We start from the raw sequence: 42,357 nt of genomic DNA on the forward strand, positions 1-42,357 counted from the left end.
GCTTCATGCTCCGTCACCATTCGAACAGCGCGGGCACGGACTTCAGGAGAAAATTTGTTCGTCGTTTTGCTTGTCATAGACCCTACTTCTCACGAGTTGGGGTCTCCGGCAAACCCGGTGCGGTTCAATTCCCAAAAGTCATGCCTGTTATTATCCGGCCGGCAACGATCTGGCGGCCGAAATCACCCGCACGGCTAACCGATCTATCCCTTGTTGCCGCATTCGCTGATCTCGTGGTGATCCCTTCCGACTCCATAAGAGGCTCCAATTCATCCGCACGGCTCACTCCTACCCGTCCGATTTTCATCCGATAAATTCTAGGCAAATCCGTTTCTGCTGTCCCCTCCGTTAGACCGGTGCGTTGACTTTATCTTTCTAATTGTGCCGCAAGTAACGAAATTCCGTTACAACGCCACACCGACACCACAATGGCTACCAAAGGCGCGCCGCGGCCGTTCTATCGTAAAATCGAGCTCGCATCGGGTTATGTTCATCATCGCTTTTATCGAGGCGTCGGATGGGAATCCGCATACCCAGCCGACACTCCTCAACACGCGGTCTTAAATGCCATGCATGACGACGGTGCATATAGCCTTATCCAGGTTATCAATGGGCAGACTCGTGTAGTAGGCCCGGTCAAAGGCGTTGAAAACCCGGTCAATATAATCACAGGCATTCGCCCGCCCTTTGTTGCAGTTACCGGCGGCTTTTACGTTCACTACCCCAACCTTTTTCGAGAAAGTGCCACTGGGCCAGCGCTCGGCCGTCGTCTTTACCTCCAGCCCGTTGGATACACCTCGCTAACATCCAACTTCGTCCCCGTCGATCCGGCCTATAGCGACGATTTGATCCCTCGCACCATGGGAGACGGCAGCGTCTTTACCGCCGGACCTTCTTTGGTCCAGCCGATGAACCTTCCCCAGCCTCATTTCACAAGGATAAACTCTGCCGCCGGAAAGCATACGTATTTTGCCAAAGACGATGCCGGCAGAGAAATACCGAGCCCCCTTTACGCAAGCTTCAAGGACTGGGATTTACGGTATAACGAACTCAAGAGGTAGCAAGAACAGAACGTTTCTACAACACTCTCAATGCAGATCGAGGCAGAAGGCTTAGCTGCGGCGGGAAAGAGTCCAATTCAAAAGGCGGACGGCACCTTCAAATTCGCCGCCGCCGAACCCAGTCACCCTCATGTCAAGAGCGTTTGGGCTCAAGTCCCCGGCAATCTCTCGCACGTGGGGCAACCGAACGAACGCTCGGGCCTTTCGAACCATCAAGACCTGACGAAGCATGCGGGAGGCTCTGTTTTGTGCCATGCCTATACTTCCGAACGCTCCAAAGGATTGATTATAAACGATTTTCGGCTCCTCGTCGAACAAGGCGCTCAGTTCGTGGGCCTTTCACTTGCTGATCTGCCTGATAACGAGGCCTGGGCAAACGACGGCGGCCCCTCCGTTTTCCACATATTTGTTGATGAAGCGGGTGGACTTAGGTTTCTTGCCAAGGGCGGCTTGGAGGTGCAGAGCGAGGAGCTGCATATTGATCCGTCCAGTTTAAGAATGGCCCCGAATGTGATTGTGATTAGAGCAGGCTCGAACTAGCGGACGCCGTAGGAAAATGGGTCATTTTGTTTCTGAGATGGCCGCCATGGATTTGAGTTTCAAATAAGCCGCGATAGTGATTTGATGCTTTCACTCCTAGATTACTCAATATGTCCGTTTCCATGCCAGTTCGCTCGCTGCTAGACTCTCTATTTGCGCAAATACTTCCTTGAGAATAATAAGCTCGCGCACAATCCGGATCCTTATAAATCGGGAAAACCTAGAATCGTCAGCCCAAGCTCGTAGTCTCTATTCCTTCCATTGGTTCGCCCCATAAGGGATAGTTACATATCTCATCTTCCCACTTGGTAGAGACCCATAATTCTTCAGGATTACACAGCTCCATAGGATCACCCGGCTCCTCCCAATATTGAGTGCAACAGCGATCTGAGGGGATGTTCTCTTTATCAATTTCATCCTCGTCAATTTCATCCCCCATCTCTGAACCATTGTCCTTCACCAGTTCTGGCATCTCGCTGTCGCCCTCCTCCTCCGACATGGGGCCGTTCCGCATCAATACCGGGTTATCGACGTAGATTTCAAACTCTGAACCGCTGTCGTCCTCCCGTCCTGGCGTTTCCCAGTCATCGTCGCTAGCCTTCTCGTCCAAAACGTCAGGGGTGCTGCAGGCACGGAGCAGAAGGGCGCCTAAATTGCGGAGAATATCTGAAAAATCGACACCGCTCGGCCAGCCGTCATTCTGCTCCGTATAACAATGGAAAAAGACAGGTTTCGAGGGTCCGACCTGCGTCGCGCCCCAGCGCAGCCCGTCCGAAATTTTCCGTGGTTTCCAGCCGAAGATGAGGTTGCCATGGCTGGCGAGTGACGCCGGCTCTTCCGGTGTGCTGGGCATCTCCACGGGCAAACCGATGCCGATGAGCGACCCCAAGGCGGTAAAAAAGCCGGGATATTTCCGGATCCCGCCGGAGAACCGGAAAACCGGCTGCGAAACTCAATGGTCAGTCGTCGCTGTATGGCAGGCGGAGGAAGTCCGTTACCTCGGGTCTTCGGGAAGACATCATGACGATCGAAGCAGAATGAAGAGCTTTGCAGGGAGAGCGGCGATCCGATCCCTGGCCGGGGGCAGACGGGCTTTATCAATTTCCCTTCAGCACCCTCAAGCGCCGGGGCGCAGGGGCGAGGCCTGTTTCATCGTCCCACGGACTGGGAGCCGGCGCGGATGGGAGGGGCGCGGTCAAATTTAGCGCCGCCGCGCATGCCGAAAGCCAATCAGCGCCGCGGAACCTGCCCGAACCGGCAAATGTTGAAACGGAAGGCCCCGTCGACTGACGTCCTCCTCCCTTCCGGGCAGTTTCGTCAAATCGATGAGCAAAACCCTCCGGCGTCCGGTTGCGTGGAACCATCCCGGCACAAAAACTCATGGCTCAGCCTTAGTCAAGGACTGTCGTTGTTTGCGTCTGGTCCGTGCGGGATGGGTATGGCCTATTCCGTCAGCTGCAGACGGTGCGGATGAACCGGTGGGTCCGGGAGCGTCTGGGTCCGGATTTGTCGATCGCCAGCTTCAGCCAACCATCGTACGAAACGGTCCTGTCCTGGTCCCCGGGGTCGTCAGCCTCCTGCGTGACCTTGCGGATGCCGCATCGGCGGACAATGGAAGGAATTAAGGGGATCTGTTGAAGCGGATCCCGCGCCTGCCCGCCGTCCGTCGCGCCGGCAAGCCCTGCCTGGAGCGGCCGCGGGGACATTTGACAACACGGCTTCATGCCATTCACAATCTCCGGAGAAAGCCGCAAAACGCCTCGATTGACCCCGTCCGTCTATCTGCCCGTCTATTTACTTGAGCCCGCGCCGGTAGCGGATCTACAATCTGGACTGCACCGGCGTCGCGCCCTTCACTGACTTTAATCGTTCCAATTCCTGCATTAGGACCTCCCACTCAAATACGCTTTCGTGATTGAAGCCATCATCCCCGTCTGTGGTGCCCTCATCCCCGTCCTTCTCGATGGGTCCACAATCGACCGGAGAGTTTTTCTGTGGTGGCGCTGGCGTATCATCCTTCAGGTAATCCCGATAGTGTGCCTCCGCCCTGCCGCTGATTGAATTCGCGGGCGGGCCTTCCTTGCCTTCGCATCCGTAGTCCCCCATAATGAATGGGGAGGTACCGTCGTCCTCGCCGTTCTCTTCGATACCCTCCTCCCTCCAGTCCAGCCACATCTGAAGATACCCCAATTTGGATGAGAGCAGGCGATCGTCTGCCGCGGTGTTGGGCAGGTCGTGCCCCTCAGACTGCAATCCGTTCCCAAGGTCCATCAACGCATCGTCGCCCTGAAAGATTTCGTCGCTTGGTTTTAGAGCTGATATCACCCAGCCCTGTCCTGCCAGCCTTAACCCGACGTTTTCCTCCGGGGGCATTTCCTCCATTGGTGACTCTGCAATCGGTGTCGGTTCCCCTGGGTAGGCCGACGACCTGCAAGGTTCCGGAAGAGTTGGGGGACACATTAACGGCGGGAGACCGGAGTATTCTCGACGACTTGCGATCGTATTGGAGGGCGCGGCTATGACTGATTGAATATCGTCGTTCACGATCAATTTTGGAAAAGGCGAATCTGCCGGCCACCAGGGTTGGACAGCCCCCGGAGATTTGGTGTTCCGGAACTGGGCAAAGCGAGACCCTCCCTGTTCAGCCATCGTGATGAGGTCGATCGTCTTCGAGGGGAGAGGTCGAGGGAGGCTTGTCGAGGCAGGGAGTTCTGGGGCCGTGGAAGAAGGCGAGGCACCGGCTCAGGGGGCCCTCTCTTTATCTCCTGCCCCCTTCACTGAACCTGAACGCGCACCATCGCTGCCGCGTCATCGAGCCCTTGTACGCCACCATGATCGAAAAATTTGCTCACCCATCCACGTTGCGTCCCGTCCGGCGAATGATTGGTCTCTGGCTGCGTAACCGAACTGATGATACTCCGTTGCCCGGGATCAGATGGTGACAGTGCGCTGATCCCTGCCCTCGGGGAAAGGGCGCCAGACATTGGCTCACCGCGTAAAGGGGCCTGTAAAACGTGCTTGCAATTCCTGGGTCAGGCAACAATCCGGGCTCACAATAATGCCGGCGGCCCAATCGAGCTTCAGCGCTGCTCCCACCTGCAGTAGTCTGTTTTTTGCCGCTCGCGGGGGCATGGGTCCGCAGCACAGGGCATTTGGTGGCTTGAAAGCACTGCTATTTTGGTTCGCCCGGGCTCAGGTCGCCGATATTTGACCTGTGGTGCGGCCGCAAGCCGCTGGAAACAAGCCTCCCCGGCGGAGGGTGCGGGATGTGACAGGGCGGAATTCCGGCAAGCCTTGCTGAGGTCGCATAGAAATTGCGGTGAAGGAATTTACAAACACATCATGAAATTGAAACGCTTTTTTTGAAACTGTTCGATGCCTTCGGCAACGATGCATGCGCGAGCGCTTAGAGGAGGTCCGTGACTGATCGGTCTGCAGGTTTTCTATGGGAATTCCACATTCGCAGGCCCGCCATGCAGGCATCAAGCAATCAGACGACGCAACCAGCCATGCCTGCAGATCATTATGGAAAAGTGCAAAATTGAAAATACAACTGTCTAAAGCGCTAATGTACATGCAGCAGTGCCTGCGGACCTGTCGTGCAATCATGTTCCGGCGCCTGTTTCGCCCACCGGCGTCCTCGCGTCTGCCCCAGGCGCCTCCAAGCCGCCGGGAGAGGGGGTGAACTTCGCTTTCTTCGGGGAACCGTTATCGTCTTGCAGTTCGGCAGGGCCGCCGGAACCGTTCTCGGGGTCGTCGTCTCGGCCCCTCTTGGCCGTGTTTGGCGGCGTCTCTAGCACAAGCTCTGTGGGAGTCGGCGGGGGCGTTCCTCGTTGCCCGGCGAAAGAGCCCAGGCCCGCCCCTGTCAAACCTCCCACCTCCGGGAGTGCCTCAACGTCGAAGTCGTCCCCTTCAATAGCCCGGTCATCCGGGTTGAGCGCAAAGGGCGAAGCCGACCTCAGCGCTTCCTCAACCACCTGCGAGGCGGTTACGGCGCCTGTCAATGGCGGCGTAGGAACGTCGCCTGGCACCGGATCGCTCAGTTCGCTGCATGCCACCTCAACATCGTCTTCACTGACTTCCCCCGGCTCAACCCCCGGCTGAAACGATCCTGGACTTAAGGGGTCAAAACTCCATTCGTCCCCGGGTGTTACCGGCGCTGCCAACAATGATGTAAAGTCGCCATCGTAGTTTTTCACCGGCCAACCATCAGGGCCTATCGCGGGATCCTCGGGGGCAGATGGCACCACCAGAACGGTTTCCGTCGTGGCTTCATCGCCTGAGGGTGGCGTCGTCGGTCCGTCCTCCGTTTTCGCGCCGCCCGACTCGTCGGGTTCCTCATCGCCCTCACAGCCTGCCACTGAGGTCGCAGCGGTCGAAGTATCCCGTTGGCCGGAAGTTGGGGCTTCGCCGTGCGTTGATGCCGAAGATCCAGGCGTTGTCGGTGTAGTTGTGCCGTCCGCGTCGAACTCGTCCGATTCCTCCTGTGAAGCGAGCCCAGAAATCTGCTCGCATGTCGTTCGGAGCAACCGCCTGATGCTGTCAATCTCCTTTTCTTTCCGTTCAGCCTCTTGTTTTATGCGCTCAACACCATCAAGCTCTTCCACATGGCTCAGGCGAAGCACGAAATCGCCGACCCACTTGGCCGGATCCCTATCCTCCTGCGGGTCTCGTTGAGTGCATTTTAAGTCTGCGAGGTTAATCGTGTCGCCTTTTTCCACGACCAAGTAGCCCACGCGACCGCCCCCCAACTCCACGACGTAGATCCGTCTTTTGTGAGGATCGCAAAGCTCAACACTGTCCAAGGTCCAGTCCGTCCAACTGCAAAAATAGTAAAAGAGGTTCCCGCCCAAGGGCACGCAAAAACGATCGGACGGATTGAGCTGGTCGCTCGTCATCGCTGGGAAATCCGTGGTGAAGCGCGCGTCGCGACACAGGGCGAAAACCGGTGGTGGAGGTGGAGGAAAACCGGTGGTGGAGGTGGAGGAAACCGGAGAGAGGGGAGGAGCATTGACACGAAAAATGGGTTGGCACCCGGGCAAATTTCGCTTTTTCTCTTAAAGACGCGTCGCAATGACGCGCCGCTACCCTGGTCGCACGCCACGCCCCACGTCAGACCGTCGCGCATTGCTTACTCCGGCGAGGTCGCAGCGCTCTAGGCCCCAAAGGATTGGCCTCAATGCTCGACCTGCCCGACATGTGTCGTAATCGTTGACGATTTGCTCCCATGGGCCTAAGCTGGCGGCCTCCGGCTGATGCATCGCCCTGCGAGGACGTCCCTTTGCCAGCTGCGCTTCTCCCTGGGCGCGACGCCTTGCCTTTCATCTGCGGCGGCAATGCGGGCCCTTTCCCTCGCTCGTTCGTTCCTGCCTCTGAATGTGAGACGGGCCCTCCAATCAGAAGGTTTATGCCTTCTTCTTCCAGCGTCTCTGCTGCCCTCGTGGAGCTCTCTTGGGCGCGTCCGTCCGGTGCCGATGACAGCAATTCCATCGCTCGGAAAACCACCAGGCATTTTGCTTCGATTTTCCAAAGGAATGCAACTGAGGGACCGCCGAGTACTTTTCGGAAATTCTCAGGTAAAGCTTTTTCGGAGTAGTGTGTCCCGGTCGCACGGCGAAGCATGTCACACAACTTCCCGTGATTCCCCTGGCAACCGGGGCCTTTTTTGTTGCCCCGACCCATCCAGGCGCGCATGCAGAACTTGGAGCCTTCGTTACCGAATTCGGTGCATTGTCGCGATATGCTTATCCCAAATCGTTGCAGACGTTGGCCGCGTGGGACTGGGGGAGGTTCGAAAGTTCCATCCGGGGATGAGGCAAAACACACTGCAATCTTCTTCTCAACATTTACGGTCACGACCGTCGAAAAGGCAAATTTTTGAGGGTGCTTGCGCAGGAGATGGTTGAGATTTTCGTATCCGTCCCGTGGCTGGGGCTTTTCGCCCATGATGAAGAATTATTCCTGCGCAGGGTGGCAGTCACGACGGGTGGGAAAGACAGGAGGATTTGTGAGAGAAGGATTGAAGAACAGGGCGGGGAATGTCGAGACCATTATATACACCTGTCACCCATGACGACTGCTTGGCTTGCCCGCACGTGTTCGCCGCGCACCGTCGCGCGTCCTCCCTCCAGCTCCGCCCGGGCCCAGCCCCAGCCCCAGCCCCTGAAGGATTGGCCTCAATTCTCAATCCTCAATTCCCGACCTGCCCGTCAGTCGCTGCTTGTTGGCCTGGTCGTGGCCTGAGCCCTTTACGCCGGGGAGGACTGGCCGCTCTTCTCTTCCTTCCAGGCCCTCCGCGCCCTGTCTCGGAAGCGCTCTCGACAATCTCCGTGCACCACAGTCCAGCCGACGGGTTGCCCTCAGCTTGTTCCTGCCGCCTCCATTCCGCGTGGGAATAGGGATCTGTCTCGGAATCCAAAGTTCCCTCCTGCGGGAACTCTAACATTCTTTGATCAATCCACCGGTGTGCGTACTCGATAGCCAACGCGACCGTCGCTCTATTCCTCTCGCCGAGAGCGCCGACACATGCGGCGAGCGCATCTCTGAAAAGTGATCCGTGGGACTTGCCGTGCCTTCCCTCACAAGGAAGGTTGCTGTCGTAGCCTTCACCACAACGGGCGCGCACGCAAAACTCGTGGCTTGGTTTTCCGTCCCTGGCGCATAGCAACGTGGTGATCTGAAGTTGTTGCAGATCCGGGTGGCGAGGCTCGGGTCGTTCGATGGCTCCGTACCTCAGGAAGGCGATATGGACTTCGATGGCCGGTTCGTCCTCCACTAACGTGACGAGCTTTGAAATGACGATGTCGTGACAATCCTCAGATGACGACCGCCATTTGGGCCAGGGCATGAACCAGGAGAACGCGGACATAATGCCGGCATGCGTCGATACAGACACAAGTGATGGCTGTTCCGACGCGGGACGATAGCTGTGACGATGGGAGAGGAGAAGACAGGAGGAGGATGTGGGAGAAGCGTTGAGGGAAATGAACGGGGGGAGGCGTCAGTACCCGACAATTTCCCTGGATCTCGTCCACGCGTCGCCTGGTCGATTGGCTGCCTGCCTGCGCATCTTCCGCCAGGGATCGCCGCGCGTCCTCTCCCTTACGGTCGCCAGGGGTTCGTGCGCGTGATGGATGTTGGTGGCGTCGCTATCCGGTCGTCGGGGATCGGGAACATCGGGTGCCGATGGTTCGCCCTGGTTCGCCGATCACGCGCGTCATCGGGGACGCTCAGAACCTCCTCCTTCTCTTGACGGGCCTGCCAGTGCCGGCGGACGAGCCTGCAAGACCACTTCGCTCCCCCTCCCCCCTCAGGAACTCAATATTGTCATGTGGGCCGGTCAAGCCTCCAGGGAGGCGCTTTCGCAAGGGCGGAGGGCTGATAGGTCCTCGTGCCTCGACGGGCTCTCTGGTTTTCGGCAGCGCATCGCGCCGGCCTTCCTCTGCCAAGTCACCGTTCCTCTGCGATGACGACAGATCGCTCGCGTCGTCACCCTTATCGTCCGCCACGGGCGGCGAGCTCGCGACGGATCCGCTGACTGGCGATGGTAGCGCCGGCGTGCCCTCTCGGTTCATGTCTGGACCGCCGCCTGGTGTCTCGCCGCCATCCTTCTCGCCCGTCTTGAGCTCCTTTGCCTTCTTTTCCACTTCCTCGCATGCTTCGAGATATGCTTGGTAGAATTTCTCGCAGTAGTACTCCTTCCATTGTTTGAGCTTGTGCTTCTTAAAGGTGAAGTTGGAGCTAATTCCACTCGCTACCTTCCTGAAAATCTCCTGGGGCGGTCTGTCATGCCGTCTGGTGCAGGGTTTCCATCGAGCCTTCCTCGTGGGTTCGACTTTGCGACCTCTCCATTCGAACTTGTAGCGCAAGCAACACCGTTGTTTCTTTTTTTGAGGATCGTACCGGCATGGCGTTACCCAGACGAAAACCTGCGGGTGTTGGGACGCTTCGTATGGAATAGAGTCAGATCCAAAGGGATCCGCGGAAAAAGAGAAATAACCTTCAAATGGATGAACAAATTTCGAAAAATAAACAGGCGTGTAGGGCAGCGGCCGAGCCAGCGTTGACTGAGCGCCCATGATGAGGAGCCCGCGCCCGCGACAGGCGGTGATGAATGAAAGAAGAATGGAACGCGGTGTCGCTGAAAAATCGCCGACAAGGCCGAAACAATCGGGCAAACCTCGCTTGATCTTCCCGCCTCGCCCCGGACGACTGCCTGATCCCCCCGCACGTGCCGGCCGTTGACCGCCCCGCCTTCGTCCTCCAGGCCAGGCCGCAGAACCTCGCCCCGACGAGGGAAATCCTGCAGCGTGACCGAATTCTCAATCGCCCGGAGCTGCGGGCGCGCCGCAAGCGGACGAGCTAGATCCCGCTTGCGCGACCGTGATTTTCACGCTTGCGTAGCTGTCGGGTCGTTGAGGCGTCGGCGTTTTCGGCCCGCGTTACCGGGTCGTCTGCGTGACCGGCTCGGTCCATTGTTTCGGTTTCCGACCTCGTCGGAAGAGGATGGCATGGCTCCATCGGGGCCATGGTTTTGCCTGGTTTTGTCTCCTGCCGTGACATCCTTTTTTGGTAACCTCACACCCATGCTGAGCGTAAGATTCGGGACTCCCTCTTCAGGCATGTTGTTATATAAAACCTGATAGCCCGCACAAACGACGTAGGCGCAATTGGGCATCACGCCTAGCTTGTCCGTATGCTCGAATGCCTTACCGATACACTCGGGAGGCGAGTAACCAAGCGTATCAGACCTCGATTCTGTTTCCATATTTCCATCGATACACTTCAATACTCCCCCGTCTTTGGCGACGTAAAAGTAGTTGCAACGGAATGCCGGCTTCTCGGGTAAATCATCCAAGGTGAGGTCGAATACCTGCATAAGGAACCGCTCGACCCCTTTCTTATTCAAATCCGCTTCGGTTGGTTGAAACGGCGTTGTCCCGCCAAAGACGAAGTAATATCTATGCGTGCCATTCACAAGAATGACATACGCTTGCCCTTCGGGAAACCGGAGCCAGGAAGCCCGGTCGGAGTAGAGATGCTCTTCTGGTTCCGGGGTGCCTTCGGAGGACGTTGGTTCGGCGGAGCCTTCACCGGACGCCGGCACCGACGACAGCCCGGAAGAGGTGTTACTATCAGACGAGGGGTTTCCGGAAACCATGATGATGAGAAGCCGCTGTTCGGTGCGGGACGACAAGCGATGATGGTGAGGATGGAGGGCTCCGGGAGAGCCTGCGGCAGGGCGGCGGAAATCTCGGGTCTTGCTTGTTTTGGGCATGCGTCGCCCCGGGCAACCGTCTGGCCTGCCCGCACCTTCGCCGCACGCGGTCGCGCCTCCCCCGACCACGCCACAGGGGCTCATTCGCCTGGAAAATGCTGGACGTTGTGGCGTTGACGAATTCCAGCATGCCCCGAGTTGGCGAACACCAGAGACCCACGATCCGCCGTCGGTTCAAAGGTCGCGGGCGCGTCGCCGTCCCATGGATGTTCAGAGTTTCCTCTTTTTTAAGGGGGGCGCGTCGTCGGAGGGCTCGTCGTCTCCCTCGTCCTGACTGTCAGGGATCCGCATGGCCCTCTTCCTGGTCCTGTCTGTGGTTGAACTCGAAGGGGCGCCCGGTTCAGTTCTCGTTTCCTCACGTTGGTGCTTTTGGAAAGGATCTAGGTCCTTGCCTTGTTCCGCGCAACAGATTTGAAGGAGTGCATCAAATGCCGGGTTTCTTAGTAACAGGGTGCTTTCCTTGTCGCCTGTTGTTGGCCTCTTTTCGTCACCCTGTAGGCCGTTCTTGTCACCCTTGCTCCCGTTGCCCGCCTCCTCCGGGCCGCTGGAGCCGCTCTCCTCGTGATCACTGGAGAGCTCTATGGCCTCTGCAGCGGTCCTGCCGGCTGCAGCGCCGGGCCTCTGCCTCGCTGTCTCCGGGGCTGTCGTGACGCGACTCTTGCTCCCCTCCTGCCCAACGTCCAGTGGCTCAAAGTCGTCATCATCACTGCTCTCGTCTCGCTCCCCAGGGCCGTCGGGGCCGCTATCTTTACTGTCATCAGAAAGATGTCGAAGGGATGCGCCCGGCGGTGTGACAGGCCTCTCCACCGAAGTCTTCGGGGCTGCAGCCCCAGGCTTCCTCCTTCCAACTGATACACGCGGTTCGTTCGTTCCACTGTCGTCACTAAAGCCGTCCCATTCGCTCCACGTGTCATTGCTCTGCTCATCGTCCTCCTTGCGTGCTCTTGCAGCTGAAGTGGACTGCTGCGCTAGACGCAATTCACGACGAGAGACTAACCGCCCTGGAGCCGGAACCTGCGGAGGCTTGTTTGTCGTCGGGAAGTAGCGACGGGGCTGGGCAATCCTTCTACCCTGGGAATCTTCCCATTCTGAACGCTGGTTGCCTATTCCAACGTGTGGCGCAGCCTCATCGAGGTCGGCGGTGAGGTCATAAGAATATGTGGAAAGCCTAAAGAAAAGCATGTGCTCGTAGACTTTCCTGAGACCCAACACAAGGTGCGCCTGATTTTCCGTAATGAAAGCGAGGCGGCGGTTTTGGAAAGCCCGCGTGAAAACCTGAGCGGCCGGCATTCGATGGCGCTCATTGCAATCGGCGCCATAATCATAGTCCTTAGCATCATCCCGAATGCGAAGGCAGGAACCGAAGCCTTTTTCTCCGTACCGGCACTTCCGCGAGTCGATTCGAAGTTGCCGCCGCTCCGGGGCTATGGCGACGATTTCACTGTCGTTAAAAGTTTCGCCCGGTGAGTGAGTAAAATGTACTTCGACGGGTCGAGCCTCCACTAGTGGCAGGACTACCCGGGCTAAAATTCTCCGCAAGTCATCGCGCAGTGCATTCCAATCCTTTTTATTGGGCATGGTGCGATAGCCACGCCGGCACGCTGGCAACGCGACGTTGAGATGGAGTGTTTTGAAGGGCCACTGGCGACGCGGGAAAATGTGAGCCTCGGCGAAACCTCGCCTGTTTGCACGTGTCGCCGGCACGCGGCTGCCTGACGCGGTTGCACGTGACTGTCCGCCACAGCCAGCCGCATCCTCCCGCGACCACGCCACAGGGCTCGTTCGGCCGGCGATGCTTGGGGCTGCGCCCAAAACGATCATCCGTCGCGGGCGAATTTTGTGTGAGGGGAGGCTATGAACAAGGGCGAGGCAATCGAACGACAGCCGGGACGGTTGGACGGCGGCCCCTTGTAGCAGGCGCAATTTTTGTTTTGCATCGCCGAATTGGGGCAGCGACACAGGGCGCATGGAGGTCTCGGCGAAACGTTTAGTGGAAGCGGCCCTGAGGGTCAGCGGTCAAAGCGCCGACAGTGGGCTTCATCTCCGGTTTCCCCAGCGATTGCGGGCGCTGTGAACTGGCGATTGGACGTGGTTCCAGCGGTCCCCCACATTCTGGCGGGCCACCAGACTGTCCGCCAGCGAGGCACCCGATCTGCACTTTCGGGCGCTGTGGGGAAGAAGGTAGCCAGATCTGGCGCCGGGGATTTTACTGCATTGCAGCGCCGCTGCGGAGAGCTGCATGAACAGGTCAAGGCTTCAGGTTCTCACGAGGCTGCGGATTTCAGAAGGTGTGGATACGGCGAGCGAAAACAGCATTCAATTGACAGGATCTCAAGCGACACATGCTACAGGATATCCAAGACCGACCGCGACCGACCACGTTTCCCATCTGTCATCCTCCACCTTCGCGCGTTTGTCCGGCCGATGCTCCTCCCCGTCGTCCCCGTCGTCCCGCTTTCGTCTCTCTCCCAATAGCCCGGCCTCTGCCACCGCTGGACTTTCACAACGGTTGACAATGTCGTCGATGACCCAGGGCTCTGGAGAGCCAGGTAGAGATGTTGGAGGCGTGGGTGGAGCCCGCAGATCAAATTCTGCGCCGGGGAACAGGAGTTCACACCACGCCTCATCCTCAGCTTTTTCGTTGCCTGCTTCATCTTTTTCGTCTGCTTCCCCGATGGCTTCGGGGTTCAGCAACTCAGGATACATCTCCAATCCGAATGCGAGCGCCAGCGCCGACATGCCCTCCCGATAGCGCTGGACAAGCTCCGTGGCCATCGTCGTTGTCTTCTTCTCCGTCATGTTGAGCCCCGGCCCTATGGAGATCGAGAACGCATCGTGAAGCGTGAATGGTCTGCCCTCAGAACGCTTCCGAGCTCCGGTGGCCAGGCAATTATTGTCCGAGGTATTGGTCCAGAAGTCCTCCGGGCTGAACACCATCATCGGCGAAGGCAGGTTGCACGGCAGTTTGTTCCCGTCGAGTTCGCCGTTGCAATAGATGATGTCGATTTGGTCGCTTTCCTGCCCCTCGAAGAAGTCGACGCCAGGCAGCGTCGAAACTATGGTGAAGCGCAAGGAGATCTTGTCGGCTCGGGCAGTCATGCGGATAATCCGGTCAATGATCGCGAAATCGGTTTCCATCGTGAAGGCGTGAACAATATCGCTGACGAGAAACTTGACCGGGCAAAATCCTGAGACGACGGTTTTTTGGGGGCGCTCGGTATTTATTCCCTGACATGGAACGCGATGGATCCATGCGTCTCACCCGAGATAAGCTAATGGTGCAAGCGAAAGCCACGGATCACTCTCCATCGAGCTGAATGGAACGGGCTTGGTCCATCTAGGGTGCCAGGCCATTTCGGGGAGCTGATGATCCTTGCTTCCATGAACCGGACCCACCCGCTGCGACCAATGCCGTCGCGCGGCATTTTCCTGGCGGACATCATGACTCGACACGAGATCCTCACCCGCCGTTCGATTTCACGAGGCATCAGACAATTGATGGAAGCAGGAAAACACCGGCGTTCCCATTCCAGGCGAAAGAGCAATGGAAAAAACCATGGTATTCCGGCCGCGCCGTACGAAATACAAATCCTCCATCCCTGGACCGGCGACACGGAATAATTATTCTCGATATATAAAATGCGAATAAATTCATGTTTTCATTGCGAGATGCCTGCCACGGGTGAACAGGCCGTATCGGGATCCTTCAGATCTGCTCTCCGCATTTGCCTTTTGCTCCCGGCCATGGGGTCCTCCCGCAATGGCTGCGGCGGTCGCGCCCCGGGTGTTGGCGCGCGAGGATGGCCCCGAGCTTCTGTTCTCCAGCCCCAAATGTCGGCGCCACAGTGTTCTCAGGGGGAATGTCTCGGCCCAGTCTGCCTCTCCGTCACCTGACGGCACCGCTGGCGGCCTGGTGCGCCAGTTCTCCTTTTGGGGGCAGGATGCCTCGTCCGCTGCCTGATTGCAGCGCCTGTTTTCTGCCAGTCCCTTCCCCTCAGGGGCGAACGCCAGCGTCACCCGCGCCCTCCACGCGCTGTCCGGCACGCGTCGCCCCCTTCTGCAAATCCTGATCGTCCTCCTGGCTCACCAGCCTCTGCCGCCGGTCGTCGTGGTCTCATGGGGCGGGCGCCACTGCTGCTGCATCATCCGACGGGCCAGTTCGCCGGCGCCTGATCCCCCTCGCCCCGTCCTCCCACGCTCGCATACGATGGGGCTGTCGGAAAGCGCCCCAGGGCATCCCGTGCTCCCCAGGCTGCCGTCGCGATGCAGCGTGGACCGCCCGTGGACCATCCGTGGACCACCTGTCGCGCGAAGATCCGACCATCCTCCTCGACGACGCGATGAAGACCGTCATCCGGGCAGGGCCGCGAATGCGACAACGATACCGGTTCGGGATTGGCGTCGACGCAAGCGGATATCGACCTGATCGTCAGGAGATGAATAGCCTCCACGGGAAGGAAGCTCGACGAGGAGGACGCGAGGAAAACACAAGCTGTCCGGCGGTCGTCCAATCAAGCTGCGTCAGGAGCCGCTCGCAGCCATGCATGATGCGACGCCGGGGAACAGCTGCCGTGGAGGAAGGCGCATTCATGGGTCTTGGATGGCTGCTCCCTGTCCGGACGGCGCAAAGGAAGGCCGACGGCGCATGAGACCCGTGTGCTGGTGCTGCCTGAGCCCCTGGTCCGGGAGTTGATAGGCTGTCCCTCTGGGGGTTGCGAGCGACGGGATCCAATACCTTACTCCTTTTGGAACAGAATGCGCATCGCCGCCCGTAGCACGATGGGTCGCCACCTCCAGCCCCTGGTGTCTCGCTTCCCGACCGGCCTGGCGAAGGTAGGACACGCGGCATGGGCAGCAGCGCAATGACCGTGATCACCCACCGGCTCCTGCTTGGAAACAAACAAGGCTCAGGTGAATGGAAAGTTGATCCGATTAATGTAAATAGACTAGCTTACAGGGACCGTATTCTGTCGCGACCGCCCACGGAAGAAGAAAGCACGAAATCTGCTCATTACCCCAGCGTCTGCTGGCGGATCGCCGCGTGACATTCCGCTATCCACGCCCCCCTTTTCGGCGTGGATGTTTCCCCCCGACGAGCCGGGTAGCGCAGGCTGAACGCTTTTCCTAACATTTGGAAACGCTGCAAAGGAGCGCGCCCTTGTAAGCACGGGCAGCCTTGGCTTTCGACCAGCGCCAGGGAGCTTGAAGCGAGGGATTGGGGGCAGCGGCGGCGGGACTATCTCCCCCGCTGGTGGTCGCAGTTGTCCGTGGGACGTCGCCGGTCTTTGCGAGCTTGGTGGTGTCCCGCCCGCCTCAGGCGCAGCTACAGGCGAAATGGGTACGGTGCTGTCCGGCTCGTCGAGGAGACCCTTGAATTTCCGCCATGACGAGGCGGAGTCACAGTAAGTGTGGGAACTTGTGCTGCTACCGGTACTGAACACGGCGGAGTCTGCGTTGCTACCGGTACTGGACACGTCGGAATTTGTACGGCTCCTGTGAACCTCTGGCCCGAGACTAGTGGTGACTGAGGTGACGCTGGAATTGCCGAGGCTCCCGCTACTCTCGCGTCTCGGGACAGTGGTGACTGAGGAGGATACGCTGCCGTGGCGCGGTCTGGTCCCATCCGCTCTGATGGTGGTGGTCGGGCTGGCGGGTTGCCGAACCGAACCATCGTCCTGTAGCCTGCTGCGGCATTGTCTCTTGTAGTCCCCAATCTCAATGTGAACGTCGGACTTCGCTTGGTCGGACAGGCCTTCGGGGACAAAAGAGGTAACTTCTTCTTCCAAAAAGCCTATGAGGGTCGTTGATGCCTTCTCGGGTTCCTCGTGACATAGTTCGTCCCAGGGCGGGAATTCGGTCGGGTCCTGTGCAAGCTTGACGCAGCTGCATTGGGTGATGGCGAAGCTGAATCCAGGGAGTGAGGGGGAAAGTGACAATCTTGATGTTTTGCATGCCATCCACAGCTGCGTATACGTACGATTGGAGACGTAGACGTCGATCGCGTTTGGGAGAGGATCGAGAGTAGATTCCAAGGGAGCTTCTTCTGGGGTATTGCCATCCTCAAAGACAAGGCGAAGAACCCATCCGTCATATTTTATTACAACAACCTTCATGTTGCCGGTCGGAAGTTGCTGATGCGATGGATGGAGAAGATCTGTCGATGGCGAAATGGCTGACGGCGATGAAGTTCGATAGCCGGGGAGAGAGCGTTATTTCGTCCCGACAGCGATCAGAACCCGGGCATTGATATTCTTTGTCAGATCATGCGTTTCCGGATCGGCTGAAGGTCAACATGCAGCACCGCGTCCAGTGGTTGGCCGTCGAGCCCGGCTGGTCGGCCCCTTTTTGGGGCGCTGGGGAACCCTGAGCGTGCGGGCGGTGGCTGAACGCAACAGGCAAATCACTCATGCTGTCCCCGCGGATGACGGTCTATTTACGCGTACAAGCTGATCCTGTGGACCCCTGCTGGTGACACAGCGCCCCCGGCCGCTAAGATATGGGTCCGGAAGGGACGGTCCCATCCCGCCATGGTAGTGGTGGCGCGATAGCCTGTAGCTCGGGGTCTCAGGCCAGTCAGTCAGCACAGGCAGGCGAGGGTCTACAGGCTTTCACGGCTGTCACGGAGCATCTCAAGGGCGCTAGCACTGAAGCGTCAATTGGGGAGCGGAACTAGAATACAGGGGGCCTGGGGCATTCGTTGTGTGTGGAAATCTCGAGGTCCGGCTGGAACGCACAACCTTTTCCCATTGCTCTCTGCCATCTAGACGCCAATGTAGAGTAGGAAGGTCCTCAGCTGCATCGCCTGCTGTTGTTTCGCTGTCGGTCTCGGATATTAATTTGTCATAGAGCTCAAAAAGCGTCCCGAAACCCGAAAGAAATTCGCCAGGAGTAGTCTCTCCTGTCGGTCCAAGGCGCTCCCATGCCAAGTGCGCCAACTGGTAGGGCCAGCGGCTCCTGAATTCTTCGTGAACGACGGTGCAAAGGATTGTTCCGTTCGCAATGATGATAGCTCCGTCCGCGCCAACGAAGATTTGGTACTGGTATAGATCGGATCGTCTGTTGTTCTGTAGGACTGACTGGAGAACACCAGCTCTAGCCTGACTGAAACGGACATGAAGCTCTGCTACTGCCTCGGATTCCGTTGACCCATCGCTTGAAGATGAACAGTTGAAAGTGGCTCGGAGCAAAAGTCTGGTTCGACAGAACTCAATACTCTTCCACATCGTGTCTCCCTCTTGGGAATCGCGAGGGCCTCGGTGTCTTGGATGAATTGGATGTTGATCGACCTGGCGAGAGTTGGAATTTCCGGACAATGTGACGAGCGGATACGAAGACCGGGAGCTATGTTTTTATTTGCTCATGTGGAGCCATAATCCGGATTGTCCTCACTGGCATACGCGGCGGACAGCGCCACCGGTCGCATGATCCTGGCTTTCCCTTATTCAGGTGGTGCTTGCCCCCAACGAGCGGCGATCATCGCCCGCCACGGAAGGTCTTCTCAGCACTCCCCCCCTGAATGCTCACCGTGGTGATCCAGGCCCGATCGTCCCAGACCGGTGTCCCGTGTGGTCGCGGAAGAGAATGGAATGTGACTGACGGAAATGATCCGTACTCCCGGTGGGCAACGATCAGCGTCGGCGACCAAACCCGCATTTTCCTGACTGCCGAGCAATGCGCTCAAACCGCAACCCTTGCAAGCGACACACCCTTTCGCCTGACAAATATTGTGGCAGCCACCGTAATCAGATGTTTGGGGGAGAATGAACTGGCCGCGTGGGGTGCATCCTTGATCTCGCCGTCCAGCCATGGTTCCCGGAGCAATCAGCATGTGCCGTAGAATGGTCGCCGGGGGCTCCACTTCGCGAGGGTGCAAGGAGCCTATCGCATGCGCCAGGATGGGTCGCCTGCATGCGCTAGACCCCCATCGTAAGATGAATGGTCGATAGTTCGGGGCGGGGAAGCTTCCCGGCTCCCCCAAAGGTTGCACGGCCCGGAGCATCCCCTGTCCCGCATATTAGCTCTCGAACCGTGCTCTGCCAGCTCGGATCAGTGTCTTGTGTTGTGCAATCCTCCTGACCGTGTCGCAGGGAAACGCGGTCTCGATCGGTCGCGAGAAGCTCCGTTTGAGCGTCAATTCCACAGGCAATGCCTCGAGGAATTTTGCAGCGCAGCGCGACATAAAAAATCCAGGCAGCGCCCAGTTCAAATCATTTGGACAGTTGACCCGGGGGATCGGCGCAAGCTCCAAAAATAGGCGGGGGGACTGCAGCCATGGCCCTGACATTCGGGCGGCGAAGCTGCTGCGCGGACGATTGTCCCGACCGTCTGGTACCAGCCGCATGGGAGCCGTGAATAGCCTCGCGTCGATTTCAAAGCCGCGGATCGTCGGAAATCGCACTGTCGACACTGACGCCCACGGGACGGATATTTTGTGACATTCACGTCGAGCTGGCCCGGCGATATGCTGGAGGCAGAAGGATCGATTGAGCTAAAGGTAGGAAATTGGCTTGCGTTTATAGCGCTGCGCGAGATAGTTGTAGTTCTCGACCCAGACACGTTTCCCCTGGTACAGTGCCCTGTGTGCGGCCTGTCGTTGCACATAGAGTAGGGCACTTTCCACGCCTTCCCGCTCGTCGTCCTGAATCTCAAGCTCGCTTTCCAGCAGCAGCATGATGTAGAGCAGCCTCAAGCCCATGTCGTCCTCCCCCAGGAAAACGGGCTTATGGATCAACTTTTGGCATGCGTCCGTCCAATGGTGCCGTCGTGTCACCAGGACATGCTCCTCCCCATTTTCAAAGAGGGAGCAAGCTCTGCGGGCGTAGCGGTAAAGGCCTTCCGGCACGTCTTTCGCAGCGGATAGGTATTCTCTCAGGTGTTTCGGCCACCAAATACGCTGGCCGTCATGCGTCACCAGACAAGTGTAATATCCGCCGAACTCCTTGTCCAAGGGGAGGTGACGGCCCGCCGGGTCGAGCAGTACAATGCCAACCCCGTTTCTGCGGGCACGGTACAGAAGGTTTCCGAACAGTCTTCCGACGTAGTGTTTCGCGTCCACGGCGTTGAGGATGCCGTCGTCGGCAAGAATCAGTACCACCTGTGAAGTCCGGTCAGAACTGCCCTGTCACTGCAAAAGATCACGGCCACCTTTCCCTCGGCAAAGCGCTTGCTCACATCCTTCGATATGACACGCGCCCACGCGCGCCCTTGATCTTCAAGATATGGTGGCAAGAGTATCTCTCTTGTAGGAGACTGCGTCGGCGTCGTCTCGCCGTCGGAATCCTGCGAGATCTCCTGGAGGCGGGCTGGCAGTTGCTTCCTCGTCATGGCGGTGAATGCTGGTCGAAGGAAGGCGTGAGGAAGGACAGGCCGTGAAGGCGCCTCGCATGGCCCAAGGGGATTTAAAGGCGATGCCCCAGACGCACCGGTCCAGTTGCCCCCCGGCGGGTCCGGGGCGATCGTCAGGTGCAGCTTCCGCTAGCGTCTCCTGGTCGGCCAGTGGATCGCGCCATCTGCCTGGGGAACCTGCCTCCACCCGATACGCCCCTGGTCGGCGAATGACCTGCTGCCCAGGCAGGAGCGCCAGCACAGTCCACGCGACGAGGGGGCGGGCGTCCCGCGTCATCACCTATGCGAGCTGCAGGCGGTTCTGCGGCGGGCCATATGGGGAAGGCAATGGGTAAAAATGCATTTCAGCTACCAAAATTCCGACAACAACACGCCTCCACGCCGGCGACCTGTCACCTGCCTTCTGTCACTTCTCACTGTCAGGCAATCTGCGCCATGCGTAACGCCGGCCCGTCAGGCAACTCGATCCTCCAGATACATGACATGGATCTCAAGACGTCCCGCAGGCGTGACCTCCACGAATCTCTTTCCCTTTCTCTTGCCCGTGATGCAATCATCTCATTCAGGAGACGCGACAAAACCATCGAAAATGAATGTCCTCCATCTGCCTTGATCTGCAAAGCGTGGTCGCCGGCCTCCAATGGCGGCTTTCCGAGCGTCTGCGGATACACGATGAAGAAGACCCTGTTCGGGTACGTCGCGCGTAGACCAGCCATTGTCGTCGTAAACAATGCGTCCCGAAGATCCTCGGTCGCGTCGGGTGGATCGGTATACGTAAAATCAAAGTTGAGACCCTCCGCTTGTTGGTCGAAGGAGAAAAAGACCGTCTCGGTATAGGCTTTCGCCAGCATGAGAAGGCCGCCGATTCTATCCATTTCATCGTCTCTCGGTGCTCCGGAGCATGTGAGAACCTCCCGGCCGAGGACGACAATGACGAGCTGGGATCTGGTCAGCCCATGTCATCGCCACGAGGGCCGAGCATCCTACTTTTCCTCCATCTCCAATCCATTGAAGCACGCCTTCGTAGCCATGTGCCGCCGCCTCGTCTGCCGTAGCCGTCTTCTCCATTGCGACGTGTCGGGTTCTCGCTTGCTGCCAGGGGAACAAGGGTCGGCTGGAATGCTGCGGCTCTCCTTTCAGCGGTGTCCGTTCAGATGTTGGCAGGGAGAAAGGGAGGAAATTACAGTGAAGAGGATCGGTCCATGGGCTGGGGTGGGGGCCTCTTTAAACCAGCGCTGAGTGGGGCCTGATCGCCGGTTCAGGGACGGCAGGTTGCCGCTTGGGCGGAATGGCACCGGTTGCCGCGGTGGTTTCCCCATGACCCGACGGGACGGACCCGACAGGCCAGAAATCGGCAGGCCGCCGCCCCGAAGGTTCAGACAAGCCGGGCAATCAGCCGGCCACCGGCCGTTTCATCATGGCGGCACCGGCTCGGACGGCCGTCACGTTTCTGGAAAGAGGTTTGAAGGAAATCCGATGTATTGAAACAGAATGCTGATCTATGTACAATTGATGCAGACGCCCGTTCCTTATGCTGTCCTTCAATCATCTGTTGCCACCCATTCGTCAGGAACTTCCGTGCCTGCAACACTGCTTCCCGATGCTGGAGTAGCTTGACCCGCGTTCTCATCGACCGGCGGGATTGGCTCCGAAACCAGGCGGACCACCTCAGGGCAATACTTGCTTGCGTCGTCATCCCCGCTTACAGCGAATGCCACAGCTCCACGGACTGATCTCAAGGGGGCATTTTCCATGCATTGATGCATCAGAAAGGCGAACCGGCGAGGACCAAACGTGCTTCTGATCTTCAGCGCGATTCGTTCTTCGTCGGTAAGTTCACGGCTGTCGTTAGCCGATGAGAGTGCTGCGGGCTCTCCCCTTCTCTTGAACTTGTGGATCCTAACGATAAACACATCAACGTAGTAGGTGGCCCAATCTACGGGAAGCGTTTCGTCTTCGAGCAGAACAAGGATGATCCGGTTTTTCCTCTTCTTGATTCCAAGGAGCATGTGGGCATGGCTGCCCGGCTCATCGGGGCGATCGAGAGTGTGCATCCCCCACTGGATCGCTAGACACTATGGATTTATTCTCATCAGCTCACAGCTCAGATTGACGGGCGGCCGGACATACATCGCCTTCCTGGATAGCAGCATCACGCTCGTATGCCGGCAGGTGCAATGCCGGAAACTTGATTTTCGGGGCTTCGCACCGATCCTGATCGCCTTCTTCTTTCACAATCCTTACTCCTGCCGGCAAGTGTCCCGGCGGCGGCGGTGGCGGTTGCCCGGAGACCTGACGGCTTTGCGGACGCGACGGCAGACTTTGTAGAAGCGTCAAAAAGCAGTAGATGGGCAAAACTGAGAGCGTCGTAACATCCGCCTTCCCGGACGCGAAAAGCGCGAACTGAATTAACAGAGCGTTCTGAGCCGCCGGACGGGTATCAACCCTGAAATCGTAGGGCAAAAACCACGTATCTGGGCTGAATTTGGAAGGCATCGTCGCTGTGTCCAACCTGGATATGGTAAACCTGCTGACCGTGTGATGGGAGAGGAACGGAAGATCGACGGGGGAGAGGCGAGATATAAATGCTCGCCGTGAGACGTGCGGCTTGTCGGATTTCCGCCTCGAATGCCGCGGCATGCGCTGTCGTGCCAGGGATGCTGGTCTGGCGGCGCCCGTGTTGATCATCCCCCCCGCCCTGTTCGCCGAGACTACAGGGGGTCAGGCCACCTGCGGCGGCCCCTCCTCTGGCGCCAGCCCTGGCCGACATACGAGCCGCAAGAAACCGCACACACGATTGGACGGAGCAAATTGGCGACACACATTTATTGATCCCAATGTGCAAAACTAGACAACAGGATGGGGCAAGCGAGGCAGCGTGGGGCGGGTTGCCGGGCGTCGGGTTTCCAACCATTGGGAGCTGTCAATCGGTGAAATGAGGCGAACCGGGTTACACCGCAGCTTCCTCCCCCTCACCGCCGGTCAGCAATCAGCGACATGCACATGTCAGGAGATGGATTGGAAGGGCGATGGGTAGGGGCGGCTTCGCCATGGGCCGGTCTCGCTTGAGCAGCCGGAGCCGACACGCGGCGTCGTCCTGCAATCGGGATCGTCGGTCACGGGCGGGTGGATCGGGTCTGTCACGGTGATGCTGGGAGGGTTGCCGGGATTGAGTGTCACGCGGTCGCACGTTGCGCGAGGAAATCGTTCAACGTATCTGGCCAGTCCGTCTGAATGAACGAGACGCCAGCCTCGATCAGGGCGCCCCAGACGGCTTGGGGATTTTCGATCGCCTCGCTGTCGCTGAACCCTGGCGCGGAACTGCCGTCGCACGTGTCGACCCATATGGCGATGCCCTCGTTCTTGAACTCCTCCCTGAGTGTCGTGATCTGTCCCAGGTTCTCAAAGCGGAGTTCGCACACTGCCGGCTTCAGCTCGAAGAGACGCACCAGCACGGCACCGATATTGTTCGCTCCCACATCGATCCTCGGCATGCACAGAACGCCAGTGGACATGATCTCGCGGATCTGGCGGAAGTCTTCGTCCGTCTCCAGGTCCGCCCACACACCGACCTGCCGGTCGACTCCCATCTCCTTGGCCAGCGCAATGACATCCAGAATATGCCCCGGGTCCTTGACGTCGAGATGGAGATAAATACCAAGGCGAAGTATCAGCTCGAAGACCTCCCTCAAGCTTGGGATCCTCTCCTGCGTCAACGGATCTCCCTTGCCGCCGTTGCAGTTGAACAATCTGAGCCGAGACAGTTCGTCCATGGTCATGTCCGCAGCAAGTCCGTGGTGCCCGGTCATCCAGTCGATCAAATCGTTATGCAGAAGGAAGAATTCGCCATCTGCGCTCCGCTGGACATCGACCTTCACCACTTTACAGCCGGCATCGGCGGCTTCCTCGATCGCCCGCAAGCTGTTTTCGGGGGCATCTTTCCAAAGGCCGCGATGGGCCACGACCGTGCAGCCCCGTGTCGGATCTTGGACATAGGCAAGATAGCTCTTAACAATTTCGGCAGCGAAGCCTATGCCGTCCCGGCCAGTCGGGATTTCCCTTGCTGAAGGGGCGGCCGTGACGTGCGGAAAGATGAGGCTCATCCGTCACCGAAACACTGCCCCCTTCGGCCAGGCAGCGGTTGCCGTCGGGCCTCGAAGTCGGGCAGCAACGTCGAAGTCGGTGACACGGATTTGCTGGTGTCGCTGTCGAGGCTGTGTCGTGTCGGTGTCTGACGCCGGCCGGCTCCGATGGTGATGCTGTCGTACCGTGAGGCTCAGTCTCCCTCACCGAACCCAGCTCCGCCTCGATCAGGCAGCGGCTGCCGTCGGGCCGCAACGTCAAAGTCGGTGACACGATTTCGGTGTTGTCCCTGTCGAGGCTGTGTCTGAAGTCGGCCGGCTCCGATGGTGACGCTGCCGTACCGAACGCGAGGCTGACTTTCACTTCGCCGAAACACTGCCCCTCGGCCAGGCAGCGGTTGCCGTCGGGCCGCGAAATCGCTCAGGCAGCAAGCAAACGGCGGTGAGGGTTTCGGTCGTGTCGCCGTCGAGGCTGTGTCGTGTCGGTGTCTGAAGTCGGCCGACTCCGATGGTGATGCTGTCGTACCGTGAGGCTCAGTCTCCCTCACCGAACCCAGCTCCGCCTCGATCAGGCAGCGGCTGCCGTCGGGCCGGTCGGGCAGCAATGCGAAAGTCGGTGAGAGGTTTCGGTGGTGTCCCTGTCGAGGCTGTGTCGCGTCGGTGCCTGAAGACGGAAACGAGGCTGCGGCCCTTTTCGTGACCGACAACACAGCCCCAATCAGGTTGGTGCAGGCATGCCGAAAAAAAATCTCGGTGTCGATGTCGGGTTTCGGCGGCTAAAATAGGTTTTAGTGGCTCGTTTTGGTCCGCCTCGCCAGCAGCGGCAATGATGTCCCAGTGAAATGTGGAATAAAAATATCGCCGAGGCGAGGCCATTTGCGCGCCTGATCGGTTTCATCCCCCAACTGACGAATTTAGGCCACCACCGCGATTGTCGGCCCTGCCCCGCCGGCGGGTCAGGCTGAGGGCCCATTGTGCGGGCTGTGTCGGGATGTGCTGGCGTTCGGTGTCGGTCCAACTGACGGGCCCCCGAAAGGGCCAGCGCTTCAGGAGGGGACGAAGTCCACTGGAACCGGCGTTGGGCAGCAGCTGCGATTTATGTACGAGGGGGCGGGCAGTGCAGAACTGTATTTTCCAATTTACATCCTGCCCACTGAAACGGAATTCCCAGTCCTGGGCCCATTCGTTGTTCAGGTCCTTACAGGATCCTCATCGAAGTTTTTTCCATAGCAATTGTAAATCCCTGGGAACCAATGACAGAGAAGGAATTCCATGACCGGACGGCCTGTCAATGAGGGGCCTCAAGGGCAGTGTGCCCTAATCCATGGAACACCCCGGTTCCGCAGCAGAGCCGCAAAATGACTTTTTCTAGGGAGCCAATCTGCGAACCCGGAGACAGAGGAAGCAGGTCATCTGATCGAACGAGGGGGTCATAGCCCCTGGCCCCTGGACGGAAAAAGATCTACGGCGCGTGCCGGTTTCGCTTCCCCGGTCTCTCGCCGGGCCAGGTCGGCCTCTGTCGGCCAGCGAGGCGCCTCACCGAGGGCCCGGCATGTTCTTCAACTGAAGGACCTTCTTTCTGCCTGCGGGCGCCTGGCGCCATCTGTCCAGCCTTTAGGGGGATTTGAAATTAGAAACCTGGAACCGCCGTATCCCGATCAATCACATGCGAAATAACTGCCTGCCCGGTGAGGTTTGCCGGCCAGTTGCCGGGAACGAAAGCCCCGGCAGGCAACCTTCCTGGGGCTGAAGGCACCTGCCGGGGGCCTGGCCTATAGCAGGCATGCTATTCCTGCGATGATTTCTGAAGAGAGAAAGTGTTCGGTTGATCCATGAGCAGTCGGCGACCAGTAAATTGAAGGTGGCGCGAGGCAAGCGCTGCCATTGGTCCATTTCCCTCACGTGGGAGCTCGAAAATCAGAGTGTCCGGCCAGTTGCCTGGAACGAAGGCTCCGGCAGGCAACCGCCCCCTGGAGCTGAAAGCACCTGCCGGGGGTCCGGTGTCCATGGCAGGCATGCTGTTTCTCCAATTACTCTGAACAGGGAAAGTTGTTGGTTGATCCATGAGCAGTCGGCGACCAGTAAATTGCAGGTGGCGCGAGGCAAACGCTGCCATTGGTCCCCTCCATCAATGTTGCTCAGGTGAGTCACCCTCGATTGAGCGGCAATGCAGATCCCTACTGCCGGCCGGCGCAAACACAGTTGCCGCAAAAAACATCTGCGGAAACGGCGCCAGCAGAAAATCAACAATGTTGGCCCCGAAAAGGGTCTCGCGGGAGGCAAGAATACGAAATATTGAGGACCGGGACCGATATTGGCCTCACACCATCGCCTGGGGATCAGCTGCTCTCGGCTAGCGCGGTTCCAAGCCAATGTTTTGGCCTCACGCCTGGTCCTTTCAGCTTCCCATGAACAAGTGGGCATGGCTTCCTGCCCCTATGCGCGGCACCATGCACACAACCAGCAGGAAATCGCTTGCAAAGGCGTGCAATCCCACTGGTTTGCAATCCCACCGATGTGGGAAGCAGGACACCTGCAGGGTTGCAGGCCCCCGCCCCCTGAGTGTCGTGGCGACACCTGCGGGCGCCCGTCTCCTTGTCAGGCGCTCGCTACCCTTGCCGGCCGCGTCGCCCTCCACTTCGGACGCCCGCCGGGCCTGTTGTTTTGGTCAATATTGAAACCGGAACCCATGTCTGGCGAAAGGACCGACCAATAGATGTTTTTGTGCGCGCCCACCTGTTTCCCCTGTGGCGGTCGCCCATCGGTGGTGGTCGGCGACAGTCGGTCCCGGCGCATTGAAGGAGGGTTGTCGATCCATCCCGTCTATTGCCAGGTTGCGGCCCCCCACCGCGCGAAAAAGATCTATTGGCCGGTTTAAGAGAGTTGGCCGCCGGCCGGTGCAATCGTAAGATTATTGATGCAACATCATGAAGTTGCTCATCGAAATCGAACCTTCAGGACTTGCAACCGGCCTATCAGCGCGTGAGGCCACATCCTCACCCGCAGCAATAATCTGATCGCGCGCAGAAATGTTCGGCCCCCCTGCCTGTACTATTCCTGAAAAGGAGAAGCTGGACCTTCAGGAAGCGGCCTGTGATCAGCAATTGGCCGCCGAATTGGCCCTCGTTAGGCAGCAGCGACACTAGTGACGCTCTATGACATCATAGGCCGATGGGCCGATCCGATGCCCGAAATTTGATTGGTCCCCTTACCAAAATACCCTGCAGGACTTGAAACTGGCGAAGTGTAAATATTGCGAAAGGCCAAGATTGGCCCCTTCCCCCTGAGCGCCGCCTTTCAAGAGCGCGGTACGGCCCTCCCCAACGATCGCACAATTGTGTTCTCCTCGTTTCCTTGAGCAACACAACCGTCGCGATGGGGGCATTGTGTCCTACTGTCGAGCGCGCTGGCTTCCTGAACGCGCATAGCGCCTGTCCATTCCCTTCAACGACCAGCACATCGGTGTTCTCGGCGGCCTCGCTCGACAGCGCGCATCTCGGGATGCAGCCACCGTTTTCCTTCTGAGCAGAACACGAGCTCGACGTGGCCGGCCGCGTCTTTTCACCGACGAGTGCGAGGTGCCGACAATTCCCATGCCTTCCCCGTGAGCGCTCCATAACTCCGACCACCGAAATCTCGGCGCCGGAACGAGAGAGGTGGGGAATGGCAGCAGCGGGCGCGCCAAAAGCAGGCCTGACGGACCGGCAGCGACAGATTCTGGCGTTCTTTACCTACGAGACAGCATTGACGGGCATCGGATTGCTCCTGACTATATTTTTCCTGGGGTGGTCTAGCCTGTGGCTGGTATGCACGGCGATCGTGTGCCTATGCATCCTGTCGCTTCTGGGTCATGGCAGCGGCCGGCCGACTTTTCAACGGTCGGAACATAATACTTCCCCGTGGTTGCTGTTCTGGAACCAGTGGAAACAGTTTTTGTGGTACATCGCAGCCTTCTATGTAGTACTAGCCGTTTTCAAGAAGGGGGAAGAAAAATTCGGGCCGGCGGCGTTTGGGATAGGCATCCGCGGACGGTAGCCCTGCGGGCAGGCGGTAATGTCCCGTACATGAGGAATACTGCCTGCCCCGTTCCAGCACAGCGCTCCTTTTTGGCCAGACTACAATCAACCCGGAGTGCCATCCAATTGCCGCGGCCATGCGCGAATGCCTTCCGTGAAGAACCTGAACTCCCCTGTGACAAGACTGAAGATGCCTTCATGATCCGGTCACAGCCTTGCGCGCGCCGCCATCGTCACCCAATAATGGAGCTTCCCCCTCCCCCATCAGGTGTCGAGCCTCGTGCCTGACCGCATTATGGGCAGATCCGCTGGCAAGGCGCGGCGCGTACCGGTCACGTAAAACCACGATCCGTGAAAATCCATTGGTTGATCCTGAGGAAGGATCTCGCGCCCGCGTCTAAATCCTGCGGAGCGCAAAAACCGACCAACCAGGAGGGGGGCTTTGGTCTGTCACTTCCAAAATTCTGTCGCCTGCAGAAGTTTTGCCGATCATTGCCTGAAGCGGAGGAATTGTCGCAGGGGACCGGCGGAGGTGATTGGTCGCTGCTCCCCTGCACGTGGGGGCGGCACACCCTCGGGCACTGCCAAGCTGCGCGCCTTGCCCAATATGGCTAGTCTGCGCGCTAAGGGAGCCTCGCCGAAAACGAGGCAAGCAAAGCGGGGGAATGGTGAGGCCCCAATTTTCCCCTTTAAACCTGCCCGTCCCCCCAAAAACCTTGGAGCCTTCCTCGTCCCTCATTCTCTCCAGCGTCCCGCGCCTCGACCACCCCTCCCGAAAGCCGCCGGCCGCACCGTTTCCCGCAGCCACCCTTCTCCGAATTCCACCGCCGCATCATCCCTCCTCGATAGCGACCACCGCCTCGAAGACGATCGTTGCGGCTGACTTTTCGGCCCGCCGATAATCCCATGCCTCCTCCCGCCCCGTGGCCGCCGGACGCTCGGCAAGGGGAAGATCATGATGGCAAGACGGCAATTCACGGGGAGCGCCCGCTAAGCCTATTGCTCCAGATAAAGCAAACCCTGTCGAGGGTGAGCGGACCTTGCGTGGTCGGAGCGCTCTTCGTGCTGTTGATAGCGAGCATCGGCGTCATGCTCGTCATATCTGACGGTCCGCTCGCAGTCTGGATGGCGGTTTGTCTTCTGCTTTATGTCCTCTTTTCAGTCCTGAACTGGGGGTCGCACACAATCATGCTGGAAACACGTAGTGGGAAGGGCACTGTCGCACAAACCGAGTCCGAGGATCGGCCACTACTACCCCCCGAGGAAGAGCACCATCCCCATACTGCGGGTGAAGTCGGCGACCCTCTGGGAGTTTTTATTTCAAGGTTCACCCCATCTGGTATTGAGGACAGTGTTTGGTTGGAGCAACAAGTTTGGGTTGGGCAATGGTTCTTGCCGCTGGTCAGTTATGCCATGGGCGGCTGTTTTCTCGTCGGCCTTTTCGCCGTTTGGGTCGGGGGTGCCAAATTCTGGCCGGACGGCTGGGACTGGCAATTGCCATACACAAAGTTCTAGCCCTGCGGGCAGGCATTGATGCCCCGGCACACAATCCGGACACTGCCTGCCCTGGACACTTTTCAATAAACCAATGCCACCCAATTATCGTAACCATGTGCAAATGCTCTCCGTGAAGAAACCCGTGCTTCTCACTGTGAAGCTCAGACCGGCCATTGTCCGGCGAGAGCCCCGCGCTGCCACCACGAGGCGTTGGGCAGCAGCACCTGCCTGGCAGGCCCTCGTGCATCGCCCCGCTGAGCGTGCCCAAATGGCTGGTCCCCGCCCGCCTGAGGAAAGCTCTGTCCGGAAACCGGGCGACAAAGCGGGGGTGCTGAAGGCTGCAATTTCCCCTTAAAGCTGCCGCCCCCCTCAAAAAACCTGGGGCCTTTCTCGTCCCTCCTTCTCTCCAGCGCCCCGCGCCTCGACCACCCCTCCCGAAAGGCGACGCCCTGCCGTCCACCGTCTCGAAGACGACCGTTGCGACCCGGCGCTTGCGACCGGCCGACCCGTCTTTCTCATATCCGACGATAGACCAAAGCAATAATGGGTCAGCTTAATCGGCTTGAGGAGGGCCGGAACCCGCTATTTCCGGCTGTTCAACCAAGGGGAAGACCCCGAGCAAAAACCCTGGATAAAATCATGCTGGCAGCAGTGGTGGTTTTATATATTTCAACAGTCGTTACACTGTGGATAAGGGATGAACCTCTTTACTTCATGATGCCTTGCGGCATCTGCATCTGCGCATGCCTCATAGCTTTCGATATATATCACCGCATCACGAGCGGGGAGCGGCAGTGGGATGAGATCTCCTCCCTTCTAGCGGTTTTGGTCATCCTCGCCTTTTTGTTCGCCTGCTTTGTCGTCCTGGACAGCGGAGCGGCCAGGTTTTGGCCACACGGTGGGGATTGGGAAGAGATTGGATGCACCAAAGCCCTGAAGGACCTTGGATATTCCTTTGAGAGATTAGACGAGATCGCCTGCCTCGCTCGACCATAGCCGCCCCAGGACGTATCTCAATAAACCTGGCGCTGTTCAATTGTCGCAGCAACGTGCCAGTGCTCTCCGTGAAGATGTCCGCCGCGCCCGGTGGCCAGGCTCGATAATCGGCCATTGTCGGCGAGAGCCCCGCGCTGCCACCACGAGGCGCTGGGCCGCAGCACCTGTCCTGCGCAGCCCCAGGCAATGCGCAATTGCGCCCCGCCCAAATGACTGGTTCGCGCACCCCCAGGAAAGCCTTGTCGGTAAACAGGGCAGCAAAGCGGGGGCCCTGGCGAGGCCAATTTCCCCTAAAAGCTGCCGCCCCCTCAAAAATCTTGTGGCCTTTCTCGTCCCTCCTTCTCTCCCGCACCCACACTTTTCTCGACACCCCTTCCCGAAATCCGACAGCCGCACCGTCTCCCTCGGCAGCGACGACCCTTGAGTGCGATGAAACGGGACAGCCAGACAGCACCGTTCGGCATTTGCGATACGGCGTAATTTTTCGATCGACCATAGTCCCGCGTCCGCCGTCTCCGCGCTCGACCACAGGTCAGGGGAATAATGGCTGTCGACGATCACGAAGACGGTGTCCCGTTGCTGCCGGGCGACGAACCTAGGGAGGGGCCTGCCGAACAAGAAGACGGTGTGCCGTTGCTGCCGGACGACGAACCTGGGGAGGGCCCTGCCGGACAAACGAGAACCAGCGATAAGCGCGAACTGTTCAGATCGGCACTCCTCCTGTTCGCAACGAACATGCTCGCGAGGTTGGCGGAGATACCAAGCTACGTCTGGGTCTGGGTTTGGATCACCGTGTGCATTGTCCTGATTGCCTACCATTTGCGTGTCGAAAGGGCGAAGGAGGATAGGAAGAAGAACGACGAGACGCAGGAGACGAGTGACACGGCATCGACGGCACTGTCTCAGGAATCTCCCATGTTTGGGCTCGAATTGGTTCTGTACATCCTCTTCGCCGTGTTCATCGAGTGTTGCTCCGTGTTCATTGAAAACACATTTTTCCGCAGGACGGGGAGTGGAAACAACGTGGATGTCAGGTGAGCGCAGCCGCCCCTCGACGCCTGTCAACAAACAGGCTGTTCAATTGTCATGACGTCAAGGAAATCCTGTCCGTGACGGAGCCGGTCGCGCCCGGTGGTCGGGCTCACGCATGGGTCATTTTCGGTGAGGGACGACGATGCCGCCGCCATGGGATCGACCGAGGGATCTACGCCATGCAGCCCCTGTCCATTGCCCATCAAACCCGCCCTTATGACTGATCCGCGCGCGCCCGGGAACGGGCCGTCAAAAACGGGCGACAAACCGGGGAAGGTGAGACCCGATCTCCTTAAAGCTGCCGCCTCTTCCCAAAAAACCGTAGAGCCTTTGTTCCTCATTCCCTCTCACATCCGCAGATTTCAGCTTCCCGCTCGCTTTTTCTCGACCGCCGGTCCTCGAAATTCAGCCACCGTCACACCGTCACATCGTCCCTCGGGTAGCGACGACCGCCCCGGCGCCAGGAGCGCCCGATTTCCAACAGGCAGACCACACTGCCCCTCGACGCACAGGCTGCGCGCGTCCTGCATCGCCGGATTGTCATCAGCCGCGCCGACCGCTTGACGTCACAGGTCCGACGTCCTCTCTGCCGGAATCCGAGATCCCGGCCCCCGGCACGCCATCGCCTTCACGCCCGCTACAGGCCGGCCAGATGTCAGGTTGGAGCGAAGGCGGGAAAGCGGAATGTGGCGGGCTGCTCGGACCCAGAAGGCGCCGGCCTGGTCCTTCTCAATGGGCGAGGAGGTTAGTGGCGGCAGTGGGCCAGCCTTTTGTGGTTCTGCTTCTCCTGTGGGTTTGGCTATTGGGGACGGGGCTTGTGCTCCCGCCGCATAGGCGTCTGTTCATGGTTTGGTTGGGTATGTGCTTCGTCACAACCCTGTTGCTGGTAATCTGCTATTACGGCGCTCCCCATGTCGACAGGGAAGCCGAACACCCGGTCGAGGATATTGAGGTCTTGATTTGGCACGCTTGGTGTTTCCGGACGTTGCTGCCCCCGGTAGCTTTGGCCTGCTGCGCCATGCTGATCGTCGGTCTTGTTCTCGCGTTTTCACGACACGCGAATTTCCCGCCCCCGGGCGCGGGGAGCGGCGACGGGTTTCAACTGGAATAGATGGATAGCCCGGGCAGCGGTGGAAAGAGGTTGCCGGTCCTGTTCCGGCGCGGTTTATTCTTGGGCGATCATAATAGACGGGTGTTTTTCAAAATTTGTCGTAGCCATGTGCTAACCTTCTCCGTGATGAAGCCGGTCGCTTCCGGTGGTAATGCCGAACAATCAATAATTCGCCGATCCGCCGGGAACTCCGCATGAACGGGCGTCCATCCGATAATTGCGGCACTTCTCCGCCCTCGCCGACGATTGGACAGATGCTCATTGGTCCTTATTGGATTGGTCGCCGACAGGATACGGCCCGTCACAGGTTGGGGGAGTGGGGGACAGCCGGTAGCCGATAGGGGGCGAGGGAACGGCTGGGGTCGTCAAATCAGAAGCCGGCAAGGCATTTTTGAGGCTCAAATAGCCGTCCGGCTGACGCACCTGCGGTGAACGTTCCAGTTCCAGTTGAAATTCCGTCGACTTTCAAAGAAGGCAACACTTGGCCCCCCGGCAAGTGTAACTCGGTGAGCCCTGGGGTTTTTGCACTTTGAAAGGCGGCAACGGAGGCTGAGTTTCACCGCCCGGCCTGATGGAGGGTCAGAAAAGCAGGAGGCGGCCACCCTGCAAGGCAAGGCGTCCCGGCCATGTATAAATACCGTGAGAACGCGCGCCTCTCCTGAACGAGGCTCCACGGGCCTACATCCTTTCCATCATCATCAAGCTATCGCTGTCCTGCACTATCCTCTTCCTCTACTCAAACTCTCTTGACGATGGGTAAGCTGCGGGTCGTGCGGAAGGTGGTGACCGGCGCCACGGCTATTTATCTCACAGGCAAAGTCTGGGATATCGGCACAGATGTCTTTGGAATACTTCGGCGCTGTTTCAGCGGAGAAGAAAGCAAAAGCAGCAAAAACAGTCGCAGCAGCGACAAAGATGTCTTTGAACTACTTTGGCACCGTTTCACCGGAGAAAAACGCAAAAGCAGCAGTCGCAGCAGCAAAAACAGTCGCAGCAGCGGCAGCAGCAAATACAGTCACGGCAGCCGGAGCGACAGGCACCCCGAAAGCTACAGAGACAGTCACGGCAAAGGCGACCGCAGGCACAGAAGCAGCTCCTACCCCGACACTCCACCACGACGCGAAAGCCGCCCAGTCCATGGCGGATACCGTCGCGGCCCCCCCAAACGCACCGTAACCTACGTCCACCCGCCGCCCAGAAGACACAGCACACGCTACTACTGAAACCTCAACACTTTTCGCTCGTCTCGAGCCGGCTATGCTCAACGACCGTTTTCATCGCCCGGGCGCCCTCTCTTCTGGCGCTGCGGGCGTCGAGGGTTGCGGCGGCAACTGAAACGAGCTGTGGAGGAAGACACGGCCGCCGGCAGGGGTAGGAAGAGTGGAATTGTCGGGCCGGGCCTGGGAGGATGGGGCGTTCCGGTCTGCTTTCTTGTCTGTGTAGCCGCTGCAAACTGTTTCGGTCTGAATAAACAATCCTTCGCGCTTTACCGACAATATTCTGTTTGAGATGCATACACGAAGGCCGCGAGCCTGGCGGGGTTGCCCGCTTGCGGTGGGGCAGACAGGGGATTGTCGCACGGCCCGCGCATCCGCTCCAGCCATTTGAGCCTCAATCAATGCCGGAGCTTCAAGGCAAGGCGAGCGGCCGTTTTTCCGGGCCACCCTCAGCGAGCGTTGCGGCAGGCAGACGTGTTTTTTCCGGCCTGAACGGCCTTGGCATCGCTCATCGAGCAAAGATCGACCTGTTGACCGAAATCTCCTCTTCCCGAACCTCTGCGCGCCTTGCGAAAGCCGGGCCATGGCCCGTCAGGGGCTGGAGGCGGTGAGGGCTTCCTCGTCAACTCATGGGTTGCACGAGGGGTGAGATGTGCTGGCCGGTCCATGCCGCGTCACAACAACGGCCTGTCAACAGAGCCCGTGATTGCGGCCCAAATTACAATATCGGGTATAAGTTCCCGCTGCTTGTGCTTGTCCTTAAGCGTCTCATGGCGAGTTCGGCATCGCATCTCTCGTTTGCAACGCTCCGGCTCCTCTCCTGATCGTCCTTCGTCTTCGTCGCCACTTCGCCGCCACCATGCCCTCTGAGATGTGCCCCTCGCTGCCCCTCGTTGCCTAAATTGGCGCACAAGCTGAAAGGAAGTGGTGCTCGTGTTCCTGCCGTTATGGTGGGATCGGGGGTGTTCGCCGCTTCCAGGGTCGGAGCTTCAGACGCCCACATCATGTCCGGAACGAACATCGGGGGCACCGGCAAGAAGGGCAAAAAATGAACGCCAACACCTAACACCCTCTCCTCCTGAACGACCTGCCCGCATCGACGATCGATGCCACGACGCTCCCTCACGCACACGTATCTCCTTGGCTCAGTCTCCTTGTCCCAGTCTCGTTGTCTCGTTGTCTCCTTGTCTCAGTCTCCTTGTCTCCTTGCGCCCGGCCCGGCTCACGGCCTTCCACTCCTTCGACTTCGGCACGCACACGAACCCATTCCTGTCTTTCCGCAAGCCTTCACGACGCCCTCGCCTCCGACGCCCCTCGAACGATCTCGCCTCTACGGCCATACGGGTTGAGAAGAGTTATGGCGGATGGATATCATTCCGTTGGGAAGGAAAAATAATCGGGTGGCGGTCACATGGTCATTTGTTCATAGTCTATCGGCATGGTCTCGCTCTCCAGCAATCGAGAACAATATCCTTTCTTTATGGAAATTAAAATGAATTGTGCAGTGCATCAGTATTCTTGATCGTGATTGGGAGCCTCGCAATTGCCATTCCTCACTAATCTTCAGTGATCCTCACTGATCCTCGCTAATCTTCGGTGGTCCTCAGTAATCCTCACTAGTCCTCAGTGATCCTCAATCGCCCCGCCGGACATGGGGACGGCACTGGAAATCTCAGCAACCGTCGCCCCTCACTGCTCTGCACTGTTCCTCACTGATCCTCGCTAATCTTCGGTGGTCCTCAGTGGTCCTCAGTAATCCTCACTAGTCCTCAGTGATCCTCAATCGCCCCGCCGGACATGGGGACGGCACTGGAAATCCCAGCAACCGTCGCCCCTCACCGCTCTGCACTGTTCCTCACTGATCCTCGCTAATCTTCGGTGGTCCTCAGTGATCCTCAGTGATCCTCACTAGTCCTCAGTGATCCTCAATCACCCCGCCGGACACGGGGACGGCACTGGAAACCTTAGCACCCGTCGCCCCTCACTGCCCCTCACCCCTCTGCACTGTTCCTCACTGATCCTCGCTAATCTTCGGTGGTCCTCAGTGGTCCTCAGTAATCCTCACTAGTCCTCAGTGATCCTCAATCGCCCCGCCGGACATGGGGACGGCACTGGAAATTTCAGCAACCGTCGCCCCTCACTGCCCCTCACCGCTCTGCACTGTTCCTCACTGATCCTCACTAATCTTCTGTGGTCCTCAGTGATCCTCACTAGTCCTCAGTGATCCTCAATCGCCCCGCAGGACATGGGGACGGCACTGGAAATCCCAGCAACCGTCGCCCCTCACCGCTCTGCACTGTTCCTCACTGATCCTCACTAATCTTCGGTGGTCCTCAGTGGTCCTCAGTGATCCTCAGTGATCCTCACTAGTCCTCAGAGGTCCTCAATCGCCCCGCCGGACATGGGGACGGCACTGGAAACCTCAGCAATTGCCATTCCTCAGTGGTCTTCACTGATCCTCACTAATCTTCAGTGGTCCTCAATCGCCCCGCCGGACACGGGGACGGCACTGGAAACCTCAGCAACTGCCATTCCTCACTAGTCCTCGCTAATCCTCACTATTTATAGACGATCGCAACCCCGCGCGGAGGCTAGCCCGCCTCGACACCCTGTGGCCGGAAGGTTTCAAGTCCCGGCGCTTGGCGCCGCCCTTCACATTGACCCTGTTTGCGGTGACATCGCCTAAGACGGGACATGCCTGCGTCTTTCTCGGGCGCTGCAATATCCGCTGTATCTCGCTCTCCGGTAGACGCTCGTCGTCATATAGCAACCCATAATTGACAAACACGTCTTCAAGACCGCGCCACCACCCGTTCTTCACCAAACGGATTCGGCGTTGGCTCAGGACTTTCCGCGGGCCGTATTTGCTCAGATCCGTCCATTCGCAACCCGTTCTCTGTTTTTCGACAAACGCCTGGAATGTCTTCAAGTCGTTCGGTCCTGCCTTGCCGGGCATCACGCGCCGGCAGGCCGCAAAAATTTTGGGCGTAATGTCGGTCTGCCTCCTCTTCTTTTTTGCGGACCCGTCGAGAGCTGCCGAAGGAAGGGGCACCTTCTTCTCCTCGTCTCCATCCCAAGGTTCCCCTTCCTCCAGGACAAAGAGGGTGTCGTCTCCGGCGTCGGACTGTGCAACCATTGCCGTGCCGATGTCAGCAGCCTCGCCACCTGAAACCGCGTCCTCCACCGCCGTATCTTGCGGCCCTGCTTGGCGCCTTAGTCTCTCTGACCGCCTTCTCTTCTTGCCCCGCAACGTGACGAGAGAACCATCGGGAACCGGAGAGGCCGGAGCTGCCGCCATCAGCCCGGACGTGCCGTCATCGCCCATGGCGACGACCTCCTCCCCATCGTCTTGGTCTGTCGGCGGGGCGTCCTCCTCCATCGCCTTGAGCGCTAGCCTTTTTTGGCGGCGCCGTTCTTTCGCTGTCGGGTTACGTGACGTGCCAGAAGAACGGCCGGGAACCGGAGGGGCCGGAGCTGCCGCCACCAGCCCGGATGTGCCGTCATCGCCCATGGCGACGACCTCCTCCCCATCGTCTTGGTCTGCCTGCTGGGTGGCCTCCTGCATCGCCTTGAGCGCTAGCCTTCTTTGGCGGCGCCGTTCTTTCGCTGTCGGGTTACGTGACGTGCCAGAAGAACGGCCGGGAACCGGAGGGGCCGGAGCTGCCGCCACCAGCCCGGACGTGCCGTCATCGCTCATGTCGACGTCCTCCTCTCCATCGTTTTGGCCTGTCGGCGGGGCGTCCTCCTCCATCGCCTTGAGCGCTAGCCTTCTTTGGCGGCGCCGCTCCCTCGCTGTCAGGTTACGCAACGTGACGGGAGCAGGGCCGGGAACCGGAGAGGCCGGAGCTTCCATCGCGAACTCAGGCACGTCGTCATCGCCCATGGCGACGTCCCCATCATGGCCTGCCTGCTGGGCGTCCTCCATCTCCGCGTCGTCGTCCTCGGGCGCGCCGTCATGGTTCATGTCGATGTCCTCATCACCACCTGTCTGATCTGCCTGCAGGACGTCCTCCTCCTCTGCATCCTCCTCCTCGCCGGCGTCGTAATCGCTTCCCTCGGAATTTTCCCATTCCGGGTAGCTCTTCGCCCGCGCCGCTCTGGAAGGCTGTTTTCTCGTTGGTGCCTTCGATACGGCAGCGTGACGGTCGACAGGAAATGAAGCGTCAGGATCGACGTCATCCTCCGGGTTACCCGCCTCGCTCTCGTCGTCGCTCAAGCTGGATGACGGCGGAGAGACTGTCCTCTCTCGCTGCTTTGGCGGCCTTCCCGGTCGCCTTTTGACGACGCCCTGTTGCGCAAGAGGAACTGGTCCGTTTCGCAGCTTCGGCGGCCTTCCCCGTGGTCTTTTTACCGGCGTCGGCCCCTCTCGCAGCTTCGGCGGCCTTCCTCGCGGCCGCTTTCCTGGCGCTCGATTTTCCCGCCGGTTTAGCTGCAACCCGGCGACCAAGCCCTCGGCAAACTCCGCCTTCTTGTCTGTGTTACCCTTGTCATTCTCCGGGGCGAACTCATCCCAAAGAAAGCCGGCAAGTTGGGGCCATTTTCGGAGGCTGCCGTTGGAGATAGGCTTGCGGACCATTCCATTCCTGGACCAGTGAAAACTGCCATCGAGCGCGACGATCATGAGGTGCTGCATAGTGCGGTCCCTGAGGCCGAATGCTTCGTCCGCCTCGATTGCGGTAGCCTTGCAAGGGAAGAGATCGACCCTGATCGGTACTTCGTTATCGCGGCACGTACGCCAGTAGTCCGGCGTGGGCGCGCCATCGTGGCCAATCAACGCAAGCGTCACGTCGCAAAGGGTGAGAGCCGTCTCATTGAGTTCGCGATAGTAATGAATGTAATGCATCGTGAAAAGAATGCGCAGGTGTCGCGAGGGAACGGGGGATTTGGCGATGATGGTTGCGTGACGAAGGGTGACGGGCGCGTGGAGCAATAAATAATTCCGGTCGATCCCCCTGACGCAAACAATTTTTCTGTCGCGTTGTCATTTCGGGTTGCCCCCTCGACTGCGCCGGGCTGAAGCCCGAACCGCTGTTGTTTTGTTCGCCGCGTGGAAACACGAAAATCTGGCCCCTGCGGGGTGCTCTGGAGACGCTATGACCCCCTCCTGCGGCAGTCCCGCCCCCATCTTTTAGCGTGCCCCGCTGGGGCGCACGGAGATTTCGGGCGGCTCGGCAACCCGCCCCGATTGTCCCCCACGGCGGGAAACGATCGGAGCCTGCGCGCCGGCAGGACCCGCACGTTCCGAGCTGCATCGCGGGCCGGAGCCGCACCGCCCCGCCAGGACGAGGCCATGAAGGCGCCCTCGCTGCCTGCGAACCATGGGAGCCCTCAAACACGAACCCTGTCGCGAGCCTGCGAGGCGCCCCAAGGATTTTCAATCCCCGGGCGGCCACCCGGTCTCTCACCGTTGAAGGAGGCCAAACCGGGGACCCGTTGTCGCGCGACAGATGAAACCCGCTGTGGAGAAGCATCGCCCGCGACGGTGGCCTGAACTTTCCAGGCGGCTGCCTCCTTCACCGGCCCTCAGGGCAAACTGGCGGATTATCCTGCATAAAAGAGAAAGAGAGAGGATCTCCAGGGCAAGTCCGGTCCAAGTCCGGTGAACGCCTCGGTCAGCGAACGCCGCCGCTTTCTCCACTATGGCATCCTCTACCGACGTTCCGAATGCCCTCATGTTATTCTTCAAGAAAAAACTGGACAACCTTGCCCTTCAGTTCACATGCGACGGCGGAGAGATCGTATATCTTCGCCTCCGGAGAACCCCCCCTCGCCGGGATGAATGGAGATACTGGAATCGTTATGCGGTTGGACAGCGGATCGCCACGATATTCTGCGTTGAGGAAGAGCAAAATCCCTGGCCGTATTCCCGCAAAGCCTCGGTCCATATCATCGGCGTAGCGAAATACTCGAGTCCCTCGCAGCCTGTGCCGGCCTGTCACCCTCCCCGAAGCATTGAAAATATTATCGGGCTCGCTCTGAGCTGGACTGGATACACCCTGACGAAAGATTGGGACACGGTAGTTGATGAGGCCAACCGCATGTTGGAGGACATTGCAGAGATGCCGCTTCAACAAGTCGACAAAAAGAAGGAGAAATACCGCCAATGGAGGGCGAGATTGCAGGTGAAAATCAACGCGGCTCTGCCGCGACGGGCGAAAGCTGCGGCATCCGGGCGGGGTCCAGCGGGCTTTTCCCGTCATCGAGATCGTTTCCGCCGATCCCGCAGGAGACGACGGGTTGGGAGGAGAAGAAGCGAGTGGCGGGCGGTCGGCCAGTGTTTCTCAGGTCAATGATCGTTATTCTGTTACATGCCGTATCGTCGGTCCGGCCAATACAGACATGGATCCATTCCTGATATTGAAGGTGCCGCGTTTGCCGAGTGCGTGTGACGTGTCCTCCCATTGCGGCAACCGGCTCGCCCGCGTGAGGCTATGAGGTGCTCCAGACCGTACGCGGAGCCAACCATCGGACACGACCTGGGCCGGGAACTCTGCAAGGCGCCCGCAGAGCCTTCGGTGTGCCATGCGGCCACCTGGTCTCCCGGGGTTCAAAACACGAGGCCCCAACCGGAGACCCGGGGCGAGCGCGACGCGCTGTCAACAGGCAAGGGGGGTTGTGAGCTGGCATTGCCCACGACGGTGGCCGGAACGTCCCCGCGAGGCTGCCGCCTCACCGGCTCCGGTCGTGCGGCTCTGCCATGGCAGGGCAGGCTGGCGGGCTATCGTGCATAAAAAGGAGAGAGAGACTCTCCAGGCAAGTCCAGTCCACATTCAGTCAACGCCCTCTGTCAACGGCCACCGTCGCTTTCACCGCCCGTCATCGATACTCCGCCTGTGGCTTTCTGCCGCCCCAAGCTTCGTCATGGAATTCTTTGAAAAGTTTGGACTGGAGGCGCTCAAATTGGAACTCAATTGCCGTAATGGAAAAACTCTTGTCCTTCACTGTCGGAAAGATTTCCCTACGATCGAGGAATGGTCATTCTGGGAGGAATTTTGTTTACAACTAAACGGTACCGTCTTTATAGTCTTCGTCATGGAAGATGAACGGGATCCGGACTGGCCCGACTACCCTTCCACAAATTCTGTAGCTCTTTTGGGCTTAAAATATTACGAGACAACTTCCGAAGGGATCGAAACCGAAGCTTATCGCACCCTTAAAGATGTTTATGAGATGAGCTTGGACTATTTTAAGTTGTGGAAATACGAATATTGGGAACGGGTTCTCCAGGAAGCCCAGGGGACATTGGACGAGCTAAAGGACATGCCGGTCAGCGAGGTTAATCGAAGAAACAAGGAGTTTCATAAGGAACTGAACTCAATCCACGAGCAACGGCGGCGGCGGCAGAGGACCTAGAAGGAACTCCATCCGGGCTTGGGCGTAGGTTTCGTTTGTCTCGTGAGGACATAATCGATGGAAGCCGCTATGGAAGGGGGGGAGGAACCTGGAGTTGGCTTGAAGGGCACATTGTCTCGTATCTCTCCTTAAGTCGCGAAGCTGGAACGAAGGATGGGAGTTGCTGGTTCGGTCAGGAGGAGGAGATGTCGTTCGCTCATTTCAAACGGCTGTTTTCCTGCGGTAATTCTGAATTCATCGGTGAATGGCAGACAAGTCTCTCAACCCTGCATTCCATCATGCTCCCTGGCTGCCTTCCGTCGCCACATCAAGCTCCTCGCTGCGCAGACGGACCGTCTGCATGGCGGCCCAAGCCGCACCTCCATCGTAAATTGCTCAAGCGGCACGCATGTCCGCCTGCGGGCCATGGCAGTTGTCAAACCGGCATCGTATCGAGAGCCTTGCGAGGCGCCCGCAGAGCTTCGGTGTGCCATGCGGCCACCTGGTCTCCCGGGGGGTTGAAAACACGAGGCCGCAAACAGAGGCCTGCGTGCCGCGATAAATGAAACGCGCAGCGGGCAGGTGCGGGTATTGCTGAACCGGCACGCCCGGGATGCCAATGATGGTGACTTCATTCTAGGGCATTTCCAGGAAAAGTGCGTAGCGGTTTCCCGTCCGGAAATGCGTAAAAACAAATAGATAGAGCAGCCGGACTTGGCACTGCGCACAGTACACGACTCAAGTTTGGGGCGTTGAGAGGGATTGGTTTCTGGGAGCGTTCTGGGTCCAGGCATCGCGCGCGTTTTTGGGTTGATTGATGATCCAATCCCTGAGGGTATCGAACCCGATGC

Annotated in this window: 24 protein-coding genes; 10 read left to right on the forward strand and 14 right to left on the reverse strand. The window is 58.8% G+C overall.

Going from position 1 to position 42,357, the window contains the following annotated elements; translation table 11 throughout:
- Positions 1–428: 428 nt before the first annotated feature.
- A complete protein-coding gene (locus tag DMO26_RS31225; protein ID WP_117196202.1) occupies positions 429–1,061 on the forward strand; it encodes a hypothetical protein in 633 nt (210 codons plus the stop codon).
- Positions 1,062–1,091: 30 nt separating this feature from the next.
- Positions 1,092–1,601 carry a hypothetical protein gene (locus tag DMO26_RS31230; protein ID WP_117196203.1) on the forward strand — a complete coding sequence of 170 codons (510 nt, stop codon included), beginning with the start codon at positions 1,092–1,094 and terminating at the stop codon, positions 1,599–1,601.
- Between the two features lie 229 nt (positions 1,602–1,830).
- Here DMO26_RS31230 and DMO26_RS31235 read toward each other — a convergent pair whose 3' ends face one another.
- The 6 genes from DMO26_RS31235 to DMO26_RS31265 all read right to left on the reverse strand — a co-directional run bounded on the left by DMO26_RS31235 (position 1,831) and on the right by DMO26_RS31265 (position 12,087).
- Positions 1,831–2,490: a hypothetical protein gene (locus tag DMO26_RS31235; protein ID WP_117196204.1), complete on the reverse strand. Its 660-nt coding sequence runs from the start codon at positions 2,488–2,490 to the stop codon at positions 1,831–1,833.
- 932 nt (positions 2,491–3,422) lie between these two features.
- Positions 3,423–3,983: a hypothetical protein gene (locus DMO26_RS31245; RefSeq protein ID WP_162895140.1), complete on the reverse strand. Its 561-nt coding sequence runs from the start codon at positions 3,981–3,983 to the stop codon at positions 3,423–3,425.
- Between the two features lie 1,223 nt (positions 3,984–5,206).
- Positions 5,207–6,499: a hypothetical protein gene (locus tag DMO26_RS31250; protein WP_117196207.1), complete on the reverse strand. Its 1,293-nt coding sequence runs from the start codon at positions 6,497–6,499 to the stop codon at positions 5,207–5,209.
- Between the two features lie 2,331 nt (positions 6,500–8,830).
- Complete coding sequence (locus DMO26_RS31260; protein WP_117196209.1) at positions 8,831–9,469, reverse strand: hypothetical protein; 639 nt, start codon at positions 9,467–9,469, stop codon at positions 8,831–8,833.
- A 521-nt stretch (positions 9,470–9,990) separates the two neighbouring features.
- Positions 9,991–10,878, reverse strand: a complete 888-nt coding sequence (locus tag DMO26_RS33985; protein ID WP_162895141.1) for a hypothetical protein — start codon at positions 10,876–10,878, stop codon at positions 9,991–9,993.
- Between the two features lie 210 nt (positions 10,879–11,088).
- A complete protein-coding gene (locus DMO26_RS31265; protein WP_162895142.1) occupies positions 11,089–12,087 on the reverse strand; it encodes a hypothetical protein in 999 nt (332 codons plus the stop codon).
- Positions 12,088–12,093: 6 nt separating this feature from the next.
- Here DMO26_RS31265 and DMO26_RS31270 point away from each other — a divergent pair, with 6 nt between their 5' ends.
- Positions 12,094–12,345 (forward strand): hypothetical protein, encoded by a 252-nt coding sequence (locus tag DMO26_RS31270; RefSeq protein ID WP_117196211.1) that lies wholly within the window; start codon positions 12,094–12,096, stop codon positions 12,343–12,345.
- An 864-nt stretch (positions 12,346–13,209) separates the two neighbouring features.
- Here the strand turns inward: DMO26_RS31270 and DMO26_RS31275 are convergent.
- Entirely contained in the window at positions 13,210–14,016 is an 807-nt protein-coding gene (locus DMO26_RS31275) for a hypothetical protein (RefSeq protein WP_117196212.1), read from the reverse strand.
- A 228-nt stretch (positions 14,017–14,244) separates the two neighbouring features.
- On the opposite strand from DMO26_RS31275, the gene DMO26_RS33990 reads away from it, so the two are divergent.
- A complete protein-coding gene (locus DMO26_RS33990) occupies positions 14,245–14,499 on the forward strand; it encodes a hypothetical protein (protein WP_162895143.1) in 255 nt (84 codons plus the stop codon).
- A 4,867-nt stretch (positions 14,500–19,366) separates the two neighbouring features.
- Here the strand turns inward: DMO26_RS33990 and DMO26_RS31280 are convergent.
- The 5 genes from DMO26_RS31280 to DMO26_RS31300 form a co-directional block, all read right to left on the reverse strand.
- On the reverse strand, positions 19,367–19,972 hold the full coding sequence (locus DMO26_RS31280; protein WP_117196213.1) for a hypothetical protein: 606 nt from the start codon (positions 19,970–19,972) through the stop codon (positions 19,367–19,369).
- A gap of 670 nt (positions 19,973–20,642) precedes the next feature.
- Positions 20,643–21,098 (reverse strand): hypothetical protein, encoded by a 456-nt coding sequence (locus tag DMO26_RS31290; protein WP_117196215.1) that lies wholly within the window; start codon positions 21,096–21,098, stop codon positions 20,643–20,645.
- 666 nt (positions 21,099–21,764) lie between these two features.
- Positions 21,765–22,277, reverse strand: a complete 513-nt coding sequence (locus tag DMO26_RS31295) for a hypothetical protein (RefSeq protein ID WP_117196216.1) — start codon at positions 22,275–22,277, stop codon at positions 21,765–21,767.
- A 43-nt stretch (positions 22,278–22,320) separates the two neighbouring features.
- A complete protein-coding gene (locus DMO26_RS33995; RefSeq protein WP_162895144.1) occupies positions 22,321–22,719 on the reverse strand; it encodes a hypothetical protein in 399 nt (132 codons plus the stop codon).
- Between the two features lie 680 nt (positions 22,720–23,399).
- The gene (locus tag DMO26_RS31300; protein ID WP_117196217.1) at positions 23,400–24,326 is read right to left on the reverse strand and encodes a glycerophosphodiester phosphodiesterase family protein; all 927 of its coding nucleotides are present in this window, start codon (positions 24,324–24,326) and stop codon (positions 23,400–23,402) included.
- Positions 24,327–27,968: 3,642 nt separating this feature from the next.
- Between DMO26_RS31300 and DMO26_RS31305 the strand changes: the two genes are divergently transcribed.
- The 5 genes from DMO26_RS31305 (at position 27,969) to DMO26_RS34000 (ending at position 34,133) form a co-directional block, all read left to right on the forward strand.
- Entirely contained in the window at positions 27,969–28,340 is a 372-nt protein-coding gene (locus tag DMO26_RS31305; protein ID WP_117196218.1) for a hypothetical protein, read from the forward strand.
- A 1,043-nt stretch (positions 28,341–29,383) separates the two neighbouring features.
- The gene (locus DMO26_RS31310; RefSeq protein WP_162895146.1) at positions 29,384–29,836 is read left to right on the forward strand and encodes a hypothetical protein; all 453 of its coding nucleotides are present in this window, start codon (positions 29,384–29,386) and stop codon (positions 29,834–29,836) included.
- Between the two features lie 621 nt (positions 29,837–30,457).
- Positions 30,458–30,814: a hypothetical protein gene (locus tag DMO26_RS31315; RefSeq protein WP_117196220.1), complete on the forward strand. Its 357-nt coding sequence runs from the start codon at positions 30,458–30,460 to the stop codon at positions 30,812–30,814.
- Between the two features lie 543 nt (positions 30,815–31,357).
- Complete coding sequence (locus DMO26_RS31320) at positions 31,358–31,852, forward strand: hypothetical protein (RefSeq protein ID WP_117196221.1); 495 nt, start codon at positions 31,358–31,360, stop codon at positions 31,850–31,852.
- Positions 31,853–33,794: 1,942 nt separating this feature from the next.
- Positions 33,795–34,133 (forward strand): hypothetical protein, encoded by a 339-nt coding sequence (locus DMO26_RS34000; protein ID WP_162895147.1) that lies wholly within the window; start codon positions 33,795–33,797, stop codon positions 34,131–34,133.
- 2,589 nt (positions 34,134–36,722) lie between these two features.
- Here DMO26_RS34000 and DMO26_RS31335 read toward each other — a convergent pair.
- Together DMO26_RS31335 and DMO26_RS31345 are read right to left on the reverse strand one after the other, a co-directional pair.
- On the reverse strand, positions 36,723–39,104 hold the full coding sequence (locus DMO26_RS31335) for a hypothetical protein (RefSeq protein ID WP_117196224.1): 2,382 nt from the start codon (positions 39,102–39,104) through the stop codon (positions 36,723–36,725).
- Positions 39,105–39,849: 745 nt separating this feature from the next.
- Positions 39,850–40,374: a hypothetical protein gene (locus tag DMO26_RS31345; RefSeq protein WP_162895148.1), complete on the reverse strand. Its 525-nt coding sequence runs from the start codon at positions 40,372–40,374 to the stop codon at positions 39,850–39,852.
- 523 nt (positions 40,375–40,897) lie between these two features.
- Between DMO26_RS31345 and DMO26_RS31355 the strand changes: the two genes are divergently transcribed.
- Positions 40,898–41,527, forward strand: coding sequence for a hypothetical protein (locus DMO26_RS31355; RefSeq protein WP_162895149.1), 630 nt, complete (start codon positions 40,898–40,900; stop codon positions 41,525–41,527).
- The last annotated feature ends 830 nt before the right edge of the window (positions 41,528–42,357 follow it).

Origin of the sequence: Rhizobium terrae, assembly GCF_003425685.1 — a bacterium.
GTDB lineage: Bacteria > Pseudomonadota > Alphaproteobacteria > Rhizobiales > Rhizobiaceae > Neorhizobium > Neorhizobium terrae.

Coding starts and splice junctions, on each gene's coding strand:
- DMO26_RS31315 (WP_117196220.1), top strand. CDS start 30,458: ATGCTGGCAGCAGTGGTGGTTTTATATATTTCAACAGTCGTTACACTG.
- DMO26_RS33985 (WP_162895141.1), bottom strand. CDS start 10,878: ATGCCCAAAACAAGCAAGACCCGAGATTTCCGCCGCCCTGCCGCAGGC.
- DMO26_RS31305 (WP_117196218.1), top strand. CDS start 27,969: ATGGCAGCAGCGGGCGCGCCAAAAGCAGGCCTGACGGACCGGCAGCGA.
- DMO26_RS31300 (WP_117196217.1), bottom strand. CDS start 24,326: ATGAGCCTCATCTTTCCGCACGTCACGGCCGCCCCTTCAGCAAGGGAA.
- DMO26_RS31320 (WP_117196221.1), top strand. CDS start 31,358: ATGGCTGTCGACGATCACGAAGACGGTGTCCCGTTGCTGCCGGGCGAC.
- DMO26_RS34000 (WP_162895147.1), top strand. CDS start 33,795: ATGTCTTTGGAATACTTCGGCGCTGTTTCAGCGGAGAAGAAAGCAAAA.
- DMO26_RS31245 (WP_162895140.1), bottom strand. CDS start 3,983: ATGGAGGAAATGCCCCCGGAGGAAAACGTCGGGTTAAGGCTGGCAGGA.
- DMO26_RS31230 (WP_117196203.1), top strand. CDS start 1,092: ATGCAGATCGAGGCAGAAGGCTTAGCTGCGGCGGGAAAGAGTCCAATT.
- DMO26_RS31250 (WP_117196207.1), bottom strand. CDS start 6,499: ATGACGAGCGACCAGCTCAATCCGTCCGATCGTTTTTGCGTGCCCTTG.
- DMO26_RS31295 (WP_117196216.1), bottom strand. CDS start 22,277: ATGCACACTCTCGATCGCCCCGATGAGCCGGGCAGCCATGCCCACATG.
- DMO26_RS31290 (WP_117196215.1), bottom strand. CDS start 21,098: ATGGATAGAATCGGCGGCCTTCTCATGCTGGCGAAAGCCTATACCGAG.
- DMO26_RS31225 (WP_117196202.1), top strand. CDS start 429: ATGGCTACCAAAGGCGCGCCGCGGCCGTTCTATCGTAAAATCGAGCTC.
- DMO26_RS33995 (WP_162895144.1), bottom strand. CDS start 22,719: ATGCCTTCCAAATTCAGCCCAGATACGTGGTTTTTGCCCTACGATTTC.
- DMO26_RS33990 (WP_162895143.1), top strand. CDS start 14,245: ATGATCCTTGCTTCCATGAACCGGACCCACCCGCTGCGACCAATGCCG.
- DMO26_RS31275 (WP_117196212.1), bottom strand. CDS start 14,016: ATGGAAACCGATTTCGCGATCATTGACCGGATTATCCGCATGACTGCC.
- DMO26_RS31345 (WP_162895148.1), bottom strand. CDS start 40,374: ATGACGGGAAAAGCCCGCTGGACCCCGCCCGGATGCCGCAGCTTTCGC.